Below are 43,941 nucleotides of genomic sequence, written 5' to 3'. Positions count from 1 at the left end.
ATATAGCTTAGTTTAAATCGTAAAATGATACCTCTAAACAATAGCTCACCAAGTAGACAGCCACCTAAAATAATAGGTACTCCGAAATACAATGTAAGGACTCCCATTTGCGCAGTAGATTGAATTATCTTTCCAATTATGTTCGGCGAAACCAGCTCACTATCGCTTCCCATCCTATCATATAAATCAAGTGCTGTTGCTGAAATAAAGAAACTTAATATAGAAAATGAATACGGTATTAAAAATTTGCTCACTCTCATTCACCTCGCTTTTTTCTTTACATATATTATTCATTATTTCCTATCATTTTTACATAAAAAAATAACCCTCTATGATAAAACATAGAGGGTAGCATTTCTATATAAAAATCTATACCTTATCCTGAAGTGAATCCCGAAAATAGGACAAATATCAAAACACCTAAACCATCTGCTATCTGCTCCCTACATTCTTTAGGGTAGATAGTTTATATGTTTTATTAGAAAGTAGTGCCTTCTTTTTTATAATATTCTTTTGAAATCTCTTCATAAAATGCGGCTGATGTCGCGTAGAAATAAGGTGCTAACCATAAGAAACCGATTCCTACAGTAAGAATACTTAAAATGAACCAACCTAAGAAACTTAAGCATAGTAAAAAGTAATCCATTTTATGTCCATTCATCATATGACGACTCTCAGTAATCGCTTGATTCGCTGTATATTCTGGATGATCATTCAAAATAAAGTATGTCATCGCATAAGAAAATGATTTAATAATACCTGGAATAATGAACAATAACGTCCATAAGAAAAGATAAAGATTTACTAATAAATATAATAAAAATGATTTTAGAAATCTCTTTCCCTCTGAAAACCAAATGAATACATTACCGATACTAGCTTGCTTTTCACGAAGGATATTTAAACCAAGGTAATATCCACCTAAAGTTAACGGTCCAGTAACGAAAAATGTAAGAATATTCATTGAAATTGAACCGTTTGTTTTTTGCCAACCGAAAATTAAAGAAAATCCCCAATCAACACTAAAATCAAAAGCTGTGATAAGAATTGAAATGAGTAGTGTAGCCCCAACAGCTAATCCCCATTTCCCTTCTAATGAATCTAGTGCTTCTCCTTTTAAATCACTAATCATGCGTAGCCTCGCCTCCTATACACAATAATTCTATTAGTATAGCATGTTCCTATTGAAATTCACCTTTTGAAATATAGCGATAAAAGTGTGCTGTCGTCGTACTCATATACGGACTAAACCAAAGAAATCCTATTCCAAAAGTAAGAAGCGCTAAAATAGCCCATCCTATGAAGCTCAGCCATAAAAGAAACAAATCTAACTTATGACCCTTCATAAGATTCTTACTTTCCTTCATCGCCTGCGAAACACTATATTCTGGATTTTCAATCATCACATAGTACGTCAGTGCATAAGAAAAATACATCACAATCATACCAACAATTGAAATTGCTAATAGTACGAAGAAAGCTATTGCAAATGACGTATTCCCTTCTTCACCTAACAATGCAAATAAGCCTATTAACAGCATCGGAATCCATGTACCTGTATATAACAAAATCGCAAGCATTGCCCACATTGTTTTCATCATTCTTTTAAAGCCACGAAATCCTTCAAATAAGTAATCTACTTTAGCATCTTCTCGTTTACTAATCTGTAAAAATACATTTGTATAACCATATGACGTGATCCCATACGATGCGTTACTCAAAATTATTATAATGCAATAAAAAATTCCAAAGGTAATACCAGCTCCAATTGACATCGTTTCCTCTTCAAATGATCCCGTTAAGCTTGCAACTGAGAGAAATATAATAATTCCTGGAATTAATAGTATAAGCATTGCAGCCATCGAAACGACATAACTTAAAATAAAATATAAAATTGTTGATCCAACACCTAGTCCCCATTTTCCCTTTAAAGAGTACAATGCTTCTCGCTTCATTTCACCAATCATTGATTCATCCCCTTTATGAAATATAAATTGTTGTACACTTCTACTTATACAAGCATCGTAAAATTATCCATAAAATACACACAAAAAAAATCCGTAAAGGCAAAGCCCTTACGGATTTTTTCACTTCATATCGGAAACGTTTAAACGGTTCACGGCACGTTGTAATGCCATTTCTGCACGTTTAAAGTCAACATGTGCTTGTTTATCTTGCAGACGTTGCTCAGCGCGACGCTTCGCTTCATTTGCGCGATGGATATCGATATGGTTTGCTTCTTCAGCAGATGATGATAATACAGTCACTTTATCTGGACGAACTTCGATAAAGCCACCGCTTACTGCTACATAATCAGTGTGTCCACCATTTTTCAGACGAACTGCACTAATTTTTAATGGTGCAACAGTTGGAATGTGACCTGGTAAGATCCCCATTTCCCCACTCTCTGCTTTTACACTTACCATTTCTACTTCTTTTTCGTAAACCGGTCCATCAGGAGTTACAATACTGACTGGAAATGTCTTCATACTTCGTCCCTCCTAAGGCCTTACGCCATCATTTTCTTCGCGTTTTCAATAACTTCTTCAATGCCACCTACTAAGCGGAATGCATCTTCTGGAAGGTCATCATATTTTCCTTCTAGAATTTCTTTGAAACCACTAACTGTATTCTTTACAGGTACGTAAGAACCTTTTTGACCTGTAAACTGCTCAGCTACGTGGAAGTTTTGAGATAAGAAGAATTGAATACGACGAGCACGATGTACAACTAACTTATCTTCTTCAGATAACTCATCCATACCTAAGATAGCGATGATATCTTGAAGCTCTTTATAACGTTGTAAAGTTTGCTGTACTTGACGAGCTACTTCATAATGTTCTTCTCCTACGATTTCTGGAGAAAGTGCACGAGATGTAGATGCTAATGGATCTACGGCTGGGTAAATACCCATTTGCGTTAAACGACGCTCTAAGTTTGTTGTTGCATCTAAGTGAGCGAACGTTGTAGCTGGTGCTGGGTCAGTATAGTCATCGGCTGGTACATATACCGCTTGGATAGACGTGATAGACCCTTTATTTGTAGATGTAATACGCTCTTGTAATTGACCCATTTCTGTTGCAAGTGTTGGTTGGTAACCTACCGCAGATGGCATACGACCAAGAAGGGCAGATACTTCAGAACCCGCTTGCGTGAAACGGAAGATGTTATCGATGAACAGAAGTACGTCTTGTCCTTGCTCATCACGGAAATGCTCAGCCATTGTTAAACCTGTTAATGCAACACGTTGACGTGCTCCAGGTGGCTCGTTCATTTGTCCGAATACCATCGCAGTTTTCTTGATTACGCCAGAATCGCTCATTTCGTGGTATAAGTCATTACCCTCACGAGTACGCTCACCTACACCAGCGAATACAGAGATACCACCGTGCTCTTGTGCGATGTTGTTAATTAATTCCTGAATTAATACTGTTTTACCTACGCCGGCACCACCGAATAGGCCGATCTTACCACCCTTAATGTAAGGAGCAAGTAAGTCTACTACTTTAATACCAGTTTCAAGAATTTCTACTTTAGTAGATAATTCTTCGAATGCAGGTGCTTGACGGTGAATTGGATCACGATGTACATCTGCAGGAACCTCACCATCTAAGTCAATTGCATCACCTAATACGTTAAATACGCGACCAAGTGTTACATCACCAACTGGTACAGAGATTGGTTTACCAGTATCTTCTACTTCTGTGCCACGAACAAGTCCATCTGTGGAAGACATCGCAACTGTACGAACTGTATCATCACCTAAATGAAGTGCAACTTCAAATGTTAAGTTAATACTTCCGTTTTCGTTGCTTTGTTTTACCGTAAGGGCGTTGTAGATTTCTGGTAGCTTTCCGCCATCAAACTTAACGTCTACAACCGGACCCATGATTTGCGTAACGCGCCCTTTATTCATCGGGTTCCCTCCTAGCTTTCTTTTAATTAGCCAACTTTCTACGAGCAGCTAGCTTTTAATTTTTTATTGGTTTATAGCTTACGCGACTCTTTTGACAGAGCCGCTTCCGCTTTTTAATACTATTCTAACGCTGCTGCTCCACCAACGATTTCCGTAATTTCTTGCGTAATCGCTGCCTGACGCGCACGGTTGAATGAAAGTGTAAGTGAATCGATAACTTCCATTGCGTTGTCTGTAGCACTCTTCATTGCTGTCATACGCGCTGCGTGTTCACTTGCTTTACCGTCTAGTAATGCACCGTACACTAAGCTTTCTGCGTATTGTGGCAATAGTACTTTTAAAATTTCTTCTTCAGAAGGTTCGAATTCATAAGCTGTCGTCGGTTTGTCAGACGCCACATCAGTAAGCGGTAAAATTTTATTTTCCGTTACCTCTTGTGAAATTTTACTTACGTAATGGTTGTAGTAGATGTACAGCTCATCATAAGCACCATCTGCAAACATCGCAATTGCTCGAGAAGCAAGGTCTTTAATATCAGTAAATGATGGGTGGTCAGATAATCCAACTACTTCATCAATAATGTTAAAGCCGCGACGTTTTAAATAATCACGTCCTAGTCGTCCAAGCACAATAATAGAATATTGGTTTGAATCCATATTATGACGTTCACGAATTACGTTACTTACTGTACGTAATACGTTACTGTTATAACCACCTGCTAGTCCGCGATCAGACGTAATAACGATGTATCCTGTACGCTTTACAGGACGCGCATTTAGCATTGGATGATTAATCCCTTTGCTTCCTTGCGCAATGCTCGCTACTACTTCTTGAATCTTTTCCATATACGGAACGAAAGATTTAGCATTTTGCTCTGCACGGTTTAACTTAGATGCAGATACCATCTCCATCGCTTTCGTAATTTGACTCGTTTTCTTTGTCGAGTTAATCTTCGCTTTTATATCGCGTAAAGATGCCACAGGTTTTCACCACCTTTTTTCCGGAAGTTGGCACGATTAGTAAGAATCCTCTTCCTAATCTACGTTGCAAGATATTCTTGCTCATGATTGAAGGAAAAGAATAGGTGCACCTACTCTTTTCCTTTACATGACCTTTAGCAATCTCAGAGCCCGAGATGCCTTTTATATATACTATCTAGCTCCAGCGGCTTGAATGCTCGGTGGCTTCACTTCTTCCTACGAGGCAAACACCGCCTCTTCGTCAGAAGCTCCATCCCCCTCACATTCAGAACGAGCCGCTTCCGCTTTTATTATTCAGAAGCTACAAATACTTTTTTAAATCCATTGATTGCTGCTGCAAATTTGTCGTCATCCGCAAGTTTCTTAGTTGTGCGGATTTCTTCTAATAAGTCAGTCGCATTAGAATCTAACCAAGCATGGAATTCTTCTTCAAAACGAGTGATATCTACTACTGGGATATCATCTAGGAATCCACGTGTTAAAGCGTAAAGAATGATAACTTGTTTCTCTACACGTAATGGTTTGTGTAATCCTTGTTTTAATACCTCAACAGTACGAGCACCACGGTTTAATTTCGCTTGAGTTGCTTTATCAAGGTCAGAACCGAACTGAGCGAACGCTTCTAACTCACGGTAAGATGCAAGGTCAAGACGAAGTGTACCTGATACTTTACTCATTGCTTTAATCTGAGCAGATCCACCTACACGAGATACAGAAGTACCCGCATCGATCGCTGGACGTACGCCAGAGAAGAATAGGTCAGATTGTAAGAAGATTTGTCCATCCGTAATAGAAATTACGTTTGTTGGGATGTATGCTGATACGTCCCCTGCTTGTGTTTCGATGAAAGGTAGTGCAGTTAAAGAACCGCCGCCTTTTGCATCACTTAATTTTGCTGCACGCTCTAATAAGCGAGAATGTAAGTAGAATACATCCCCTGGGTAAGCTTCACGACCTGGAGGACGACGTAATAGTAATGACAGCTCACGGTAAGCCGCTGCTTGTTTTGATAAGTCATCATATACTACTAATACGTGTTTACCATTGTACATGAACTCTTCACCCATTGTTACACCAGCGTAAGGAGCTAGGTATAATAATGGAGCTGGTTGAGAAGCAGATGCAGTTACAACGATTGTGTACTCTAATGCACCGTGCTTACGTAGTGTTTCTACTACGTTACGTACAGTTGATTCTTTTTGTCCAATTGCTACGTAGATACAAATCATGTCTTCATCTTTTTGGTTAATGATTGTATCAAGTGCAACTGCTGTTTTACCAGTTTGACGGTCACCAATGATTAACTCACGTTGACCACGGCCAATTGGTACAAGAGCATCGATCGCTTTAATACCTGTTTGAAGTGGCTCATGAACAGATTTACGATCCATTACACCTGGTGCTGGACTTTCGATTGGACGAGTGTTTGTTGTATTGATTGGGCCTAAACCATCAACTGGTTGACCTAATGGGTTTACAACACGACCAATTAGTTCTTTTCCTACCGGTACTTGCATGATGCGACCAGTACGACGAACTTCGTCACCTTCACGAATTTCTGTGTAAGGTCCTAAAATGATAATACCTACGTTGTTTTCCTCTAAGTTTTGTGCTAGTCCCATAACGCCGTTAGAGAACTCTACAAGTTCACCAGCCATAACGTTATCAAGACCATGAGCACGCGCGATACCGTCACCAACTTGGATAACTGTACCAACATCACTAACTTCGATTTCAGACTGATAGTTCTCGATTTGTTGCTTTATCAGTGCGCTAATTTCTTCAGCTCTGATGCTCATGTGCTTCACCCCTATCTATTCTTCATTAATTCACGCTGAATACGTGCTAATTTTCCTTGTAAACTTCCGTCATAAATGCGATTTCCAATACGTACTTTAATTCCGCCTAGTAAATCTTCATCTACAACATTTTTCACGCGAATTGCATCTTTTCCCGTTCTCTTTGCAAATGCTTCAGCAATGTTAAGCTTCTCTTCTTCTGATAGAAGACGAGTAGAATATACAGTTGCATCCGCTACGTTACGTTCTTCATTAGCAAGAACAACATATTCATCTGCAATTTCAGGTAAGATATCAATGCGTTTGTTATCAATTAAAATATATAACGTATTTAAAATAGATTCAGAAACAGATCCGAATACGTTTGCAAGAAACGTTTTCTTTTGTTCCTTTGAAATGTTCGGTTGCGTTAAAAAGCTATGTAGTTCTCCGTTCTTTACATAAACGTTTTGTACAAGGCGTAATTCCTCTTCAAACATTTCTAATACGTGTTTTTCTTTAGCAATTTTAAAAAGAGCGACAGCATAACGTTTTGCTACAATCCCATTGCTCATCGCGCTTCTCCTACTTCTTTAATATAATCGCGAATTAACTTCACTTGATCTTCTTCTTTTAATTCTTTTTCAATTACTTTAGAAGCAATTTGAACAGATAAAGAAGCAACTTGTTCTTGTAAAGCAGCAATTGCTTGCTCTTTTTCGCGTTGAATTTCTTGTACAGCAGATGCTTTAATTGATTCTGCTTCTTCTTTCGCAGCAGCAACAATAACATCTTTTTGATCTACAGCTTGCTTTTTCGCTCTTTCGATTAACTCTTGTGCTTCAACACGTGATTGTTTTAACATTTCACGTTGTTCTTCTACTAATTTCTTCGCCTCAGCATTACTTCTTTCTGCAGCGTCGATTTCATTAGTAACATGCTCTTCACGTTCTTTCATAATTCCCATTAAAGGACCCCACGCAAATTTGCGTAGCATTACTAATAGAAGTAAGAAAATGAACAATGTATAAGCAATCGTTCCAAATGGAATGGCAGCACCTAATAATAAAGTTGGCACAAGGATTCACTCCCTTCAAAATATCTAAATTGATCATATGAAAAAAAAAGACATACGTTTCATTCATAAAGCAATGGCGAAGAAAGTTCGGAAAAACACTCTTCGCCATCTATGTAAGGGGAGTCTCCCTTATTTGTTCATTACGATGAATGCAATAACTACACCGATGATTGGAAGTGCCTCAACTAAAGCAACCCCGATGAACATAATTGTTTGAAGTGCGCCTTTTAATTCTGGTTGACGAGCAACACCTTCGATTGTACGTGATACGATAAGACCGTTACCAATACCTGCACCTAATGCTGATAAACCAATTGCAATTGCAGCTGCGATTACACCTAAACTCATTTAATTTGTCCTCCTTTGTATTATAAAAAAATAAATTTTTTCTTACTTAAATTATATTAATGGTCATGGCTTACTTTATGAGCCATATAAACCATCGTTAACATAACGAAAATAAATGCTTGGATTGATCCAACGAATACACTGAATCCCATCCATGCTAACATTGGTACAAGCGCACCTAATGCCCCAAGGACTGATGCTCCGCCCAACTTAGCAAGTAATCCTAATAAGATCTCACCTGCATAAATGTTACCAAATAAACGAAGACCTAACGTTAATGTGTTAGCAAACTCCTCAATAACCTTTAATGGGAATAAGAATTTCATAGGTTGGAAATAACCTTTTACGTACTCTTTCGTACCCTTCATCTTAATTCCATAATAATGGGTGAGGGTAACTACCATCACGGCTAATGTTAATGTAACTGCTGGATCAGACGTTGGTGATCTCCACCATGCAATATGTTCGCCAGCTTCAGTTGCTGAATACATGAATGGTAAACCAAGGAAGTTCGATACGATGATAAACATGATAAGCGTAACGCCAAGCGTTAAGAAACGTCCACCTGTTTTCCAGTCCATCGTACTATTGATAATCCCTTTCACGAAGTCAAACACCCATTCCATGAAGTTTTGCATTCCGGTTGGGCGAAGAGCTAAGCTGCGAGTTCCAATAACAGCGATTAAGAAAACAATAACTGCTGCTACAGTAACCATCATAACTGATGACAAATCGAACGTTAAACCTAGAAATTCAACTAATTTACCGTGTTCCACTAGTAATTCACCTCTCTTCCCTGCTCTTATACTCTAAATAAAGAAAATCTATGATCATGACAAGGTATCCTGTCAGCAATCCTACACCTAGGCCCCACATCGCGATTAACTCTTGATATTTGGCTGCAAATAAAATTAATAACCCAATCGTGGCGAATCTTGAATATGTACTTACCGCTGTTGCCTTGAACTTCACATTTTCTCCATTTGTTACGCGATCTAGCAGCTTGTCTGTTCTACGTGCAATGATGCGCAAACTAAGAAAACTGAAAATCGTCCCGATAATCAGTCCAAGAAATACATCCTTGTAAGAGGTAAATCCCCATCCTAGCACTAGAAGCGCAAGCAAGTAGTACATATATTTCTTTTGTCTTTGGACAAGTCCATGTACGTCTATCATCATTGCTCTCCCGAATAGTAATGTCGAATGAGTCGAATCATTGCGTATACCCCTGTTCCTAGTCCGAGTAATAACCCTATAATAAGAAACAACGGAAACGTTCCAACCTTATTATCAATCCACTGCCCACCAAAGATTCCAACAAGAATAGAACCGACTAATTGAGCAAGAATACCTGACATTAAAGCATAAGCTTTTATATGGCTGCGATCGTTTTTTTGCAAGGATTCATCCCTCCAATATGTAACCCTCATTCACGATGTGTTAATAATAACTCATTTTTTTGCATAAATCCTATACAAAACAAAAAGTTTACATTTTCGTCACGGAATAGATGTAATTTTGTCACTGAAAGCCCTACCATCTATCCCCGTTGTTAGCATACAATAGGGTATTAACAGTGTCAACGAGAAATCGTAAAAAATCTAAAAATTTGAGTATTAGGCATTTCCTCCCAAAAATGAAAACGTTCCCCTTCTAAATACTGGTTACATATATGCAATTTCTAACAGTTTTCTCTTTATAATAGAAGGAAATGTTCACAAGTTTGTCACTATTATATTTTCGAGATATAACGCTTTTCTTCCATAATATAGTGTTCCTCAGACGTAAGACTTCTATATTATATGTGAGGTGTATGCAACTTATGTTGTATATACGATGTATATTTATCCTCTCCCCCTCCCCTACTTGCTTACAACAAAAAAGACGAGCTGGGGAATCTCCCCTGCTCGTCAGTTGTCTTACTTCGTTCCGAATAAACGGTCACCAGCATCACCAAGACCTGGTACTACATATCCGTGGTCATTTAATTTCTCATCTAATGCTGCTACATAAATATCAACATCAGGATGTTCTTCTTGTACTACTTTTACCCCTTCTGGAGCTGCAACGATACACATTAATTTAATTTGTTTCGCACCGCGCTTTTTCAGAGAGTTAATTGCTTCAGCCGCAGAACCACCTGTTGCTAGCATCGGATCTAGTACGATAAAGTCACGCTCTTCTACATCCGTTGGAAGTTTCACATAGTATTCTACCGGTTGCAATGTTTTAGGGTCACGGTATAAACCAACGTGTCCTACTTTTGCTGCTGGAATTAATTTCAGAATTCCATCAACCATTCCTAAACCTGCACGTAAAATCGGAATTAAACCAAGTTTTTTACCAGCGATCACTTTTGTTGTCGCTTTGCTTACAGGTGTTTCAATTTCAATGTCCTTAAGTGGAAGGTCGCGAGTAATTTCGAAAGCCATTAAACTTGCTACTTCGTCCACTAATTCACGAAAATCTTTCGTACCTGTATTCTTATCGCGAATATATGTAATCTTATGTTGAATTAACGGGTGATCAAATACATACAGTTTTCCCATGTGAATCTCTCCTTTAGATGATATTCATGCGTTTGCACGCTTTTTTACACTATTTACGATTGTAAAGAAAACGCTACTAATATTCAAGGGCAAATTTGGCAAAATCATGATTTTACGATGAATCTATCTAGTATCTTTACCAATTATGGGAGCTGTATCCTTCATTATATCGCCAAAATTTATTCATCATTTGTATACATACTTTAAAAATAATATATGTCCACAAAAAAGACCGCCAAAACAATTAAGTCTCGGCAGTCTTCTTCAATCTATTATAGATTTGGATACATTGTGAATTTGCTAGTTAACGCTTCTACACGCTTACGTACTTCTTCTAATGCAACTTCATTTTCATGATTTTTTAATGTATAAGCAATAAGTGACGCAATTTCATCCATTTCTTCTAAACCGAAACCACGAGATGTTACAGCTGCTGTACCGATACGTACACCACTTGTTACAAATGGGCTTGCTGTTTCAAATGGAATTGTATTTTTGTTCACTGTAATACCAACTTCATCTAATACGTGCTCTGCTACTTTACCTGTGATTTCTAAGTTACGAACATCAATCAAGATTAAGTGATTGTCTGTTCCGCCAGAAACAAGTGTAAGTCCTTCTTTTTGAAGACCTTCAGCTAAGCGGTTCGCATTGTTAATGATATTTTGTGCATATGTTTTGAAATCATCTTGAAGTGCTTCACCAAATGCAACAGCTTTTGCAGCGATTACGTGCATAAGTGGACCACCTTGAATACCAGGGAAGATTGATTTATCAATTTGTTTTGCAAATTGCTCTTCACATAAAATCATACCACCACGCGGACCACGTAACGTTTTATGTGTTGTCGTTGTAACGAAATGTGCATGTGGTACTGGATTTGGGTGTAAACCAGCAGCTACTAAACCAGCGATATGTGCCATATCAACCATTAAATAAGCGCCCACTTCATCTGCAATCTCACGGAATCGCTTGAAATCGATAACACGAGGGTATGCACTTGCACCTGCAACGATTAATTTTGGTTTATGTTCTTTCGCTTTTGCTAATACATCATCGTAATTAATACGGTGAGAGTCAGCATCCACGCCATATTCTACGAAATTATATTGTACTCCACTGAAGTTAACAGGGCTTCCGTGTGTTAAGTGACCACCATGAGATAAGTTCATACCAAGTACTGTATCGCCTTGCTCTAAAATCGTGAAGTATACTGCCATGTTCGCTTGTGCACCAGAGTGTGGTTGAACATTTACGTGCTCTGCGCCGAAAATTTCTTTCACGCGATCACGTGCGATATCTTCTACTACGTCTACGTGTTCACAGCCACCATAGTAACGTTTTCCAGGATATCCTTCAGCATACTTATTCGTTAAAACAGAACCTTGTGCCTCCATTACTGCTTCACTTACGAAGTTTTCCGAAGCAATTAACTCAATCTTTGAACGCTGTCTTCCTAGTTCTGCCTCAATTGCAGCAAATACCTTTTCATCTTGACGTTTTAAATGATCCACCAAAATCCCCCTTTTCTGAACGAATTACATCGATTCCCAACAGTTTTTTCTTATTTATTCAGAAAAAACGAAAATTCAGGTTGTAATTCTTTCGAACCTTCATGTTTTCAACTACATTCTAACATGACTTTCTATATCATAAAAGAAAAAAAAGACCGAAAATCGGTCTTTTCTTTCTTCTATTATAAAGTCAGACAACATACCTTTTATCTTATGATAAACAGTTACTATATGACTTCCTAATTTCTCATATTTAACGGCAAGTGGTAGTCTCTTCCACTGCCGCATAGACAGCACGCGCTCCACCAATTAGTTTTCCACGTGTTTTGGCCATCGTTACATGCGCACTTCCAATTGCCTTCACACTTGTACGAACCGGAACAGCTACATGCTTTAAATGCATACCGATAAATGTATCACCAATATCCATTCCTGCATCAGCTTTAATAAACTCAACTACTACCGGATCTTTCAAATTGTGATACGCGTATGTCCCCAATGCACCACCTGCTGATCTAACAGGCGTAACTGTTACAATTTCAAATTGATATTTTATCGCTACTTCTCTCTCAACTACTAAAGCACGGTTTAAATGCTCACAACATTGAAACGCTAATTCAATACCTGTTTGCTCTTGAAATTGTTTTAACTCAGAGAAAATCGCCTCTGCTACTTCCATCGTTCCTGATGTTCCAATTCTTTCGCCTAGCACTTCGCTCGTGCTACAACCCACTACAAAAATTTGACCGCTTTGTAATGAAGCTTGTTCTTGGAAATCAGAAAGCGACATTTGTAGCTGTTCTCTTACCTTTACGATTTCTGTCATTACGCCTCTTCCTTTCACAGGTTGGTTCACCAAATTATATTTCACACTACTGATAGTTAGAATCTATTACTTTGTTTCGTATGTTTTAATTTTTCCTACGCGGTTTTCGTGACGACCACCTTCATAGTCAGTTGTTAACCAGATTTTCGCGATATCACGCGCTAGACCAGCACCAATTACACGCTCACCCATCGCTAGCATATTAGTGTCATTATGCTCTCTCGTTGCTTTCGCGCTGAAAGTATCATGAACTAACGCACAACGGATTCCATTTACTTTGTTTGCTGCGATTGACATACCAATGCCTGTCCCACAAACTAAAATACCACGATCTACTTCACCATTCGCTACCATTTCAGCTGCTGGAAACGCAAAGTCAGGGTAATCAACAGAACCAGCTTCACATTCACAACCTAAATCAATATATTCAATATTTAACTCTTCTAATAAACTTACAAGTTCTTTGCGGATATTCATACCGCCGTGATCAGATGCTATTACTACTTTCATTTTTACCCCTCCAAAGTTTCAATCAATTATCTTCATTTCACACTCGCTACCTCACATAGGAAGAAGTGATCTCCAATATCGTATTATACACGAAACATCAACCTACTGAATGTTTTTTCAGTAAAGTTTGTACAAGTTTTTCCATCTCATCTAACGTTTCTTTATAAATAGAAAGCGAGCCTCCAAATGGATCTGAAATGTCCTTGCCTATACCTTCAGTTAATCCATATAACGTATTTAATTTCTTTTCAACGCTCGGATAATGCCCAAGTACAATTTGCTTATGGTTTTCTGTCATCGTTACGACAATATCAGCCCAATCAAGCAAAGTTTCATTTATTTGCTGCGCCGCATGATCAATTAAAATTCCTTTTTCAGCTAAAGCTTCCTTCGCATGTACCGATGCATCGCTCCCAGGATAGGCGAAAACACCAGCAGATTGCACTTCAAACTTATCTCCTCCGTGATGACGAAGCAACGCCTCAGCCATTGGACTACGACATGTATTGCCAGTACAAACAAATAACACTCGTTTCATTCAAACCCACCCCTATATTCGATTTCTTACCATTCATCATAACTTACATTAGAATAGAACAAAAGAAATGTGAATATACAAAAGGCGCATTTCTCTTATATTTTTTCTAAGAAAAATGCGCCTTATCCACATATATGTGAAACCCTATTTCCAAGTGCCTAGAGTATTTTAACATACATGCTGAACATGCAACAAAAATAAGGAATCCATTTCATACGAAACGGATTCCTCTTATATTGCAATTATTTCATTGTAACTTTCATTACTTCTGTTGAACCTTTTGTAGCTGCTACGCCTACAGTTGTCTTAATAGACTCAGCTGCATCTGTGTTTGTAATAACAATTGGAGTAATTGTGCTTTTCGCTTTTTCACGGATTAATTCTAAGTCGAATGAGATTAATTTATCTCCAGCTTTTACAGCTTGGCCTTCAGAAACGTGAGCTTCGAAACCTTCGCCTTCCATTTTTACAGTTTCTAATCCAACGTGGATTAAAATTTCTGTACCGTTTTTCGCTTTAATTCCGATAGCATGTTTTGTGTGGAATAATTGTACGATTTCACCATCAACTGGAGATACAACTACACCTTCAGTAGGATCGATTGCAACACCGTCACCCATCATACGACCAGCAAATACTGGATCTGGTACTTCTTCAATATTTTTCACTGCTCCAGTTAATGGAGCTACGATTGTTTCTTCATTTGTTTTTGAACCAAGACCGAATAATTTTTTAAACATAGGATAGTCCTCCTTATAATTTACCTAAAAGTTTATAGGGCAATCCCTAGTAAAGCTCGGGATACATGTAAGACTTCATACTTCGAATATTATACTGTAAAAACGCTTTCGAAATAAATTACGTCATTACTAATAGACTCTTATTGTAGCGCTTCACAAAATTCCAGTCAATTCTGATTGTCTGAATAACAATTAGAAGTTAACTTCTATTTATATTTTCTCTTTTTTTGCCCAACTTGTCTAGAGGTCTTTACTACATTTTATTTTTTGTTGTTAATTTGTAAAATTTAATTCAAACTTTTTTCAAAATCCACTTGACTAAAGTAAGTAACTATTTTATTATTACTTACGTAAGGTAAGTTAATAACTTTTAGGAGGTTTTTAAAAATGATGGATTTCGGTCTACTTATTATTCGTCTTATTATAGGAATTACATTCATGGGTCATGGCACTCAAAAATTATTTGGTTGGTTCGGCGGTTACGGTTTAAAAGGAACAGGTGGCTGGATGGAGTCAATCGGTTTACGTCCTGGTGTATTTATGGCATTTATGGCTGGCGCAACTGAATTACTAGGTGGTTTCTTATTTGCATCAGGTATTTTCATTGTAGTTGGTTCATTATTTATCGTTGGAACAATGTTAATGGCTATCTTCACTGTTCACGGAAAAAATGGTTACTGGGTAACACAAAACGGATATGAATATAACTTAATGTTAATCGCTGTCGCTGTTGGTGTAGCTTTAATCGGACCTGGCGCATACGTTTTACTTTAATTTTTATCTCAAATTTGAGATTCTTGAAAAAAGAACTTACTTCATTACAATTGAAGTAAGTTCTTTTTATGAAACAAAATATTATTTCCAGCAGGATTTTCTCATCGTTATCTTGTAAACAAACAATAAGTATTCATATTTAGAAAGGGGATTACAAGCATGTTATCCATTAATCCAAATGAACAAACTGAAAAAGATAATTACAAATTACTTACTGGAAGTATCATCCCTCGTCCTGTCGCATTCGTTACTTCTGTAACAAAAGAAGGCGTACTAAACGGAGCACCATATAGTTATTTCAATATTGTCGCTGCTAATCCACCACTTATCTCAGTATCTGTACAACGAAAAGCCGGAGAAAGAAAGGACACTTCCCGAAACGCAATTGAAAAAGGAGAATTTGTCGTACATATTTCTGACGAATCATATGTAGCAGCAATTAACGAAACAGCAGCTAACCTCCCGCCAAATGAAAGTGAAATTGAACTAGCAAAACTAACACCAATCGAAAGTGAAGTCATCTCTGTTCCAGGTGTAAAAGAAGCAAATATTCGAATGGAATGCGTATTAGAACGTGCAATTCCACTTGGCGGAACGGAGGACTCACCAGCTTGTGATCTACTAATTGGACGCGTCGTTCGTTTCCACGTTGCCGAACATCTATATGAAAAAGGGCGCATTCACGCCGAAGGACTCAAACCAATAAGCCGCCTAGCAGGACACAACTATGCAAAATTAGGAGAACAATTTGAATTGGTTAGGCCAGTTTAAAAGTGGAAGTGGCTCGTTCAGAATCGCAGGGCACTTCAAGCTCTCGACCTTGAAGCGCTCTTTGCTTCATGCGAGAGAGCGAAATGACCGGAGATTCTAGCCGCTGAAGCTGGATAATCTTTAAAAGTGGAAGTGGCCCGTTTAGCTCTGACCAGCTAAGGTTCTCTCGCACAAAAGGTGCTTTTTACCTTTCGTGCGGGAGGTTCTTAGATGCGAAGAGCTGGCCACTGGAACTGGATAATATCTAAAAGCGGAAGCGGCTCGCTCAGAATGGGAGGGGGATGGAGCTTCTGACGTAGAGGCGCTTTTTGCCTCGCAGGAAGACGCGAAGCCACCGACCATTCTAGCCGCTGGAGCTGGATATATTTAAAAACAAGGCGGCTAGATTCCTCCCATCACTCAAATATAAAATCCCCTGCTTTTTAGCAGAGGATTTTATCATTGTAATTCTTCCTTCTTTTCCTCTAAAGTAGGCATTTTCTCTTTTTTCGGCTTCCCTAGCTTAATTACGAAGAAGTATAGGGAAAGCAATGTGATAAGAAAAACAATTAAAAACGGGTACGGAGAGTAAAAGGCACGCGCCGCCTCAGTCTTTCCCGCAACAAATTTCAATGACTCAATATCTAAAAACTCAGCAAACATTTGTACACCGAGCATACTAAACCAAAAAACAAAAAAACTAATAATAATACCAAAAACTTGCTTCAATCTCGTCATTCATCTCATCCTTTCTATATCTGTAATTTTTAGCGCAATAAATATAGTACAAACAAAATATTCACAGAAAGGAACTATCTCACCATTCACGAATTAACTTAATCCAACCTAACATCGAAATTTGCAAAATAATACCCCAAATTATAAGTCTTCTTAGCCATCGAGGATAGAAGGTTAAAAATTTAACATACCATTCCAATAGCTTGTTCATAATTCCCTCCTACATAAAATTATATAGGAAAAAGGATATATAATCCAAACCCAACCAAAATGATACCACCTACTATCTCACCATATGTACCGAGCATATCTTTCGCATGTCTCCCAATTAATAAACCCATCCACGCTAATAACATGCTAACAAATCCAAAAAGTAAAATCGTAATAATTGTTTGTGCTCCATAAATACCAAGACTAAGTCCTACTGAGAAACTATCTATACTGACGCCAAATGCAAATACGAATAAACTAATTCCAATAGGGGCTGTTCTAGTCTCTTCATTTTGTAAAATGCTCGAATATACGATATAAAACCCTAGTCCGATTAATAAAATAGCACCCGCAAAATGTGCAATATCTCCATACTTCTCTGATAAAAAACGACCTAGTACCATTCCTATAAACGGCATAATAATATGAAATATCCCTATCGTCATACCAATATACAGGATTTGTCTTAACTTTAGGGGTATCATCCCCATACCAAGACTCACCGAGAACGCATCCATCCCTAAGGCGAATGCCATAATTATTAAAGGTATTAGCTGTTCAAACGTCATTCATGCCCCTCCTTGGACGTGCTACTTCACAATATGCTTATCCAAGGAGAAATATTCTGTTTGCTAATCTTACCTTATCATTCAATAATAATATGATGTCCTGCCGCTTTTGTTAAACGATTCATAATTGCATTCCCTATTCCTTCATTAGGGAATGACTCACTAAAAATAACATCCACTTCACTTGCATCAAATGTTCTAAGTACATCATATAATTTAGTCGCAACACTAGCTAAGTCACTTCTAACACCACAAGATAATATAACATCTGCACTATATACATGCTGATACTCTTCTGTCGTTAATACGCCTACTTTAAATCCTTCTTCCTTTTTCTCATCCACAAGATGCTGAATAAACTCACGTGAACCCTCAACAATACTAAGTGGTGCTTTCGGCGCATAATGTGTGTATTTCATTCCAGGCGATTTCGGTTTTTCCTTCTCATCCTTTAAAGCTGGATCTAAAGAAACAGTACCTATCACCGCTTCTAATTGTTCTTTCGTAATCCCACCTGGACGTAATATTGTTGGAACCGCGCTTGTACAATCAATTACAGTTGATTCAACGCCTACTCCAGTTGCACCACCATCAACAATACCTGCAATCTTCCCATTCAAATCTTCATATACGTGAGAAGCTAATGTTGGACTTGGACGACCTGAACGATTCGCACTTGGTGCTGCAACAGGTACATTCGCCACTTCAATAAGAGCAAGTGCAATTGGGTGATCAGGCATTCTTACTCCAACCGTATTAAGTCCTGCCGTCACCTTCTCTGAAATCCCTTCTTTTCTCGGCAAAATAATTGTTAATGGTCCTGGCCAAAAATGCGCCATTAACTTCTCTGCAACTGGTGGAATTTCTTTCACAATCCCATCTAACTGAGATTTTGTACCTATATGGACAATGAGTGGATTATCACTCGGTCTTCCTTTCGCTTCGAAAATTTTCGCGATTGCTTCATCATCCATCGCATTTGCACCTAACCCATATACTGTTTCCGTAGGGAAAGCCACCGCCTCATTTTCTCTTAATAATTTTGCTGCTTCTTGTAACTGTGGATAATATTTTTTTCTTTCCACAACATTATCCACAACCCACATGTTTGTATGCATTTTTTTCCACGTCCTTTTCTACCCTTAAATACTTGTCTATTTTTAGTTTACTATGAGATTTATCCAAAAGACAAACAAGGTTTATCCACAAAATGTGGATAAACCTAATTAATCCGTGGATAACTTTGTGAATAGCTGACAATTTAGTATTATTGCATTCTGCTCTTTTATATTTTTACAAAAATGTTCTAGCTGTTGAATTCCCTCTGGAACCTCATCCTTTTCTATAGTAAAAAAGTCAAAAAACTGAAAGATCGGTACAGATTGTGGATGATTTGTTAGTAAGTACAATTGTTGAACACTTTTTTCTTTCATATACTGCAAAAACATTTCAAAAAAATATAAGAAAGTCTGTTTATCCACATGAGGTGTGAATAAACAAGAACGAATAAGCACATCTTCCCCACTTTGTTCATAACCAATTACAGCTCGTATTTCTTCCGCTTCTTCCAAAATCATAAATTGTGCGTACAACTCATTTATTTTATCATCTTTTTTATTAGCTTGTCCGAAAAAAGAATGTAATCTTTCCACATCTGCTTTCGTAGCAAAATACACTTTCTTCATAATAAATCCCTCCTCATTTTTATATATGAAGAGGGATTTATTAATAGTACTATTTAGAGAATAAAGATGTAAAAGCTTCTACAATAAACAATTTAACTTCTGGCTTTTCTTCTTCCTCTTCTACTTTTACATATTCATTTTGCTTTTCTTGTTTTTTCTCCACAGGTTTCTCCACTTTTTCCACAGTTTTCATTTCTTCTTTACTTACAGGCTGCTCTTCGACTTTTGTTTCATTTTTTACTACTTTCTTTTCAGAAGCTGTTACTTTTTTTACTACTTCCTGCTTTACAGCTTTCGTTTCTTTTACCTTATCTACTTTCTTCTCTTCTTTATCTATTACTTCCTCATCTAGTTGTTTCACCTGCTCCTCTTCAGGAGATTCCGCCTTCACAACGTGCTCTTCTTTTCTTACAGCTGTCCCGCTCGAAAAATCTAAGAAACACATTGGTGGAAATAATACACACCACCAGTTCGCCCCTTCACCTTCTCCAATTGTGATTAATACTGCTTCATATTCTCCTGCTGGATAAATAAAATTCCCGTATACCTTTGTAGGAAACTTTACATTCTTACTAAATTTCACTTGAAATGAATCTTTACTTCCTTCTCTTTTTAACGTATTTTCCACCGTTTTCTCGATTTCTGGAATATGACTTTGAATTACTTTGCGTGCCTCTTCAAATGAAGTTAAATCCGCTACCCACCCATCAATTTGTGCTTTTACTTCATCACGCACTTTACGTTTCAATGCCTGGTCTTTATCTGAATCACTATTTGCTAAAATTCGTAATCGAACGGCCTCTTTCGGAATAACTGAAGGCCCTTTCGCATCAGCTTTCATATATCCAAACTGCACAAGTAACTGTGCACCAATTAATAGTATAAGAAGATAAGCAATAACTTGTTTTTTCATTTCCTCCACCGTCCCTTCTACAAACAGTGTGGACAGACTTTCATCTTTCTAAACTATTAAATTCAAAATCTATATGAATTTTTCCACAAAAAAATAGAGTAAGGTGTGAACCTTACTCCATCTCTGCAAATACCATACGATCTTTTCCGTTAATATCGAAAACAACCTCAACATGAGCATGTGGAAAAGCTTGTTGTAACAATCTTTTTACATCCTCACCTTGTCCTACTCCAATTTCAAACGCCACAATCGCTTTCTTCTGCAACACATTCGGCAATTCTTCCATAAAACGGCGATAGAAATCTAATCCGTCTTCACCACCAACAAGTGCTCTCTTCGGCTCATGCTCTTTCACAACAGGAGAAAGACCACGCCAATCCTCTTCCGGTATATATGGAGGATTTGAAACAACAACATCTAGCTTTTGACCCGTTTTATGAAATGGTGACAATAAATCACCGTGATAGAACGTTACTTCTGCACCTAAAGCTTTTGCATTTTTTTTTGCAACTTCAATCGACTCTTGTGCAATATCTACTGTATAAACATGAAGATTTTCATTTTCTAAAGCAAGCGTAATAGAAATCGCTCCACTACCTGTACCTATATCTGCTACATGTAGTTTCTCATCACCAAAATGGCGCTCGATTCTTTCTAATACTCCCACTATAAGCTCTTCTGTTTCCGGTCTTGGTATTAATACTTCTTCATTCACAAAGAAAGACCGTCCATAAAACATTTCATAACCAATCATATATTGAATAGGAATACCTTCTACATGCTTGTGGATAAACTCCGTAAAGCTTTTCTCTTGATCCTCAGTTATTTCTTCACGCATATTCATAAGTAATCCTGTTCTGTTCACCTTTAATACATGACAAAGGACAATTTCTCCCGCATTTTCATCTCGTCCATTTTCCTGTAAAAAAGAAGAAGCCCATTTCAGGGCTTCATAGACACGCATTACTCAGCTGCCTCCATCTTTTGAGCCTGATCTTCCATCACTAAGGCATTGATGAAATCATCTAACTTACCTTGTAAGATTTGATCTAGCTTTTGAATCGTTAAACCGATTCGATGGTCTGTAACACGGTTTTGCGGGAAGTTATACGTACGAATACGCTCTGAACGATCTCCCGTACCAACAGCTTGTTTACGGTTTTGATCATACTCAGCTTGCGCTTCTTGTCTAAACTTATCATAAACACGTGCGCGTAATACTTTCATCGCTTTTTCTTTATTCTTGATCTGTGATTTCTCATCCTGACAAGATACAACTACACCAGTCGGTAAATGCGTTAAACGCACCGCTGACATCGTTGTATTAACGCTCTGTCCACCAGGTCCACTAGAAGCGAATGTATCAACACGAACATCTTTCTCATGAATATCAATTTCTACTTCTTCTGCCTCTGGTAATACAGCTACAGTTGCTGTAGATGTATGAATACGTCCACCAGATTCCGTTTCAGGAACACGTTGTACACGGTGAGCACCATTCTCGAATTTCAGCTTCGCGAAAGCACCTTTACCATTAATCATAAAGATAATCTCTTTATATCCACCTAACTCTGTATAGCTAGCCTCAATAATCTCCGTTTTCCAGCCCTGTACCTCAGCGTAACGGCTATACATACGGTATAAGTCACCAGCAAATAAAGCTGCCTCATCTCCACCAGCAGCTCCACGAACCTCAACGATAACGTTCTTATCATCATTAGGGTCTTTTGGAACAAGTAAAATTTTCAGACGCTCTGATAATGTTTTATCTTGTGATTCTAACTCAGAAACTTCTTCTTTTACCATTTCACGCATTTCTGCGTCTAACTTATCTTCTAACATTGCTTTCGCATCTTTTAATTGCTCACGAACATCCTTATACTCACGATACACCTCTACCGTTTCCTGTATATCAGACTGTTCCTTTGAATATTCACGAAGCTTATTTGAATCACTAATAATCGCTGGATCACTTAACAATTCATTTAACTTCTCATAACGATTTTCTACAGCTTGCAAACGATCTAACACATCATTCACCTCTACATCCTAGTATCTAATACAAATAGTATATGGTACTTACTCAAAAAAACGCAAATTATATTTAAAAGTGGCGGTGGCTCTTTCAGCTCTGACCAGCTAAGGTTCTTTCGACCTAAAGGTGCTTTTTACCTTTTGGGCGGAAGGTTCTTAGATGCGAAGAGCTAGCCACCAGAACTAGATATATTTAAAAGCGTAAGCGGATCACACCGCTCATTCTCTCTATTTTGAAAAAAACCCGCCTTGCGCAGCGAGTTTTACTTATCTTTGTTTGCAGGTACTGCATGACAATGACGACAACGCGGTTCATACGATTCTGAAGCTCCAACTAAAATAATTGGATCATCAAATGCCGCTGGTTCTCCATCAATTAATCGTTGTGTACGACTTGCTGGAGATCCACATACAGAACATACTGCTTGTAGTTTTGTCACATGTTCAGCAATCGCCATCAGCTGAGGAACTTGTCCAAATGGTAGACCACGGAAATCTTGGTCTAAACCAGCTACAATGACACGATAGCCACGATTTGCCAATACTTGCACCACTTCCACAATGTCCCCATCAAAAAATTGCACCTCATCGATTGCAATAACATCCAGCTCTTCTGTAATATGTTCAAATATATCCTTTGAAGCTGAAACAGGAACTGCTTTTACCTTTAATCCGTTATGTGATACTACATCTTCTTCACTATATCGATTATCAATACATGGTTTAAATACAATTGCATGTTGTTTTGCAAATTGCGTACGGCGCACACGGCGGATTAGCTCTTCTGACTTGCCAGAAAACATACTACCGCAAATCACTTCAATCCAGCCATTTTGATTTATTAAGTACATGAAGCTCTCCTTTCATCTACTTTTCAGTTAAAAGTAGGGTAAAGGTATAATATTTTCGCAAAAAAAACAGACAAGCGAATACATACACTTGCCTGTTTTATGTTTTTATTACTTAAGACCGTATTTCTTATTGAAGCGGTCAACGCGTCCGTCTGCAGTAGCAAACTTCTGACGTCCAGTGTAGAATGGGTGAGAATCAGAACTGATCTCAACTTTTAGTAATGGATAAGTGTTACCATCTTCCCACTCAACAGTTTCGTTAGATCCTTTAGTAGATCCGCTTAAGAATTTGAAGCCTGTGTTTGTGTCCATGAATACAACTTTCTTGTAATCTGGGTGAATTCCTGCTTTCATTCTTTTCATCTCCTTCCGCCCTGAATCATTTTCGAAACAGAGTTTTTCATCTTCAGCTGCATACACAACTATATTGATGAAACACATATGATGAAATTATAACAAGGCTAACTTCATTTTGCAACTACCTGTTTTTGTCTTTTTAATTTTAAAAGCGCAAGCGGCTCGTTCAGAATGGGAGGGGGATGGAGCTTCTGACGTAGAGGCGCTTTTTGCCTCGTAGGAAGACGCGAAACCACCGACCATTCTAGCCGCTGGAGCTCGATATTAAATTTAAAGTGGAGGTGGCTCGCTCAGCTCTGACCAGCTAAGGTTCTTTCGCCCTAAAGGTGCTTTTTACCTTTTGGGCGGAAGGTTCTTAGATGCGAAGAGCTAGCCACCGGAACTGGATATTATCTTAAAGTGGAGACGGCTCGTTCAAAATCGCAGGGCATTGGAGCTCTCGACCCTGAAGCGCTTTTTGCTTCATGCGAGAGAGCAAAATGACCGGAGATTTTAGCCGCTGGAGCTCGATATTATCTTAAAGTGGAGACGGCTCGTTTAGCTCTGACTGGCTAAGGTTCTCTCACTTATTTCTCTCTTTAATATCACCTAAACAGCATAAAAAACTCGCTTACTATAAAATAAGCGAGTCCTGATTTTTTCCCTTTACTTAGTTGTTACATACCTTTTTGAGTCTGCAACAATGTTTTGTAAAAACTCTTCATTTGTCTTCGTTTGACGAAGCTTACGTAAGAAACTTTCAACGAAGTCTGGTGTATCACGCATTGTTTTACGAATGCCCCATAACTTGTCTAAATGTTCTTTTGGAATTAATAGATCTTCTTTACGTGTACCAGAACGACGAATATCAATCGCCGGGAAGATACGACGTTCAGCTAATGAACGATCTAAGTGAAGTTCCATATTTCCAGTTCCTTTAAATTCCTCGTAAATAACATCGTCCATACGTGATCCTGTATCAACAAGGGCTGTTGCTAAAATTGTTAAGCTACCGCCTTCTTCAATATTACGCGCAGCTCCAAAGAAACGCTTCGGTCTATGGAAGGCAGCTGGATCGATACCACCTGATAATGTTCTACCACTTGGTGGAATAACGAGGTTGTAAGCTCGAGCTAAACGGGTAATACTATCCATTAAAATGATAACATCTTTCTTGTGCTCTACAAGACGCATCGCACGTTCTAACACAAGCTCAGCTACTTTAATATGATTTTCTGGCACTTCATCAAAAGTAGAACTTACAACATCTCCTTTAACAGAACGTTCAATGTCTGTTACTTCCTCTGGACGCTCATCAATTAAAAGTACAATTAATTCTGCTTCCGGATGATTTGTTGTAACACTATGCGCGATTTCTTTTAATAGACTTGTTTTACCAGCCTTTGGAGGCGCAACAATTAAACCACGTTGTCCAAATCCAACTGGTGCGATTAAATCCATGATGCGTGTCGGTAACTTTTTAGGTTCCGTTTCCAATTTCATTTGGCGATCTGGGTATAATGGTGTTAATGCAGGGAAATGCACACGCTCTTTTGCTGAATCTGGATCATCTCCGTTTACAGCTTCAACTTGTAATAACCCAAAATAGCGTTCATTTTCTTTCGGAGGTCGTACTTTACCAGAAACCTTATCTCCATTACGTAAATCGAAACGACGAATTTGCGAAGCTGAGATATAAATATCTTCTGAGCTTGGAGAATAGTTGATAGGACGTAGGAATCCAAATCCTTCTGATTGAATAATTTCTAATACGCCTTCCATGAAAAAGAAACCTTCTTTTTCTGCTCGAGCTTTCAAAATAGAAAAAATTAACTCTTTTTTCGTTAATTTGCTATAATACGAAATCTTAAATTCTTTCGCAAGCTCGTATAACTCTTTTAATTTCATGTTTTCTAATGCTGCAATTGACAAATTCATTCAGACACCACACTTTAACGTTATTCTCTTTTTTCATGGGTAAAGGGAAAAAATACGGAAGGCAAATAATTAATAATGAAAGGCAATAAGTTCAAGTAGGGTAATATTCACTATTGTAACCCTTTTATCTAGTTTTAATCAATACGTTGGAACACAAATACAAGAAGCGAAGACAAGAAAATTTGTCTTCGCTTCTTATTTAATTTAGTTCCAGCTCCGATAGTTAGAAAAGTCGACCATTTTAACCTTTCTGAGCGAGCCGCTTGCACTTTTTATTTAATCCAGCTTCAGCAGCTAGAATGGTCAGTCATTTCACCCCTTCCTGCGAGGCACAAAACGCCTCTTCGTCAGGAGTTCCAATGCCTTCCCCTTCTGAGCAAGCCACCTCCGCTTTTTACTTAATCCAGCTTCAGCAGCTAGAATGGTCGGTGGCTTCACTTCTTCCTACGAGGCAAAAAGCGCCTCTACGTCAGAAGCTCCATCCCCCTCCCATTCTGAACGAGCTGCTTACGCTTTTTATTTAATAACCAAGTTTGGTTTTTTATTCAAGCTATGACGTCCATCCACGAAGCGAACTGTGCCTGATTTTGCGCGCATAACAAGGGATTGCGTTGTTCCTACGCTACCTTTAAATTGAACACCGCGTAATAGTTCTCCATCTGTTACGCCTGTTGCTGCAAAGATTGCATCGTCACCTTTTACTAAGTCCTCCATGCGAAGGATACGATTAATGTCTTCTATGCCCATTTTTTTACAACGTGCTAATTCAGCTTCGTTTTGTGGCAATAGTTTTCCGTGAATTTCTCCACCTAAACATTTTAAAGCAACTGCTGCTAATACACCTTCAGGTGCTCCACCAGATCCAAATAAAATATCTACACCTGTACGATCAAACGCTGTATTAATCGCTCCAGCTACATCTCCATCATTAATCAATTTAATGCGCGCACCAGCTTTACGAATTTCTTCGATAATTTCTTGATGACGTGGACGATTTAAAACTGTCGCTACAACATCTTCAATATCTTTATTTTTCGCTTTCGCAACTGCACGTAAGTTATCAATAATAGGCGCATCAATGTCGACCGCCCCAACTGCTTCTGGGCCAACCGCGATTTTATCCATGTACATGTCAGGGGCATGTAACAAATTACCGTGGTCTGCAATTGCAATAACAGCAAGAGCATTCCAGCCACCAGCTGCTACGATGTTTGTCCCTTCTAAAGGATCAACCGCAACGTCTACACGTGGTCCATATCCTGTACCTAATTTCTCTCCGATATATAGCATTGGTGCTTCATCCATCTCACCTTCACCAATTACAACTGTACCTTTCATCGGAATTGTATCAAATACATCACGCATAGCTGATGTTGCTGCACCGTCTGCCTCATCCTTTTTCCCGCGCCCCATCCAACGCGCTGATGATAAAGCTGCAGCCTCTGTTACACGTACTAACTCCATAGATAAACTTCTCTCCACGATAATCCCTCTCCTTTAAGTCTTTATATTTCTGCCGTATTTTGTGAACCGTGTTTTTCTATAAAGTGTACTTCCGCAAGTAGTGATGCTTCGCTTCCCCCTTGCGGAAGTATCACTTATGCGTTCTTCATTTCTTCAATTTCTTGCTTTGTCATTTGTTCTCGCCAAATGTTTGCTCCAAGCCCTTTAAGCTTGTCCACTATATTCTCATAACCTCGATCAATATGCTCAAGTCCTGTTACTTCTGTAATTCCATCTGCCATTAATCCTGCAATAACAAGTGCCGCTCCTGCTCGTAAATCACTCGCCTTCACTTTTGCACCTTGCAATAATACAGGACCAGTTACAATTGCCGAACGACCCTCTACTTTAATTTGAGCATTCATACGACGTAATTCATCAATGTGTTTGAAACGGGCACCGTAAATCGTATCTGTTACAACTCCTGTTCCGTGCGCCTTTGTTAAAAGCGTCGTAAACGGCTGTTGTAGATCCGTTGGAAAACCTGGATATACAAGCGTTTTGATATCAACTACTTTTAACTTTCTATTACCGTTCACCGTAATTTGATCATCGTTCGTTTCAACTTGAACACCAGCTTCTCTTAGCTTTGCAGTAACTGATTCTAAATGCTGAGGAATAACATTATCAACCGTTACTTCTCCTCCTGATGCAGCTCCTAGAATCATATACGTACCAGCTTCAATACGATCTGGGATGATAGTATGGTGACAACCATGTAAAGAGTCCACACCATCTATTCGGATTACATCTGTACCAGCACCTTTAATACGTGCCCCCATGCTTGTTAACAATGTAGCTACATCAATAATCTCGGGCTCTTTCGCTGCATTTTCAATAACAGTTCTACCTTTTGCTCGTACAGCTGCTAGCATAATATTAATCGTAGCTCCTACACTAACAACATCTAAATAAATACGTGCCCCGCGTAGCTCATCTGCTCTTAAATAGATGGCACCTTGTTCATTCGTAACATGTGCACCTAGCGCTTCAAACCCTTTAATATGCTGATCAATCGGCCTCGGTCCTAAATGACATCCACCCGGAAGCCCAATAACAGCTTTTTTAAAACGGCCAAGCATTGCACCCATTAAATAATAAGAAGCGCGCAATTTTTTCACTTTTCCATTTGGCAAAGGCATTGCAACCATGTTAGAAGGATCGACTACCATCTCCTCCTCCTGTCCATAAGTTACTTTCCCTCCAATTTCCTCTAGTAAGTCTCCTAACATTTTCACGTCCGAAATATTAGGGACACCACCAATAGTTACTGGAGTATCTGCTAAAATTGTCGCTGGAATTAATGCAACGGCACTGTTCTTTGCACCACTTACTCGAATTGTTCCATTTAAAGCTCTTCCGCCTTCAATTAGCAATTTTTCCATATTGAGCTCCCTTCTTGTGAATGTATTTACTTTCTATCTTTTTATAGAAAGCTCCCCTTAAGAATCTCAATTACTCTTTCCATCCCAAAACTCAATAAATAGGAAACCATTATCTTCATTTCTCCTGTAGCACGAATAGATAAAGATCAACTATTCATCGAATGTACTTTATCAATTTAGATACGTTATCACATTTATTAATAGGACTATGCACATTATTTTCTATTTAAAAACCAAAAATGATAAAATCTTTAGACTTGTTCACGCTTTCATTATACAACGAAAGGAAACCGTCTAAAAGACTAGACGGTTTCCAAAACGGAATTTTATTCTTACGCTTTACCGTTAGAACCGAATTCGCGAATTTTACCAATAACAGTTGCTTTGATAGCGTCGCGGCCAGGTCCGATAAATTTACGAGGATCGTAAACTTCTTGGTCTTTGTTTAATACTTCACGAACAGCTTTTGTAAACTCGATTTGGTTCTCAGTGTTTACGTTGATTTTTGAAGTACCTAAAGAGATAGCTTTTTCGATATCAGCAGTTGGGATACCAGTACCACCATGTAATACTAAAGGTACGCCAGTGAAGTCACGAACTTGTTCCATTTCAGCGAATCCTAAGTTAGGCTCACCTTTGTAAGGACCGTGTACAGAACCTAAAGCTGGAGCTAGGCAATCGATACCTGTTGCTTCAACAAGGTGCTTACACTCTGCTGGGTCAGCGTAAATTACGCCTTCAGCGATTACGTCGTCTTCTTGTCCGCCAACTGTTCCAAGCTCAGCTTCAACAGATACGTTACGAGCGTGTGCGTATTCTACTACTTGTTTAGTAGTTTCAACGTTTTCTTCGAATGGGTGGTGAGAAGCGTCGATCATTACAGATGTGAAACCTGCATCGATTGCTTCTTTACATTTTTCGAAGCTTGAACCATGATCAAGGTGAATCGCTACAGGAACAGTGATGTTCATTTCTTCGATTAAAGCTTTAACCATAGCTACAACTGTTTTGAAACCAGTCATATGACGAGCTGCACCCTCAGATACACCTAGGATTACAGGAGATTTTTCTTCTTCCGCAGCAGCTAAGATAGCTTGAGTCCACTCTAAGTTGTTCATGTTGAATTGACCAACTGCGTATTTTCCTTCTAGTGCTTTGTTTAGCATTTCTTTCATAGAAACTAAAGGCATGGTGAATCCTCCTAAAAAACGTTTTTTGTATCCGATAAGTTCTTATCGCTGGTAGTATGACCAGAATAAGGTAAAATATGTATATCTACATACCGGACTTTTTTCTACACTCAATAGGATAACAACTTGTACTCAAAAACTCAACCGTATTCACCTGCACAATAGTCCATGTAAACGCTTTTTTCCATATTTTTTATAAAAAATTCATTTTTACGCCTCTACAGCGAGCTCATTTCTCACAGCTTGACGAATTTCATCAATATCAAATGGTTTAGCAAAATGCATTAAAGCACCTAAATCTTTTGCTTCTTGGATCATATCAAGCTCTCCATAAGCAGTCATTAAAATTACTTTAATACTCTCATCAATTTCTTTTACATGCTTTAAAATCTCTATACCATCCATGCCTGGAATTTTCATATCTAACACTACTAAATCTGGATTATCTTTTTTCACGATATCTAAAGCTTGAAATCCATTTGCTGCTTGGAATGTCTGATAACCTTCTTTTTGGAACACTTCATGTAATAGCACACGAATCCCATATTGATCATCAACGATTAAAATTTTACCTTCCATAATTCCCAACCTTTCTGTGTAAGTACAAGATTTAAAGCTTCTTATATCTTAACGATTTATTTTCGCTATTCTTTGGCAAATTCCTTCCTATTCTTTCTTATTTTACCGTTTCCTATTTTGTTATGCTACCCTACGATTTCACCTTTCTAAAAAAATAAACTATAATGAAAGCCGGCAAACACGTACGAAGGGAGTAACATTATGTTAAAAATTTTTTCAACTCAATTAAGTGGTTATTTCTCCAGAGTTTCTCAAAAAGAAGAAATGAATATAGAAGATAGTGCTCGTTTACTTGCTCAAGCACTAGTTGGCGATGGTTTCATTTATTTACATGGTACAAATGAAATGGAAGGCGTTGTTGCCGAGGCACTATTCGGTGCTGAACCAATGAAGCAAGCAAAACGCTTATTTGAAAATGGTAAAGAAGTAGAAGTAACTTCTGCGGATCGTGTACTTCTTATTAGCCGTTTTTCAACAGATGAAGCGGTTGTAGAAATTGCAAAAAAACTACAAGAAGAGGGACACTCTATTGTCGGCATTTCTGCTCTTCAAGAAGGTACGGAATCACTCGAACGATATACAGACGTACATATTGATACAAAACTGTTAAAAGGTCTTATTCCAGACGATGAAGGTAATCGCTACGGATTCCCAAGTTTAATAGTAGCTTTATTTGCTTATCACGGAATCAAATTTACAATCGATGAAATGTTAAATGAATATTAAAAAAAGCGCCTTATTTCAGGCGCTTTTTTTATTACTTGCTCTCTTTATTCGTAATAGAAGCTCTTACGAAGTCATGGAACAATGGTTGTGGACGGTTTGGACGAGAAACAAGTTCTGGGTGGAACTGTGCTGCCACGAACCAAGGGTGGTCTTTTAATTCAATGATTTCAACTAGACGGCCGTCTGGGCTTGTACCAGAGAATACAAATCCTTCTTTTTCCATATCAGGACGGAACTGGTTGTTGAACTCATAACGATGACGATGACGCTCATATACAACCGGTTCATTATAAGCATTGTAAGCATTTGTTTCTTCAGCAAGCTTACATGGGTATAGACCAAGACGAAGTGTACCACCTAGGTCCTCTACATCTTTTTGTTCTGGTAATAAGTCGATGATTGCATATGGTGTGTCAGGGTTGATTTCAGAAGAGTTAGCACCTTCTAAACCTAATACATTACGTGCGAATTCGATTGATGCAAGTTGCATACCTAAGCAAATTCCTAAGAATGGAACTTTGTTTTCACGAGCATATTGAATCGCAACGATTTTACCTTCTACACCACGATCGCCGAAGCCACCTGGTACAAGGATACCATCTGTATCGCCAACTAATTCTTTTACGTTTTCTGCTGTTACGTGCTCAGCATTTACCCATTTTACTTCTACATCTGTGTCGAATGAGTAACCAGCATGACGAAGTGCTTCTACAACAGAAATATAAGCATCTTGAAGTTCTACATATTTACCAACAAGAGCGATTTTTGTTTTCTTAGAAAGATTACGCACTTTGTTAACTAGCGCAGTCCACTCTGTCATATCTGCAGCTGGATTGTCTAATTTTAAGTGGTCACAAACGATTTGGTCCATGTTTTGTTCTTGAAGAGATAATGGAACCGCATATAAAGTATCTGCATCGCGAGCTTCGATAACTGCTTTTGTATCGATGTCACAGAATAATGCAAGCTTGTCTTTCATATCTTGAGAAACAGGCATTTCTGTACGAACAACGATAATGTTTGGTTGAATACCTAAGCTACGAAGTTCTTTAACACTATGTTGTGTTGGTTTTGTCTTCATTTCACCCGCTGCTTTTAAGTACGGGATTAACGTACAGTGAATGTACATTACATTGTCACGACCGATGTCGCTCTTAATTTGACGGATTGCTTCTAAGAATGGTAGAGACTCGATATCACCAACAGTTCCACCGATTTCTGTAATAACAACATCCGCATTTGTTTCACGACCAGAACGATATACGCGTTCTTTAATTTCGTTAGTAATATGAGGAATAACTTGAACTGTTCCTCCTAAATATTCACCGCGACGCTCTTTTTGAAGAACTGAAGAGTAAATTTTACCTGTTGTTACGTTGCTGTATTTGTTTAAGTTAATGTCGATGAAACGCTCATAGTGACCAAGGTCTAAGTCAGTTTCTGCGCCATCATCTGTTACGAATACCTCACCGTGTTGGTATGGGCTCATAGTCCCTGGGTCTACGTTAATGTATGGATCAAACTTTTGAATCGTTACGTTTAAACCACGATTTTTTAAAAGTCTTCCAAGAGATGCTGCTGTAATACCTTTTCCTAAAGACGATACTACACCGCCTGTTACAAAAATATACTTAGTCATGAAAAAGCTCCCTTCTATTTTGCTGTTATATAATCACCGTTGCAAAGCGCAACGTATGTAGATAACACTGTATCCATCTTATTGTTAGACTCTTTTTATTTTCTAAACAAAAAACAAAAAAGAAAATTGCTCCCCTCATCACAAAAAGTAATAAGTAGGGAGCAATTTTCTTTTATATTTACACTTTAAAAGTATTATCGTCCTTTTTTAAAGAGCCCAAAAATGATTCTACATGGACGATAATGAAAAGTCAAGAACTACAGTTCTTCCTCTTCTTCTTCTTCAGTTTCATCATACTCAAGTTCTTCTTCAGCGAAGTCGTCGTCATCTTCGTCTAAATCATCAAGATCGTCGTCATCTCCGTCTTCTTCTTCAAGAACCTTGTCCAAATCTTCTACATCGTCTTCATCTTCACTTACGTCTGCATCGTCGAAGTCATCTTCGTCTTCTTCAATGTAGTCGTCAAAACCGTCTTCTTCAACTTTACGTTTCTTCTTCGGTTTTGGTTGAGGCAAGATTTCTTCATCAATTTGCTCATATGGGTACCAGCTGCGTAGTCCCCAACGATTTTCTCCTAAATTAATGAAACGTCCATCGATGTTTAAGTCTGTATAAAATTGTGCGATTTTCGCATTAACTTGCTCTTGAGATAGTCCCAGCACTTGAGCGATTTCTTGAACCAACTCGTTGAATGTCGTTGCTTGTTTTTTATCCCCTAAAACGCTATGTACAACTTCAATCATTGAACATTCTTTTAGCTCTTCTGGTGAATATTGCTTAAAATCCACTTATGCGGCACTTCCTTTCATCAAATATAACCTTATATATAACGGCCTGCTTAAAAAAATCCATACTATTCATTATAAACAAAAGTCGCACAAATATGCTACAAAAAAAACGGGAAACTTTTTATAGGGTAGTAAAATTATAATTTGTCTGTTCCTTATTTCGGAAGCATATGGGCCCCTTGCAATACATACCTAATTTGCATTTCTGTATATTCTTCGAGCGTATACAGTTTTTGCAGCGCCCAGCGTCTAAATCCCCACATCTGTCCTTGTATAAAAATATTATGCGCAAGAAGCTGTATTTCTTTTTTATTTAATGTAAATGTTCCATTTTCCGTACACTGTTCTAAAATATTCTCGAACATTCCTACCATTTGAAACTCCTTTTCTAATACATACGGAAGTGATTCTTTCGGTAAAAAGCGTACCTCTTGATACATTATCAATACTTCTTCCTGTAATTCGTCCATCACTTTAAAGTAATTCGTTATTGCTATCTTTAAACTTTCTATACTCCCTTTTTCTGTACACACTACTTCCTCTAATCTTTCTTTTACATGTTCATATATACTATCACAAACTAAATATAAAACATCATCTTTGGTACGAATGTACTCATAAAGTGTCCCTATACTAAACCCAGCCGCTTTTGCAATCTCTCTCGTTGTTGTACGCGGAAATCCTTTTTGTTTAAACAGTTGCACCGCACCTTTAATCATTTGTTCACGTCTTAACGCAACTAATTTTTCATCTTTCACCGATGCATGCACATTATGTTTAACCATTCCCTTCACCTCTCTCTATTATTTTTTGGAAGGAAAAAGCGTAGGAAAATACCTACGCTTTCGTTCCTACTTCGTTAACATACGAGAAATTACAAGCCTCTGAATCTCTTGTGTTCCTTCATATATTTGTGTAATCTTTGCATCTCGCATATAACGCTCTACTGGATAATCTTTCGTATAACCGTAACCACCAAATACTTGCACCGCTTCAGTCGTCACCTTCATCGCTGTATCTCCTGCAAATACTTTTGACATCGCTGATTCTTTTCCATACGGAAGCCCTTCTGATTCAAGCCAAGCCGCTTGATATGTTAAAAGGCGTGCTGCTTCTACATCTGTTGCCATATCCGCAAGTTTAAAGCCAATCCCTTGCTGCGCCGCAATTGGTTTTCCAAACTGATGGCGCTCCCTTGCATATTCTACAGAAGCATCTAAAGCCCCTTGTGCAATCCCAACAGCTTGCGCCGCAATACCGTTACGACCTCCATCTAATGTTTGCATCGCAACTTTAAACCCTTGCCCCTCTCCTCCAAGTAGATTCTCTACAGGAATACGGCAATCTTCAAACATAATTTCAGTCGTTGGTGAAGAGCGAATCCCTAGCTTGCTCTCCTTCTTCCCAACTGAAAATCCCGGTGTATCACTTTCTACAATAAATGCACTCGTACCGCGCTGCTTCGATTCAGGATCAGTTAGCGCAAAAACAACATAAATATCAGCAATACCGCCATTTGTAATGAAAATTTTTGATCCATTTAAAATATAATGATCGCCATCTCTCTTTGCGATTGTCTTCATTCCACCAGCATCCGATCCAGATCCTGGTTCCGTTAAGCCGTATGCACCAATTTTCTTCCCTTCAGCCATCGGCCGTAAAAACTTTTGCTTTTGCTCTTCCGTCCCAAATTTAAAAATTGGCCATCCCGCAAGTGAAGTATGCGCAGACAGTGTTACACCTGTTGAAGCACAAACGCGAGATAATTCTTCAATAGCGATTACGTATGCTAAGTAATCGCTTCCAATTCCACCGTACTCTTCAGGCCATGGAATACCAGTTAAACCAAGCTCTGCCATTTGATCAAATAACTCTCGATCAAATCGCTCTTCTTCATCACGCTCAGCTGCTGTTGGTGCCACTTCATTTTTAGCAAAATCTCGAACCATTTTTCTTATCATTTCATGTTCTTCTGATAGTTTAAAATGCATCTCCGTCTCCCCCTCGCTCTTTTATAAAGCACGGCTAATAACAAGTTTCTGTATTTCACTTGTTCCTTCATATATTTGCGTAATTTTCGCATCACGGAAAAATCGTTCTACTGGATAGTCTTTCGTATAACCGTAACCACCAAATACTTGCACCGCCTCAATCGCGACTTCAACCGCTGTCTTAGAAGCAAATAATTTCGCAATAGATGCTTCTTTACCGCATGGTAATCCTTGTGCCCTAAGAGATGCCGCTCTATATACGAGTAACCTTGCTGCCTCGACACTTGTTGCCATATCTGCAAGCTTGAAGCCAATCCCTTGCTGCGCCGCAATTGGCTTCCCGAATTGCTCTCTTTCTTTTGCATAATCAATTGCACAGCCAAGCGCCGCTTCAGCAATTCCTAAAGCCTGCGCACCGATTCCAATTCGCCCAACATCTAAATTCGCCATCGCCACTTTGAATCCTTGTCCTTCTTCCCCAAGTAAATTCTCAGCTGGCACTTTCATATCTTCAAAAGTAAGTTGTACTGTACGAGAACCGAGAAGTCCCATCTTATGTTCATCTTTTCCAATGATTAAACCAGGTGTATCTTTCTCTACTATAAATGCAGAAATACCACTTTTTCCTGCCTCTGGATTTGTAGAAGCGAATACAATGTATGTACTTGCTTCACCACCATTTGTAATAAACACTTTCGATCCATTAATAATATAATGATCACCTTTTTTCACAGCTCTTGATTTCAAACTCCCTGCATCTGATCCTGCATTTGGCTCTGTTAAAGCAAATGCACCTAAATATTCCCCGGTTGCAAGTTTAGAAACATATTTTTTCTTCTGTTCTTCTGTTCCAAAATATAAAATCGGATTCATTCCAACTGACGTATGTACAGCTAAAATTACACCAACTGTTGCACTTACCTTTGAGATTTCCTCAATTGCTAGAATGTAAGAAATAAAGTCCATTTCTGCCCCGCCGTATTTTGCAGGCGCTGGAATACCCATTAATCCAAGCTCACCCATCTTTTGCAAAATCTCTTTCGGGAACACCCCTTGTTCCATACTAGGAACAAAGGGAGCTATTTCCTTCTGTGCAAAATCCCGAACCATTTTCCTCATCATTTGCTGCTCTTCATTAAAACGAAAGTTCATATATTCCGCCTCCATTTGCTATATATCCTTTAAATAATTTGGTAAGACCACTATGTTGTAACAAAGGGGGCATTTATTCGTAAACGTAGAATCCACGACCTGTTTTACGCCCTAACCATCCTGCATTCACATACTTACGTAATAATGGACATGGGCGATATTTACTATCTCCTAATCCTTCATGCAACACTTCCATAATGTATAAACACGTATCTAAACCGATAAAATCAGCGAGTGTCAAAGGCCCCATCGGATGGTTCATACCAAGCTTCATGACTTCATCAATTGCTTCTTTCGTCGCTACACCTTCATATAACGTATAAATTGCTTCGTTAATCATCGGTAGTAAAATGCGGTTTGATACAAAACCTGGGAAATCATTCACTTCAACTGGTACTTTCCCAATTTTTTTCGTAATATCTTCAATTGCTTCATATACCGCATCATCGGTAGCCAAACCACGAATAATCTCAACAAGCTTCATAACTGGAACTGGATTCATAAAGTGCATACCGATTACTTTTTCCGGACGCTTCGTTACCGCTGCAATTTCTGTAATTGGCAGAGATGACGTATTCGTCGCTAAAATTGCGTGTTCTGGAGAAATTTCATCTAGATTCGCAAAGATTTTCTTTTTAATATCCATTTTCTCAACAGCTGCTTCAATAATAAGATCCGCTTCTTTCACACAATCTAAATCAAGCGTTACTGTAAGACGATTTAATGTCGCTTCCTTCTCTTCTTCCTTCATACGTCCTTTTTCTACTTGGCGCGCTAAGTTTTTCGTAATGATAGCCATTCCTCTATCTAATTGCTCTTGCTTTAAATCTTGTACCTTCACGTCATATCCTGCCATTGCACATACTTGTGCAATTCCTGATCCCATTTGCCCTGCACCAATTACAACAATGTTTTGTACACCCATTTTTTCTTCCCCCTTAATTGTTAATAAATTTTATACCCTCGAACTTTAATTAGTGGACTTCAATCATCACTGCGTCCCCTTGACCGCCACCGCTACAAATCGAAGCAATTCCAATTCCGCCGCCGCTCTGCTTAAGTGCATGGATTAGTGTAACGATAATGCGCGCTCCGCTTGCTCCAATTGGATGTCCCATCGCTACCGCGCCGCCATTTACATTCAATTTTTCCGGATCAATTCCTGCGATTTCTGTACTTGCAATTGCTACCGCTGCAAATGCTTCATTAATCTCGAATAAATCGATGTCTTCAATTTTCTTGCCTGTTTTTTCAAGCAATGCGTTAATTGCATAACCTGGCGTTCTTGGGAAATCTTTAGATTCCACTGCAATTGCTGTATGCGCCAAAATTGTCGCTAATGGCTTTCTTCCTTCTTGCTTCGCTCTGTCTTCGCTCATTAATACAAGTGCGGCACCACCATCATTTAGTCCCGGCGCATTACCAGCTGTCACCGTCGCTGTCTTATCAAATACAGGTTTTAACTTTGCTAACTTTTCAATCGTTGTATCTTCACGTGGCGCCTCATCCTTTGCAACGACAATAGGATCGCCTTTTCTTTGCGGAATCGTTACTGGCACGATTTCCTCTTCAAAACGCCCTTCTTTATGTGCTGAAACCGCACGCTGATGGCTACGATATGCCCATTCATCTTGCGCTTCGCGAGAAATTCCATCTTCCTTCGCAACTTCTCCGCCATAAACGCCCATGTGTGTACCTGAAAATGCACATGTTAAACCGTCAGCAACGTTTAAATCAACAACTTCGTTATTGCCCATTCTGTATCCCCATCTTGCTCCGCGTAAAATGTAAGGACTGTTACTCATCGACTCCATACCGCCAGCTACAATTAGTGATTGATCGCCAGTACGAATAATCTGATCCGCCAACGTAACCGCACGAAGTCCTGATGCACAAACTTTATTCACTGTTTCCGTCTGCACTTCCCATGGGATTCCAGCAGCCCTTGCAGCTTGGCGCGATGGAATTTGCCCCTGTCCACCTTGAATAACCGTTCCAAATATAACTTCTTCAACATCACTAGCCGCAACATTTGCTCTTTCAAGCGCTGCTTTAATTGCAATTCCTCCAAGTTCCGTCGCTTTTACATCTTTTAAAGATCCTCCAAATTTTCCAACTGGTGTTCTTGCAGCACTTAAAATAACTGTTTTACTCATGTTTCTTTCCCCCATTTCATTTTTTAACACTGAGCGCTCGCTCGGTATCCCTACGTTGAGAAGAGGTGCAATCATTGCACCTCTTTCTAAAGTTGTATACATTCTTGCAAACTACATCGCTTCTTTTTTCTGTCCGATAACAGATCGTTCTAAAATCTCTGTCACATCAAGAGTTTGAACCTTCTCTTCTACCTCTTTCGCTTTCGTTCCATCACTGATCATCGTTAAGCAATATGGACAACCTGTACCGATAATGGATGGCTGTACAGCTAATGCTTGTTCTGTACGAGCAACGTTAATACGTGAACCTGTTGTTTCTTCCATCCACATTAAGCCACCACCTGCGCCACAGCACATTCCCGTTTCACGGTTACGTGCCATTTCTACAAGATTCACTCCAGGAATCGCTTTCAAAATGTCACGTGGCGCTTCATACACTTCGTTGTATCTTCCTAAATAACAGGAATCATGGTACGTAACTGTTTCTTCAATAGCGTGAACAGGCTTTAAGCGCCCTTCTTTCACCCACTGAGCTAACAATTCTGTATGATGATAGACTTCTGCTTGCAAGCCAAAGTCCGGATACTCATTTTTAAATGTGTTATAAGCATGAGGATCAATCGTAACGATTTTCTTCACTCCTGCCTTTTCAAATTCTTCGATATTCTTTGTCGCCATCTCTTGGAATACAAATTCATTTCCAAGGCGGCGTGGTGTATCTCCAGAATTCTTTTCTTTATTACCGAGAATTGCGAATGAAATGCCTGCTTCGTTCATTAACTTCGCAAACGATATCGCAATCTTCTGACTACGATTGTCGTATGATCCCATTGAACCAACCCAGAATAAATACTCGAATTCCTCCCCAGCTTTTGATTTTTCTTTTACAGTTGGAACTGTTACTTCGTCATCACCTTGGCGCCATGTTTCACGCTCTTTACGGTTCAGCCCCCACGGATTTCCTTGACGCTCGATATTTGTCATCGCGCGTTGTGCTTCCGCGTCCATTTTCCCTTCAGTCAAAACGAGATATCGACGTAAGTCAATAATTTTGTCAACATGCTCATTCATAACTGGGCATTGATCTTCACAGTTACGACACGTTGTACATGCCCAAATCTCTTCTTCTGTAATAACATCTCCGATTAAACTCGGATCGTAAGCGAGCGTTGTAGACGCTGATTCTTGTTGCCCTTTTCCAGCTGCCATCATCGCTAACTGATTTCCTTGTGTATTATTGAAGGCAACTACTGGAACCCACGGTGCTTTTGATGTTACCGCAGCTCCTTTATCAGTTAAATGATCGCGAAGTTTTAAAATTAAGTCCATCGGTGATAACATTTTTCCTGTTCCTGTTGCCGGACACATATTTGTACAACGGCCACACTCTACACAAGCGTATAAGTCAATAAGTTGATTTTGTCTAAAGTCTTCGATTTTACCAACTCCAAATGTTTCTTGCGTTTCATCTTCAAAATCAATCTTTTCAAGCTTCCCTGGGTTTGAAAGACGACCGAAGAATACATTAGCTGGTCCTGCAATTAAATGCGCATGTTTTGATTGTGGAACATACACTAAAAACGTTAACAAAATTAGTAAATGCACCCACCAAGAAAAATAGAACACTGAAATGGCTACGGTTTCATTTATCCCGCTAAAAACGTAAGCGATTGCAGAAGCAATTGGTTCACTCCATGAAAGCTCCTCGCCATGCCATATAAGTCCCATACCGTTACCAAGTAGCACAGAAATCATTAAACCACCGATAAAAATAAGAACAAGACCTGATTTGAAGTTACGTTTTAAACGAACAAGCTTTTCTACATAACGTCTATGAAAAGCCCAAAATACTGCAATTAAAATAACAAGTGTGACAATTTCCTGGAAGAATGTAAATGCAGGGTATAGTGGTCCAAGTGGAAGATGTGATCCTGGTGCGAGTCCTTTCCAAACGAAGTCAATTGCTCCAAATTGGACAAGAATAAATCCGTAAAAGAACATAACGTGAATGATGCCACTTTTCTTATCTTTCAGCAGCTTTTTCTGACCGAAAACATTGACCTTAAGGAGATCCCAACGCTCTTTAAAACGACGGTCAAACTCAATTTTTTTTCCTAATTGTATGTAGGCCATTCTCGTCCGTATAAGATATACAAACAAATATCCTGCATAAGCAATAACAGCAATGGCAGCCAGCCAATTAATAATCAGTAAGCTATTCATTTTTATGCTACCCCTCTCTTTGTAAGCCCTCTTTCTTTTTGAATCTTCAAAAATATATAATTTTCTGAATTATATCCCCTATCCCCATTATATAATGAGTGAGCATTCAGTCAACAGTTTTTTGTTATAGAACAACACATTTTTTCATAAAGCTGTTTATTTCGGTGAAACTATAAAGTGAAACTTTAATCAGTAGGGGCGGTTCTTCCCCCGCTGATTATTAGTTGAACCAATCGGGCTTTTATGGGCAGTTGATTTCCTAACTAGCTTCTGCTTATTCATCAATTTTTGAAATAGGAAGCTTACTGCCCGTTAAAGCGGGGTAAAGTGAAACTTTAACCAGTACAACATCTATCCTCTAAAGAAATTTATAATAACAGCCGTGCTACCCGTATCATTTGTAACATACTGAAGGTGAAAAGAATGCGAAGGAGGGAATTCACTGATGCTCTACTTATCTCTTTTGTTAATATCCGTTGCTCTTTGGATTACAATTGACCTTTCATACGGGAGACTTCTTCATTTAAAACGGGTAAGCTCTCGCACTTTCCCTTTACGTCAAAGTGATTTTCACCTTTATACATATGGGAAAGATTTATATGACGCTTTATTTACTGATATAAAACAAGCACAGCACCACATTCATATTTTATTCTTCATTGTAAAAAACGATAAAATCAGTCGTGAATTTTTAAATTTGTTGATTGATAAGGCTCAGGAAGGAATTGAAGTACGACTTTTACTTGATCGATTTGGCAGCCATTCTTTATCAAACGAAGCTATTCGCTCCCTGCAAAAACATGGTGTATCTTTTTCATTTTGTCATAAGGTAAAATTTCCTCTTCCTTTCTTTTCTGCCAATCAAAGAAATCATAGAAAAATTACAGTGATTGATGGGAAAACCGGCTATATCGGGGGATTTAATATTGGCGAAGAGTATCTAGGGCATAATGAACACTTAGGATTATGGCGAGACTATCATTTACGTCTTACAGGAGAAGGGGTTCAAGATTTACAAAAGCAATTTTTGCATGATTGGTTTGATGATACGAAACAGAATTTATTGGATGCTTCTCTTTATTTTCCAAAACAACAACCAGGTACCATCTTGCATCAATTTATTCCGACTGATGGTGCTTATTTACAGCATACTTTTTTACATTTAATTAACGCGGCAAAAAAAGAAATCTGTATCGGTACACCATATTTCATTCCTGGAAAAAAAATTATGAATGCCTTATTAAAAGCAAGAGAAAGAGGGGTTCAAATCACAATTCTTGTTCCAGAAAAAGCTGATCACCCTCTCGTTCGGGAAGCAAAATTCCCGTACTGCCGAAAATTAATACAGGCTGGTTGCAATATTTATGCATTTCAACAAGGGTTTTTTCACGCCAAAATTATTATAGTGGACGATAATATTTGTGATATCGGAACGGCAAACTTTGATATGAGAAGTTTATATATTAATCATGAAATAAACTGCCTGTTATATAATAAACATTTCATTCAAACAGTAAAAAATAAATTCCATGAAGATCTAGAGAATGCATCCGTACTTTCCTATAGCGATGTAAACCCGCCTTCTCTTATCGATAGAGGAAAGGAATGGATTGGAACAATGTTTGCTTTCTTTTTATAGGAAAGACAATGAATAAAAGAGGTGTATCTCATATGATTATACGGTTTGGATATGTCTCACATGCAATGGCACTCTGGGACTGTTCTCCTGCCAAAACAATGACGTTTACAAGCTTTAAGAAACTTAGCAAGCAAGAACGAGAAGACAAACTGTACCATGTTATAAGGCAAAATTTAGAGCACACAATACGTATCCTTCATTACAATATAGCACATGAAATCCCACTATATCGCCTATCGTCTTCCATCGTCCCACTTGCAACACATCCCGAAGTCGAGTTTGACTATATTGGGGTATTCACACCACTTTGGCATAAAATAGGGGCTTTAATTAAAGAACACAATTTACGAATAAGTTTTCATCCGAATCAATTTACGCTATTTACAAGCGACAAACCACATATTACTACTAACGCTATTACGGATATGACTTATCATTATAAAATATTGGATGCTATAGGCATTGCAGATTCTTCTTACATTAATATTCATGTAGGTGGAGCCTATGGAAATAAAGAAAAGGCAATTGAGCGCTTCCATGAAAACATAAAAAAACTTCCTACACATATAAAAAAACAAATGACTCTTGAAAATGATGATAAAACCTATACAACCGCTGAAACTTTATCCATTTGCCAAAAAGAAAATATTCCATTTGTATTTGATTATCATCATCATATGGCCAATCTTTGCGAGGAACCACTAGAAGAGTTGCTTCCTGCAATTTTTGAAACTTGGTCACATACAAATATCTCTCCTAAAGTTCACATTTCCTCCCCGAGATCGGAAAAAGAATTTAGGGCTCATGCTGAATATATCGATTTAGAGTTTATTAAGCCTTTCTTACACATTGCAAAAAAACACAATCATAATTTCGATATTATGATTGAAAGTAAACAAAAAGACTTAGCACTATTCCAATTAATAGATGAACTTTCTGCTATAAGAGGAATGAAAAGAATAGGTGGTGCAATGTTACAGTGGTAAATTGTAACTTTGCACCATTTTTTCAAAAAAGTAATTTTTATAGTAAAAAACATTCTGTTTTATATGCTATTATTTAAATTAGCATTTTCTCCCCGAGATTCAACTTTATTGAAACGGAGTCATAATATGATTAATCAAAAAAAGTATATACAATCTGTCATAATATACATATTTATATTTGCTCTTTGGATATTCCTTATACCAAATGAGTCGAATATAAAAGAAATCGGGATTCTTTTCTTATTCTGTTTCGCTGCACTTTTTTCTTGCTATTGCTTATGTAAAGCGATTAGAAAAATGACGCATGGTGATAAATTATTTTGGATTTTATTATTATGTACTTGTCTATGCGGGTTAGCTATGGAAATAACTTTATTTCTTCCTTCACTTTCTATTCATAAGCAAGTTA

Annotated in this window: 48 protein-coding genes and 1 pseudogene; 6 read left to right on the top strand and 43 right to left on the bottom strand. The window is 38.3% G+C overall.

The window, feature by feature from the left end; translation table 11 throughout:
• From ABWK52_RS03190 to ABWK52_RS03095, 20 genes and pseudogenes are all read right to left on the bottom strand, one after another.
• Positions 1-260 (bottom strand): annotated as a pseudogene (locus tag ABWK52_RS03190) (hypothetical protein); the annotation flags it as partial.
• Positions 261-478: 218 nt separating this feature from the next.
• Entirely contained in the window at positions 479-1,132 is a 654-nt protein-coding gene (locus ABWK52_RS03185) for a DUF975 family protein (RefSeq protein ID WP_353771873.1), read from the bottom strand.
• Between the two features lie 49 nt (positions 1,133-1,181).
• Positions 1,182-1,967 (bottom strand): DUF975 family protein, encoded by a 786-nt coding sequence (locus ABWK52_RS03180; RefSeq protein WP_000578829.1) that lies wholly within the window; start codon positions 1,965-1,967, stop codon positions 1,182-1,184.
• Between the two features lie 120 nt (positions 1,968-2,087).
• Positions 2,088-2,489 carry a F0F1 ATP synthase subunit epsilon gene (gene atpC, locus ABWK52_RS03175; RefSeq protein WP_000847211.1) on the bottom strand — a complete coding sequence of 134 codons (402 nt, stop codon included), beginning with the start codon at positions 2,487-2,489 and terminating at the stop codon, positions 2,088-2,090.
• A gap of 20 nt (positions 2,490-2,509) precedes the next feature.
• Positions 2,510-3,916: a F0F1 ATP synthase subunit beta gene (gene atpD, locus ABWK52_RS03170; protein ID WP_001032593.1), complete on the bottom strand. Its 1,407-nt coding sequence runs from the start codon at positions 3,914-3,916 to the stop codon at positions 2,510-2,512.
• A gap of 119 nt (positions 3,917-4,035) precedes the next feature.
• Positions 4,036-4,896, bottom strand: a complete 861-nt coding sequence (atpG, locus tag ABWK52_RS03165) for a F0F1 ATP synthase subunit gamma (protein ID WP_000157696.1) — start codon at positions 4,894-4,896, stop codon at positions 4,036-4,038.
• A 290-nt stretch (positions 4,897-5,186) separates the two neighbouring features.
• Positions 5,187-6,695 carry a F0F1 ATP synthase subunit alpha gene (atpA, locus tag ABWK52_RS03160; protein WP_000027518.1) on the bottom strand — a complete coding sequence of 503 codons (1,509 nt, stop codon included), beginning with the start codon at positions 6,693-6,695 and terminating at the stop codon, positions 5,187-5,189.
• 11 nt (positions 6,696-6,706) lie between these two features.
• Positions 6,707-7,249: a F0F1 ATP synthase subunit delta gene (gene atpH, locus ABWK52_RS03155; RefSeq protein WP_000064683.1), complete on the bottom strand. Its 543-nt coding sequence runs from the start codon at positions 7,247-7,249 to the stop codon at positions 6,707-6,709.
• Positions 7,246-7,752 (bottom strand): F0F1 ATP synthase subunit B, encoded by a 507-nt coding sequence (atpF, locus tag ABWK52_RS03150; protein WP_001142618.1) that lies wholly within the window; start codon positions 7,750-7,752, stop codon positions 7,246-7,248. The genes atpH and atpF overlap by 4 nt, the downstream gene beginning before the upstream one ends.
• 129 nt (positions 7,753-7,881) lie before the next feature.
• Positions 7,882-8,100, bottom strand: a complete 219-nt coding sequence (atpE, locus tag ABWK52_RS03145) for a F0F1 ATP synthase subunit C (RefSeq protein WP_000052064.1) — start codon at positions 8,098-8,100, stop codon at positions 7,882-7,884.
• A 56-nt stretch (positions 8,101-8,156) separates the two neighbouring features.
• On the bottom strand, positions 8,157-8,876 hold the full coding sequence (gene atpB, locus ABWK52_RS03140; protein ID WP_000399871.1) for a F0F1 ATP synthase subunit A: 720 nt from the start codon (positions 8,874-8,876) through the stop codon (positions 8,157-8,159).
• 7 nt (positions 8,877-8,883) lie between these two features.
• Complete coding sequence (locus ABWK52_RS03135; RefSeq protein ID WP_000567600.1) at positions 8,884-9,276, bottom strand: ATP synthase subunit I; 393 nt, start codon at positions 9,274-9,276, stop codon at positions 8,884-8,886.
• Complete coding sequence (locus ABWK52_RS03130) at positions 9,276-9,500, bottom strand: AtpZ/AtpI family protein (protein WP_001171223.1); 225 nt, start codon at positions 9,498-9,500, stop codon at positions 9,276-9,278. The genes ABWK52_RS03135 and ABWK52_RS03130 overlap by 1 nt, the downstream gene beginning before the upstream one ends.
• A 26-nt stretch (positions 9,501-9,526) precedes the next feature.
• Complete coding sequence (locus ABWK52_RS03125; RefSeq protein ID WP_000232962.1) at positions 9,527-9,640, bottom strand: DUF4024 domain-containing protein; 114 nt, start codon at positions 9,638-9,640, stop codon at positions 9,527-9,529.
• Between the two features lie 379 nt (positions 9,641-10,019).
• Entirely contained in the window at positions 10,020-10,649 is a 630-nt protein-coding gene (gene upp / locus ABWK52_RS03120) for a uracil phosphoribosyltransferase (protein WP_000517539.1), read from the bottom strand.
• Between the two features lie 272 nt (positions 10,650-10,921).
• On the bottom strand, positions 10,922-12,163 hold the full coding sequence (glyA, locus tag ABWK52_RS03115) for a serine hydroxymethyltransferase (RefSeq protein WP_000349809.1): 1,242 nt from the start codon (positions 12,161-12,163) through the stop codon (positions 10,922-10,924).
• Between the two features lie 253 nt (positions 12,164-12,416).
• Complete coding sequence (locus ABWK52_RS03110) at positions 12,417-12,989, bottom strand: TIGR01440 family protein (protein ID WP_000136376.1); 573 nt, start codon at positions 12,987-12,989, stop codon at positions 12,417-12,419.
• 66 nt (positions 12,990-13,055) lie between these two features.
• Positions 13,056-13,499: a ribose 5-phosphate isomerase B gene (gene rpiB, locus ABWK52_RS03105; protein WP_000869542.1), complete on the bottom strand. Its 444-nt coding sequence runs from the start codon at positions 13,497-13,499 to the stop codon at positions 13,056-13,058.
• 97 nt (positions 13,500-13,596) lie between these two features.
• Positions 13,597-14,037: a low molecular weight protein arginine phosphatase gene (locus ABWK52_RS03100; RefSeq protein ID WP_000832368.1), complete on the bottom strand. Its 441-nt coding sequence runs from the start codon at positions 14,035-14,037 to the stop codon at positions 13,597-13,599.
• A gap of 242 nt (positions 14,038-14,279) precedes the next feature.
• Positions 14,280-14,777 (bottom strand): PTS sugar transporter subunit IIA, encoded by a 498-nt coding sequence (locus ABWK52_RS03095; RefSeq protein WP_000473665.1) that lies wholly within the window; start codon positions 14,775-14,777, stop codon positions 14,280-14,282.
• Between the two features lie 387 nt (positions 14,778-15,164).
• Between ABWK52_RS03095 and ABWK52_RS03090 the strand changes: the two genes are divergently transcribed.
• Both ABWK52_RS03090 and ABWK52_RS03085 read left to right on the top strand, forming a co-directional pair.
• Positions 15,165-15,551: a DoxX family protein gene (locus ABWK52_RS03090; protein ID WP_000968623.1), complete on the top strand. Its 387-nt coding sequence runs from the start codon at positions 15,165-15,167 to the stop codon at positions 15,549-15,551.
• Between the two features lie 159 nt (positions 15,552-15,710).
• Positions 15,711-16,322: a flavin reductase family protein gene (locus ABWK52_RS03085; protein WP_000949055.1), complete on the top strand. Its 612-nt coding sequence runs from the start codon at positions 15,711-15,713 to the stop codon at positions 16,320-16,322.
• 438 nt (positions 16,323-16,760) lie between these two features.
• Here the strand turns inward: ABWK52_RS03085 and ABWK52_RS03080 are convergent, their stop codons facing one another.
• The 15 genes from ABWK52_RS03080 to spo0F all read right to left on the bottom strand — a co-directional run bounded on the left by ABWK52_RS03080 (position 16,761) and on the right by spo0F (position 30,232).
• Positions 16,761-17,039 (bottom strand): DUF3935 domain-containing protein, encoded by a 279-nt coding sequence (locus ABWK52_RS03080; RefSeq protein ID WP_000197472.1) that lies wholly within the window; start codon positions 17,037-17,039, stop codon positions 16,761-16,763.
• Between the two features lie 79 nt (positions 17,040-17,118).
• Positions 17,119-17,250: a hypothetical protein gene (locus tag ABWK52_RS03075; RefSeq protein ID WP_001037636.1), complete on the bottom strand. Its 132-nt coding sequence runs from the start codon at positions 17,248-17,250 to the stop codon at positions 17,119-17,121.
• A 19-nt stretch (positions 17,251-17,269) separates the two neighbouring features.
• Positions 17,270-17,818: a manganese efflux pump MntP gene (locus tag ABWK52_RS03070; protein ID WP_000142463.1), complete on the bottom strand. Its 549-nt coding sequence runs from the start codon at positions 17,816-17,818 to the stop codon at positions 17,270-17,272.
• A gap of 77 nt (positions 17,819-17,895) precedes the next feature.
• Positions 17,896-18,936 carry an L-threonylcarbamoyladenylate synthase gene (locus tag ABWK52_RS03065; protein ID WP_097797093.1) on the bottom strand — a complete coding sequence of 347 codons (1,041 nt, stop codon included), beginning with the start codon at positions 18,934-18,936 and terminating at the stop codon, positions 17,896-17,898.
• Positions 18,937-19,044: 108 nt separating this feature from the next.
• Positions 19,045-19,503: a mechanosensitive ion channel protein gene (locus ABWK52_RS03060; RefSeq protein WP_000758437.1), complete on the bottom strand. Its 459-nt coding sequence runs from the start codon at positions 19,501-19,503 to the stop codon at positions 19,045-19,047.
• A 49-nt stretch (positions 19,504-19,552) separates the two neighbouring features.
• Positions 19,553-20,416 carry a stage II sporulation protein R gene (spoIIR, locus tag ABWK52_RS03055; protein ID WP_002097913.1) on the bottom strand — a complete coding sequence of 288 codons (864 nt, stop codon included), beginning with the start codon at positions 20,414-20,416 and terminating at the stop codon, positions 19,553-19,555.
• A gap of 112 nt (positions 20,417-20,528) precedes the next feature.
• Positions 20,529-21,380, bottom strand: coding sequence for a peptide chain release factor N(5)-glutamine methyltransferase (prmC, locus tag ABWK52_RS03050; RefSeq protein ID WP_098507825.1), 852 nt, complete (start codon positions 21,378-21,380; stop codon positions 20,529-20,531).
• The gene (prfA, locus tag ABWK52_RS03045; protein ID WP_000887064.1) at positions 21,380-22,447 is read right to left on the bottom strand and encodes a peptide chain release factor 1; all 1,068 of its coding nucleotides are present in this window, start codon (positions 22,445-22,447) and stop codon (positions 21,380-21,382) included. The genes prmC and prfA overlap by 1 nt, the downstream gene beginning before the upstream one ends.
• A gap of 266 nt (positions 22,448-22,713) precedes the next feature.
• Complete coding sequence (locus tag ABWK52_RS03040; RefSeq protein WP_000280859.1) at positions 22,714-23,301, bottom strand: thymidine kinase; 588 nt, start codon at positions 23,299-23,301, stop codon at positions 22,714-22,716.
• A 108-nt stretch (positions 23,302-23,409) separates the two neighbouring features.
• Positions 23,410-23,655 (bottom strand): type B 50S ribosomal protein L31, encoded by a 246-nt coding sequence (locus ABWK52_RS03035; RefSeq protein WP_000643433.1) that lies wholly within the window; start codon positions 23,653-23,655, stop codon positions 23,410-23,412.
• A gap of 648 nt (positions 23,656-24,303) precedes the next feature.
• A complete protein-coding gene (rho, locus tag ABWK52_RS03030; RefSeq protein WP_001053903.1) occupies positions 24,304-25,575 on the bottom strand; it encodes a transcription termination factor Rho in 1,272 nt (423 codons plus the stop codon).
• Positions 25,576-26,091: 516 nt separating this feature from the next.
• A complete protein-coding gene (gene glpX, locus ABWK52_RS03025; RefSeq protein ID WP_000442340.1) occupies positions 26,092-27,057 on the bottom strand; it encodes a class II fructose-bisphosphatase in 966 nt (321 codons plus the stop codon).
• Positions 27,058-27,173: 116 nt separating this feature from the next.
• The gene (murA, locus tag ABWK52_RS03020) at positions 27,174-28,463 is read right to left on the bottom strand and encodes a UDP-N-acetylglucosamine 1-carboxyvinyltransferase (RefSeq protein ID WP_000413254.1); all 1,290 of its coding nucleotides are present in this window, start codon (positions 28,461-28,463) and stop codon (positions 27,174-27,176) included.
• Between the two features lie 332 nt (positions 28,464-28,795).
• Positions 28,796-29,653: a class II fructose-bisphosphate aldolase gene (locus tag ABWK52_RS03015; RefSeq protein WP_001131855.1), complete on the bottom strand. Its 858-nt coding sequence runs from the start codon at positions 29,651-29,653 to the stop codon at positions 28,796-28,798.
• 210 nt (positions 29,654-29,863) lie between these two features.
• Positions 29,864-30,232 (bottom strand): sporulation initiation phosphotransferase Spo0F, encoded by a 369-nt coding sequence (gene spo0F, locus ABWK52_RS03010; protein WP_000398594.1) that lies wholly within the window; start codon positions 30,230-30,232, stop codon positions 29,864-29,866.
• 201 nt (positions 30,233-30,433) lie between these two features.
• On the opposite strand from spo0F, the gene ABWK52_RS03005 reads away from it, so the two are divergent.
• Positions 30,434-30,958, top strand: a complete 525-nt coding sequence (locus tag ABWK52_RS03005) for a DUF2529 domain-containing protein (RefSeq protein WP_000912404.1) — start codon at positions 30,434-30,436, stop codon at positions 30,956-30,958.
• A 31-nt stretch (positions 30,959-30,989) separates the two neighbouring features.
• Here the strand turns inward: ABWK52_RS03005 and pyrG are convergent, their stop codons facing one another.
• The 8 genes from pyrG to ABWK52_RS02965 all read right to left on the bottom strand — a co-directional run bounded on the left by pyrG (position 30,990) and on the right by ABWK52_RS02965 (position 40,907).
• Positions 30,990-32,597, bottom strand: a complete 1,608-nt coding sequence (gene pyrG, locus ABWK52_RS03000) for a CTP synthase (protein WP_000170460.1) — start codon at positions 32,595-32,597, stop codon at positions 30,990-30,992.
• A 257-nt stretch (positions 32,598-32,854) separates the two neighbouring features.
• Complete coding sequence (gene rpoE, locus ABWK52_RS02995; protein ID WP_000346280.1) at positions 32,855-33,385, bottom strand: DNA-directed RNA polymerase subunit delta; 531 nt, start codon at positions 33,383-33,385, stop codon at positions 32,855-32,857.
• A 155-nt stretch (positions 33,386-33,540) separates the two neighbouring features.
• Positions 33,541-34,170 carry a TetR/AcrR family transcriptional regulator gene (locus tag ABWK52_RS02990; RefSeq protein ID WP_000238599.1) on the bottom strand — a complete coding sequence of 210 codons (630 nt, stop codon included), beginning with the start codon at positions 34,168-34,170 and terminating at the stop codon, positions 33,541-33,543.
• Between the two features lie 66 nt (positions 34,171-34,236).
• On the bottom strand, positions 34,237-35,376 hold the full coding sequence (gene acdA / locus ABWK52_RS02985; protein WP_050822179.1) for an acyl-CoA dehydrogenase AcdA: 1,140 nt from the start codon (positions 35,374-35,376) through the stop codon (positions 34,237-34,239).
• Between the two features lie 21 nt (positions 35,377-35,397).
• Positions 35,398-36,528 carry an acyl-CoA dehydrogenase gene (locus tag ABWK52_RS02980; protein WP_001011179.1) on the bottom strand — a complete coding sequence of 377 codons (1,131 nt, stop codon included), beginning with the start codon at positions 36,526-36,528 and terminating at the stop codon, positions 35,398-35,400.
• 73 nt (positions 36,529-36,601) lie between these two features.
• On the bottom strand, positions 36,602-37,453 hold the full coding sequence (locus ABWK52_RS02975; protein WP_353771872.1) for a 3-hydroxybutyryl-CoA dehydrogenase: 852 nt from the start codon (positions 37,451-37,453) through the stop codon (positions 36,602-36,604).
• Positions 37,454-37,502: 49 nt separating this feature from the next.
• Positions 37,503-38,786, bottom strand: coding sequence for an acetyl-CoA C-acetyltransferase (locus ABWK52_RS02970; RefSeq protein WP_141537382.1), 1,284 nt, complete (start codon positions 38,784-38,786; stop codon positions 37,503-37,505).
• Between the two features lie 9 nt (positions 38,787-38,795).
• Complete coding sequence (locus tag ABWK52_RS02965) at positions 38,796-40,907, bottom strand: heterodisulfide reductase-related iron-sulfur binding cluster (protein ID WP_001086776.1); 2,112 nt, start codon at positions 40,905-40,907, stop codon at positions 38,796-38,798.
• Between the two features lie 445 nt (positions 40,908-41,352).
• On the opposite strand from ABWK52_RS02965, the gene cls reads away from it, so the two are divergent.
• The 3 genes from cls to ABWK52_RS02950 form a co-directional block, all read left to right on the top strand.
• A complete protein-coding gene (cls, locus tag ABWK52_RS02960; RefSeq protein WP_097797090.1) occupies positions 41,353-42,546 on the top strand; it encodes a cardiolipin synthase in 1,194 nt (397 codons plus the stop codon).
• 32 nt (positions 42,547-42,578) lie between these two features.
• Entirely contained in the window at positions 42,579-43,532 is a 954-nt protein-coding gene (uvsE, locus tag ABWK52_RS02955; RefSeq protein ID WP_098507851.1) for a UV DNA damage repair endonuclease UvsE, read from the top strand.
• Positions 43,533-43,658: 126 nt separating this feature from the next.
• Positions 43,659-43,941, top strand: a 283-nt coding sequence (locus ABWK52_RS02950; RefSeq protein ID WP_353771871.1) for a DUF4084 domain-containing protein, incomplete at its 3' end; no start/stop codon positions are given.

This window comes from Bacillus sp. AP50, assembly GCF_040492675.1.
Classification (GTDB): Bacteria; Bacillota; Bacilli; order Bacillales; family Bacillaceae_G; genus Bacillus_A; species Bacillus_A cereus.
This window is presented reverse-complemented; position numbering and strand designations above follow the sequence as displayed.

Excerpts from the sequence above, each read along its gene's own strand:
- ABWK52_RS03185 (WP_353771873.1), bottom strand. The coding sequence starts at position 1,132 with ATGATTAGTGATTTAAAAGGAGAAGCACTAGATTCATTAGAAGGGAAA.
- ABWK52_RS03180 (WP_000578829.1), bottom strand. The coding sequence starts at position 1,967 with ATGATTGGTGAAATGAAGCGAGAAGCATTGTACTCTTTAAAGGGAAAA.
- atpC (WP_000847211.1), bottom strand. The coding sequence starts at position 2,489 with ATGAAGACATTTCCAGTCAGTATTGTAACTCCTGATGGACCGGTTTAC.
- atpD (WP_001032593.1), bottom strand. The coding sequence starts at position 3,916 with ATGAATAAAGGGCGCGTTACGCAAATCATGGGTCCGGTTGTAGACGTT.
- atpA (WP_000027518.1), bottom strand. The coding sequence starts at position 6,695 with ATGAGCATCAGAGCTGAAGAAATTAGCGCACTGATAAAGCAACAAATC.
- atpH (WP_000064683.1), bottom strand. The coding sequence starts at position 7,249 with ATGAGCAATGGGATTGTAGCAAAACGTTATGCTGTCGCTCTTTTTAAA.
- atpE (WP_000052064.1), bottom strand. The coding sequence starts at position 8,100 with ATGAGTTTAGGTGTAATCGCAGCTGCAATTGCAATTGGTTTATCAGCA.
- ABWK52_RS03135 (WP_000567600.1), bottom strand. The coding sequence starts at position 9,276 with ATGATAGACGTACATGGACTTGTCCAAAGACAAAAGAAATATATGTAC.
- ABWK52_RS03125 (WP_000232962.1), bottom strand. The coding sequence starts at position 9,640 with ATGGTAGGGCTTTCAGTGACAAAATTACATCTATTCCGTGACGAAAAT.
- upp (WP_000517539.1), bottom strand. The coding sequence starts at position 10,649 with ATGGGAAAACTGTATGTATTTGATCACCCGTTAATTCAACATAAGATT.
- ABWK52_RS03110 (WP_000136376.1), bottom strand. The coding sequence starts at position 12,989 with ATGACAGAAATCGTAAAGGTAAGAGAACAGCTACAAATGTCGCTTTCT.
- rpiB (WP_000869542.1), bottom strand. The coding sequence starts at position 13,499 with ATGAAAGTAGTAATAGCATCTGATCACGGCGGTATGAATATCCGCAAA.
- ABWK52_RS03100 (WP_000832368.1), bottom strand. The coding sequence starts at position 14,037 with ATGAAACGAGTGTTATTTGTTTGTACTGGCAATACATGTCGTAGTCCA.
- ABWK52_RS03095 (WP_000473665.1), bottom strand. The coding sequence starts at position 14,777 with ATGTTTAAAAAATTATTCGGTCTTGGTTCAAAAACAAATGAAGAAACA.
- ABWK52_RS03090 (WP_000968623.1), top strand. The coding sequence starts at position 15,165 with ATGATGGATTTCGGTCTACTTATTATTCGTCTTATTATAGGAATTACA.
- ABWK52_RS03085 (WP_000949055.1), top strand. The coding sequence starts at position 15,711 with ATGTTATCCATTAATCCAAATGAACAAACTGAAAAAGATAATTACAAA.
- ABWK52_RS03080 (WP_000197472.1), bottom strand. The coding sequence starts at position 17,039 with ATGACGAGATTGAAGCAAGTTTTTGGTATTATTATTAGTTTTTTTGTT.
- ABWK52_RS03075 (WP_001037636.1), bottom strand. The coding sequence starts at position 17,250 with ATGAACAAGCTATTGGAATGGTATGTTAAATTTTTAACCTTCTATCCT.
- ABWK52_RS03070 (WP_000142463.1), bottom strand. The coding sequence starts at position 17,818 with ATGACGTTTGAACAGCTAATACCTTTAATAATTATGGCATTCGCCTTA.
- ABWK52_RS03065 (WP_097797093.1), bottom strand. The coding sequence starts at position 18,936 with ATGCATACAAACATGTGGGTTGTGGATAATGTTGTGGAAAGAAAAAAA.
- ABWK52_RS03060 (WP_000758437.1), bottom strand. The coding sequence starts at position 19,503 with ATGAAGAAAGTGTATTTTGCTACGAAAGCAGATGTGGAAAGATTACAT.
- spoIIR (WP_002097913.1), bottom strand. The coding sequence starts at position 20,416 with ATGAAAAAACAAGTTATTGCTTATCTTCTTATACTATTAATTGGTGCA.
- prmC (WP_098507825.1), bottom strand. The coding sequence starts at position 21,380 with ATGCGTGTCTATGAAGCCCTGAAATGGGCTTCTTCTTTTTTACAGGAA.
- ABWK52_RS03040 (WP_000280859.1), bottom strand. The coding sequence starts at position 23,301 with ATGTACTTAATAAATCAAAATGGCTGGATTGAAGTGATTTGCGGTAGT.
- ABWK52_RS03035 (WP_000643433.1), bottom strand. The coding sequence starts at position 23,655 with ATGAAAGCAGGAATTCACCCAGATTACAAGAAAGTTGTATTCATGGAC.
- rho (WP_001053903.1), bottom strand. The coding sequence starts at position 25,575 with ATGAATTTGTCAATTGCAGCATTAGAAAACATGAAATTAAAAGAGTTA.
- murA (WP_000413254.1), bottom strand. The coding sequence starts at position 28,463 with ATGGAAAAATTGCTAATTGAAGGCGGAAGAGCTTTAAATGGAACAATT.
- ABWK52_RS03015 (WP_001131855.1), bottom strand. The coding sequence starts at position 29,653 with ATGCCTTTAGTTTCTATGAAAGAAATGCTAAACAAAGCACTAGAAGGA.
- spo0F (WP_000398594.1), bottom strand. The coding sequence starts at position 30,232 with ATGGAAGGTAAAATTTTAATCGTTGATGATCAATATGGGATTCGTGTG.
- ABWK52_RS03005 (WP_000912404.1), top strand. The coding sequence starts at position 30,434 with ATGTTAAAAATTTTTTCAACTCAATTAAGTGGTTATTTCTCCAGAGTT.
- pyrG (WP_000170460.1), bottom strand. The coding sequence starts at position 32,597 with ATGACTAAGTATATTTTTGTAACAGGCGGTGTAGTATCGTCTTTAGGA.
- ABWK52_RS02990 (WP_000238599.1), bottom strand. The coding sequence starts at position 34,170 with ATGGTTAAACATAATGTGCATGCATCGGTGAAAGATGAAAAATTAGTT.
- acdA (WP_050822179.1), bottom strand. The coding sequence starts at position 35,376 with ATGCATTTTAAACTATCAGAAGAACATGAAATGATAAGAAAAATGGTT.
- ABWK52_RS02980 (WP_001011179.1), bottom strand. The coding sequence starts at position 36,528 with ATGAACTTTCGTTTTAATGAAGAGCAGCAAATGATGAGGAAAATGGTT.
- ABWK52_RS02975 (WP_353771872.1), bottom strand. The coding sequence starts at position 37,453 with ATGGGTGTACAAAACATTGTTGTAATTGGTGCAGGGCAAATGGGATCA.
- ABWK52_RS02970 (WP_141537382.1), bottom strand. The coding sequence starts at position 38,786 with ATGTATACAACTTTAGAAAGAGGTGCAATGATTGCACCTCTTCTCAAC.
- ABWK52_RS02965 (WP_001086776.1), bottom strand. The coding sequence starts at position 40,907 with ATGAATAGCTTACTGATTATTAATTGGCTGGCTGCCATTGCTGTTATT.
- cls (WP_097797090.1), top strand. The coding sequence starts at position 41,353 with ATGCTCTACTTATCTCTTTTGTTAATATCCGTTGCTCTTTGGATTACA.
- uvsE (WP_098507851.1), top strand. The coding sequence starts at position 42,579 with ATGATTATACGGTTTGGATATGTCTCACATGCAATGGCACTCTGGGAC.